The organism is Bradyrhizobium vignae (assembly GCF_004114425.1).
GTDB classification, from domain to species: Bacteria; Pseudomonadota; Alphaproteobacteria; order Rhizobiales; family Xanthobacteraceae; genus Bradyrhizobium; species Bradyrhizobium vignae.
The window spans coordinates 1-48446 of sequence record NZ_RDQF01000058.1; the positions used below are offsets into that span (position 1 = coordinate 1).

50 protein-coding genes and 1 pseudogene are annotated in these 48446 nt (G+C 64.8%); 31 read left to right on the plus strand and 20 right to left on the minus strand.

The window, feature by feature from the left end; translation table 11 throughout:
• Positions 1–134: 134 nt before the first annotated feature.
• Positions 135–917, minus strand: a complete 783-nt coding sequence (gene pcaD / locus EAV90_RS32285) for a 3-oxoadipate enol-lactonase (RefSeq protein ID WP_122406584.1) — start codon at positions 915–917, stop codon at positions 135–137.
• Positions 918–1015: 98 nt separating this feature from the next.
• Positions 1016–2371 carry a 3-carboxy-cis,cis-muconate cycloisomerase gene (locus tag EAV90_RS32290; RefSeq protein WP_129145744.1) on the minus strand — a complete coding sequence of 452 codons (1356 nt, stop codon included), beginning with the start codon at positions 2369–2371 and terminating at the stop codon, positions 1016–1018.
• 171 nt (positions 2372–2542) lie between these two features.
• Between EAV90_RS32290 and EAV90_RS32295 the strand changes: the two genes are divergently transcribed.
• The 10 genes from EAV90_RS32295 to EAV90_RS32340 all read left to right on the plus strand — a co-directional run bounded on the left by EAV90_RS32295 (position 2543) and on the right by EAV90_RS32340 (position 10487).
• Positions 2543–2989, plus strand: a complete 447-nt coding sequence (locus EAV90_RS32295) for an SRPBCC family protein (protein WP_018645847.1) — start codon at positions 2543–2545, stop codon at positions 2987–2989.
• A 135-nt stretch (positions 2990–3124) separates the two neighbouring features.
• A complete protein-coding gene (locus tag EAV90_RS32300) occupies positions 3125–3610 on the plus strand; it encodes a (2Fe-2S)-binding protein (protein ID WP_014494194.1) in 486 nt (161 codons plus the stop codon).
• A gap of 27 nt (positions 3611–3637) precedes the next feature.
• Entirely contained in the window at positions 3638–4444 is an 807-nt protein-coding gene (locus EAV90_RS32305) for an FAD binding domain-containing protein (protein ID WP_129145745.1), read from the plus strand.
• Positions 4445–4504: 60 nt separating this feature from the next.
• Positions 4505–5410 carry an AAA family ATPase gene (locus EAV90_RS32310; RefSeq protein ID WP_122402529.1) on the plus strand — a complete coding sequence of 302 codons (906 nt, stop codon included), beginning with the start codon at positions 4505–4507 and terminating at the stop codon, positions 5408–5410.
• Between the two features lie 109 nt (positions 5411–5519).
• Positions 5520–6722: a vWA domain-containing protein gene (locus EAV90_RS32315; RefSeq protein ID WP_129145746.1), complete on the plus strand. Its 1203-nt coding sequence runs from the start codon at positions 5520–5522 to the stop codon at positions 6720–6722.
• Between the two features lie 10 nt (positions 6723–6732).
• The gene (locus EAV90_RS32320; RefSeq protein ID WP_129145747.1) at positions 6733–7056 is read left to right on the plus strand and encodes an XdhC family protein; all 324 of its coding nucleotides are present in this window, start codon (positions 6733–6735) and stop codon (positions 7054–7056) included.
• 2 nt (positions 7057–7058) lie between these two features.
• Positions 7059–7760 (plus strand): XdhC family protein, encoded by a 702-nt coding sequence (locus EAV90_RS32325; protein ID WP_129145748.1) that lies wholly within the window; start codon positions 7059–7061, stop codon positions 7758–7760.
• Entirely contained in the window at positions 7757–9361 is a 1605-nt protein-coding gene (locus tag EAV90_RS32330; protein WP_129145749.1) for an NTP transferase domain-containing protein, read from the plus strand. The genes EAV90_RS32325 and EAV90_RS32330 overlap by 4 nt, the downstream gene beginning before the upstream one ends.
• Before the next feature lie 203 nt (positions 9362–9564).
• Positions 9565–9954, plus strand: a complete 390-nt coding sequence (locus EAV90_RS32335) for a DUF4189 domain-containing protein (RefSeq protein WP_122402533.1) — start codon at positions 9565–9567, stop codon at positions 9952–9954.
• 122 nt (positions 9955–10076) lie between these two features.
• Positions 10077–10487 (plus strand): DUF2000 family protein, encoded by a 411-nt coding sequence (locus tag EAV90_RS32340; protein WP_129145750.1) that lies wholly within the window; start codon positions 10077–10079, stop codon positions 10485–10487.
• A 120-nt stretch (positions 10488–10607) separates the two neighbouring features.
• On the opposite strand, the gene EAV90_RS32345 is transcribed toward EAV90_RS32340, so the two are convergent.
• Genes EAV90_RS32345 through EAV90_RS32355 form a run of 3 tightly spaced genes read right to left on the minus strand, consistent with a single transcriptional unit; the run spans position 10608 to position 11830 of the window.
• The gene (locus EAV90_RS32345; RefSeq protein ID WP_129145751.1) at positions 10608–11021 is read right to left on the minus strand and encodes a GFA family protein; all 414 of its coding nucleotides are present in this window, start codon (positions 11019–11021) and stop codon (positions 10608–10610) included.
• A 15-nt stretch (positions 11022–11036) separates the two neighbouring features.
• Positions 11037–11498, minus strand: a complete 462-nt coding sequence (locus EAV90_RS32350) for an SRPBCC family protein (RefSeq protein ID WP_122402536.1) — start codon at positions 11496–11498, stop codon at positions 11037–11039.
• Positions 11495–11830, minus strand: a complete 336-nt coding sequence (locus EAV90_RS32355; protein ID WP_122402537.1) for an ArsR/SmtB family transcription factor — start codon at positions 11828–11830, stop codon at positions 11495–11497. The genes EAV90_RS32350 and EAV90_RS32355 overlap by 4 nt, the downstream gene beginning before the upstream one ends.
• Before the next feature lie 111 nt (positions 11831–11941).
• On the opposite strand from EAV90_RS32355, the gene EAV90_RS32360 reads away from it, so the two are divergent.
• The 10 genes from EAV90_RS32360 to EAV90_RS32405 all read left to right on the plus strand — a co-directional run bounded on the left by EAV90_RS32360 (position 11942) and on the right by EAV90_RS32405 (position 21395).
• Positions 11942–12634, plus strand: coding sequence for a TetR/AcrR family transcriptional regulator (locus tag EAV90_RS32360; protein WP_122402538.1), 693 nt, complete (start codon positions 11942–11944; stop codon positions 12632–12634).
• Positions 12631–13419 carry an HlyD family secretion protein gene (locus EAV90_RS32365; RefSeq protein ID WP_122402539.1) on the plus strand — a complete coding sequence of 263 codons (789 nt, stop codon included), beginning with the start codon at positions 12631–12633 and terminating at the stop codon, positions 13417–13419. The genes EAV90_RS32360 and EAV90_RS32365 overlap by 4 nt, the downstream gene beginning before the upstream one ends.
• Positions 13416–14348 carry an ABC transporter ATP-binding protein gene (locus tag EAV90_RS32370; RefSeq protein WP_129145752.1) on the plus strand — a complete coding sequence of 311 codons (933 nt, stop codon included), beginning with the start codon at positions 13416–13418 and terminating at the stop codon, positions 14346–14348. The genes EAV90_RS32365 and EAV90_RS32370 overlap by 4 nt, the downstream gene beginning before the upstream one ends.
• Entirely contained in the window at positions 14345–15508 is a 1164-nt protein-coding gene (locus tag EAV90_RS32375) for an ABC transporter permease (protein ID WP_122402541.1), read from the plus strand. Before EAV90_RS32370 ends, EAV90_RS32375 begins: the two co-directional genes overlap by 4 nt.
• Before the next feature lie 129 nt (positions 15509–15637).
• Positions 15638–16945 carry an adenylate/guanylate cyclase domain-containing protein gene (locus EAV90_RS32380; protein ID WP_129145753.1) on the plus strand — a complete coding sequence of 436 codons (1308 nt, stop codon included), beginning with the start codon at positions 15638–15640 and terminating at the stop codon, positions 16943–16945.
• A 145-nt stretch (positions 16946–17090) separates the two neighbouring features.
• Positions 17091–17300 (plus strand): hypothetical protein, encoded by a 210-nt coding sequence (locus tag EAV90_RS32385; protein WP_129145754.1) that lies wholly within the window; start codon positions 17091–17093, stop codon positions 17298–17300.
• 130 nt (positions 17301–17430) lie between these two features.
• Entirely contained in the window at positions 17431–18162 is a 732-nt protein-coding gene (locus EAV90_RS32390; protein ID WP_129145755.1) for a GntR family transcriptional regulator, read from the plus strand.
• A 47-nt stretch (positions 18163–18209) separates the two neighbouring features.
• Positions 18210–19451: an MFS transporter gene (locus EAV90_RS32395; RefSeq protein ID WP_129145756.1), complete on the plus strand. Its 1242-nt coding sequence runs from the start codon at positions 18210–18212 to the stop codon at positions 19449–19451.
• Positions 19452–19468: 17 nt separating this feature from the next.
• Positions 19469–20362 (plus strand): amidohydrolase family protein, encoded by an 894-nt coding sequence (locus EAV90_RS32400; RefSeq protein WP_129145757.1) that lies wholly within the window; start codon positions 19469–19471, stop codon positions 20360–20362.
• Between the two features lie 118 nt (positions 20363–20480).
• Positions 20481–21395, plus strand: coding sequence for a PhzF family phenazine biosynthesis protein (locus EAV90_RS32405; RefSeq protein WP_129145758.1), 915 nt, complete (start codon positions 20481–20483; stop codon positions 21393–21395).
• A 101-nt stretch (positions 21396–21496) separates the two neighbouring features.
• Here the strand turns inward: EAV90_RS32405 and EAV90_RS32410 are convergent, their stop codons facing one another.
• Together EAV90_RS32410 and EAV90_RS32415 are read right to left on the minus strand one after the other, a co-directional pair.
• A complete protein-coding gene (locus EAV90_RS32410; RefSeq protein ID WP_129145759.1) occupies positions 21497–21958 on the minus strand; it encodes a DUF488 domain-containing protein in 462 nt (153 codons plus the stop codon).
• A 9-nt stretch (positions 21959–21967) separates the two neighbouring features.
• Positions 21968–22804 carry a DUF72 domain-containing protein gene (locus EAV90_RS32415; protein ID WP_129145760.1) on the minus strand — a complete coding sequence of 279 codons (837 nt, stop codon included), beginning with the start codon at positions 22802–22804 and terminating at the stop codon, positions 21968–21970.
• Between the two features lie 103 nt (positions 22805–22907).
• On the opposite strand from EAV90_RS32415, the gene EAV90_RS32420 reads away from it, so the two are divergent.
• The 4 genes from EAV90_RS32420 to EAV90_RS32435 all read left to right on the plus strand — a co-directional run bounded on the left by EAV90_RS32420 (position 22908) and on the right by EAV90_RS32435 (position 26457).
• Positions 22908–23288 carry a hypothetical protein gene (locus tag EAV90_RS32420; protein WP_129145761.1) on the plus strand — a complete coding sequence of 127 codons (381 nt, stop codon included), beginning with the start codon at positions 22908–22910 and terminating at the stop codon, positions 23286–23288.
• Positions 23289–23375: 87 nt separating this feature from the next.
• Positions 23376–23579 (plus strand): hypothetical protein, encoded by a 204-nt coding sequence (locus EAV90_RS32425; RefSeq protein ID WP_122402551.1) that lies wholly within the window; start codon positions 23376–23378, stop codon positions 23577–23579.
• 241 nt (positions 23580–23820) lie between these two features.
• The gene (locus EAV90_RS32430; RefSeq protein ID WP_122402552.1) at positions 23821–24948 is read left to right on the plus strand and encodes a glycosyltransferase family 2 protein; all 1128 of its coding nucleotides are present in this window, start codon (positions 23821–23823) and stop codon (positions 24946–24948) included.
• A gap of 6 nt (positions 24949–24954) precedes the next feature.
• Positions 24955–26457 (plus strand): glycosyltransferase family 39 protein, encoded by a 1503-nt coding sequence (locus EAV90_RS32435; protein WP_129145762.1) that lies wholly within the window; start codon positions 24955–24957, stop codon positions 26455–26457.
• A 6-nt stretch (positions 26458–26463) separates the two neighbouring features.
• Here EAV90_RS32435 and EAV90_RS32440 read toward each other — a convergent pair whose 3' ends face one another.
• Together EAV90_RS32440 and EAV90_RS32445 are read right to left on the minus strand one after the other, a co-directional pair.
• Positions 26464–28350, minus strand: a complete 1887-nt coding sequence (locus EAV90_RS32440; RefSeq protein ID WP_129145763.1) for a CHASE2 domain-containing protein — start codon at positions 28348–28350, stop codon at positions 26464–26466.
• Positions 28351–28400: 50 nt separating this feature from the next.
• Positions 28401–28925, minus strand: coding sequence for a FecR domain-containing protein (locus EAV90_RS32445; protein ID WP_129145764.1), 525 nt, complete (start codon positions 28923–28925; stop codon positions 28401–28403).
• Between the two features lie 653 nt (positions 28926–29578).
• Between EAV90_RS32445 and EAV90_RS32450 the strand changes: the two genes are divergently transcribed.
• Entirely contained in the window at positions 29579–30643 is a 1065-nt protein-coding gene (locus EAV90_RS32450) for a DUF2778 domain-containing protein (RefSeq protein WP_164937204.1), read from the plus strand.
• A gap of 7 nt (positions 30644–30650) precedes the next feature.
• Here EAV90_RS32450 and EAV90_RS32455 read toward each other — a convergent pair whose 3' ends face one another.
• Positions 30651–31280: a glutathione binding-like protein gene (locus tag EAV90_RS32455; protein ID WP_129145766.1), complete on the minus strand. Its 630-nt coding sequence runs from the start codon at positions 31278–31280 to the stop codon at positions 30651–30653.
• A gap of 12 nt (positions 31281–31292) precedes the next feature.
• Positions 31293–31883, minus strand: coding sequence for a cysteine hydrolase family protein (locus EAV90_RS32460; protein WP_129145767.1), 591 nt, complete (start codon positions 31881–31883; stop codon positions 31293–31295).
• A gap of 129 nt (positions 31884–32012) precedes the next feature.
• Here EAV90_RS32460 and EAV90_RS32465 point away from each other — a divergent pair, with 129 nt between their 5' ends.
• Complete coding sequence (locus EAV90_RS32465) at positions 32013–32846, plus strand: LysR family transcriptional regulator (protein ID WP_129145768.1); 834 nt, start codon at positions 32013–32015, stop codon at positions 32844–32846.
• A gap of 338 nt (positions 32847–33184) precedes the next feature.
• On the opposite strand, the gene groL is transcribed toward EAV90_RS32465, so the two are convergent.
• Positions 33185–34825 carry a chaperonin GroEL gene (gene groL / locus EAV90_RS32470; protein WP_057029537.1) on the minus strand — a complete coding sequence of 547 codons (1641 nt, stop codon included), beginning with the start codon at positions 34823–34825 and terminating at the stop codon, positions 33185–33187.
• Positions 34826–34871: 46 nt separating this feature from the next.
• Positions 34872–35186: a co-chaperone GroES gene (locus EAV90_RS32475; protein WP_122402560.1), complete on the minus strand. Its 315-nt coding sequence runs from the start codon at positions 35184–35186 to the stop codon at positions 34872–34874.
• A 373-nt stretch (positions 35187–35559) separates the two neighbouring features.
• Between EAV90_RS32475 and EAV90_RS32480 the strand changes: the two genes are divergently transcribed.
• Entirely contained in the window at positions 35560–35847 is a 288-nt protein-coding gene (locus EAV90_RS32480) for an usg protein (RefSeq protein WP_027560138.1), read from the plus strand.
• Positions 35848–35854: 7 nt separating this feature from the next.
• On the opposite strand, the pseudogene EAV90_RS32485 reads toward EAV90_RS32480, so the two are convergent.
• Positions 35855–37977, minus strand: a pseudogene (locus EAV90_RS32485) (O-linked N-acetylglucosamine transferase, SPINDLY family protein).
• Positions 37978–38186: 209 nt separating this feature from the next.
• Between EAV90_RS32485 and EAV90_RS32490 the strand changes: the two are divergent.
• Positions 38187–38714 (plus strand): cupin domain-containing protein, encoded by a 528-nt coding sequence (locus tag EAV90_RS32490; RefSeq protein WP_129145769.1) that lies wholly within the window; start codon positions 38187–38189, stop codon positions 38712–38714.
• Between the two features lie 125 nt (positions 38715–38839).
• On the opposite strand, the gene EAV90_RS32495 is transcribed toward EAV90_RS32490, so the two are convergent.
• A complete protein-coding gene (locus EAV90_RS32495) occupies positions 38840–40090 on the minus strand; it encodes a NupC/NupG family nucleoside CNT transporter (protein ID WP_122402563.1) in 1251 nt (416 codons plus the stop codon).
• Between the two features lie 155 nt (positions 40091–40245).
• On the opposite strand from EAV90_RS32495, the gene EAV90_RS32500 reads away from it, so the two are divergent.
• Complete coding sequence (locus tag EAV90_RS32500; protein ID WP_129145770.1) at positions 40246–41484, plus strand: MFS transporter; 1239 nt, start codon at positions 40246–40248, stop codon at positions 41482–41484.
• Positions 41485–41692: 208 nt separating this feature from the next.
• Here EAV90_RS32500 and EAV90_RS32505 read toward each other — a convergent pair whose 3' ends face one another.
• The 5 genes from EAV90_RS32505 to EAV90_RS32525 all read right to left on the minus strand — a co-directional run bounded on the left by EAV90_RS32505 (position 41693) and on the right by EAV90_RS32525 (position 46728).
• Positions 41693–42451: an SDR family oxidoreductase gene (locus EAV90_RS32505; RefSeq protein ID WP_122402564.1), complete on the minus strand. Its 759-nt coding sequence runs from the start codon at positions 42449–42451 to the stop codon at positions 41693–41695.
• A gap of 26 nt (positions 42452–42477) precedes the next feature.
• A complete protein-coding gene (locus EAV90_RS32510; protein ID WP_122402565.1) occupies positions 42478–43236 on the minus strand; it encodes a proteasome-type protease in 759 nt (252 codons plus the stop codon).
• A gap of 86 nt (positions 43237–43322) precedes the next feature.
• Positions 43323–44165 (minus strand): transglutaminase family protein, encoded by an 843-nt coding sequence (locus EAV90_RS32515; protein ID WP_129145771.1) that lies wholly within the window; start codon positions 44163–44165, stop codon positions 43323–43325.
• 195 nt (positions 44166–44360) lie between these two features.
• Positions 44361–45305, minus strand: coding sequence for an alpha-E domain-containing protein (locus EAV90_RS32520; RefSeq protein WP_122402567.1), 945 nt, complete (start codon positions 45303–45305; stop codon positions 44361–44363).
• Between the two features lie 4 nt (positions 45306–45309).
• Positions 45310–46728 carry a circularly permuted type 2 ATP-grasp protein gene (locus tag EAV90_RS32525; protein WP_129145772.1) on the minus strand — a complete coding sequence of 473 codons (1419 nt, stop codon included), beginning with the start codon at positions 46726–46728 and terminating at the stop codon, positions 45310–45312.
• Between the two features lie 282 nt (positions 46729–47010).
• Here EAV90_RS32525 and EAV90_RS32530 point away from each other — a divergent pair, with 282 nt between their 5' ends.
• On the plus strand, positions 47011–47748 hold the full coding sequence (locus EAV90_RS32530; protein ID WP_122402569.1) for a competence/damage-inducible protein A: 738 nt from the start codon (positions 47011–47013) through the stop codon (positions 47746–47748).
• Positions 47749–47784: 36 nt separating this feature from the next.
• Entirely contained in the window at positions 47785–48312 is a 528-nt protein-coding gene (gpt, locus tag EAV90_RS32535) for a xanthine phosphoribosyltransferase (protein ID WP_122402570.1), read from the plus strand.
• The last annotated feature ends 134 nt before the right edge of the window (positions 48313–48446 follow it).

A 48446-nucleotide genomic window follows, 5' to 3' on the forward strand; every position in this document is an offset into this window, starting at 1 on the left:
ATCAGAAAACGCCACTTCTGCAGATAGTTGCGTTCAACCGTTCGGTCATAGCTGTTGTCTCGCATCGGATCGTTCCTCCGCTGCAGCGATCCAATCAGCGAATTATTGAACATGCACAGCAATGACGGCTGTGGCTAGCGCTGCGTCAAAAAGCCCACCACCGCATCCGTGAATGCGTGCGGCTGCTCGACGTTGGAAATGTGCGCGGCGTCGATGATGGTCATGCTGGCGCCGGGAATGTTCGCGCGGATCAGCTCGGCCGCCGAGATCGGCGTCGCCATGTCGTGGCGGCCGGCGATCACCAGCGTCGGGCTCTTGATCTTCGGCAGCAGCGCGCGCTGGTCGAGCGTTGAAAGGGCCTCGCAGCAGGCGAGATAGCCCTCGACGGGAGAGGCCAGCAGCATCGATTTCATCTTCGCAGTGATCTCAGGCTCGCGCTCGCGGAAGTCCTGGGTGAGCCAGCCAGCGATCACGGCATCGGCCACCGCTGCGATTCCACCCTTCTTCACGGCGTCGATGCGCTCCAGCCATTTGGTCGGCTCTGCGTAATAGCAGGAGGTGTTGGCGAGGATGAGCTTGCCGAACCTTTCAGGGGCGTTGGCGCCCAGCCATTGCCCGACCATGCCGCCCATCGACAGGCCGCACCAATGCACCTTCGCGATGTTGAGGTCGTCGAGGATCGCGAGCACGTCGCGGCCGAATCGCTCCATCGTGTAGGGGCCGGGCGGAACGTTGGACTTGCCATGGCCGCGGCGATCGTATCGGATGACGCGGAACATCTGCGTGAGTGCCTTCATCTGCGGCTCCCACATCTGCAGCGTGCAGCCGAGCGAGTTGGAGAGCATCAGGGTCGGGCCGCCATCGCGGCCTTCAACGGAGACGTTGAGCAGGCAACCGTCGGCATCGATCATGGGCATGGCATGCTCCTCGTCATGCGCGGGCTTGACCCGCGTATCCATCTAAAAAGTGGATCTATCCAGGATGATGGATTGCCCGGTCAAGCCCGGCAATGACATCAGGAGAGATCCAATGAATCCAGCAGCCGGTCGATCAGCGCCTGCGACGCTCCTTGATAGGCCATCGGCTCGAACAATGCCGCAATTTTTTCCGGCGGCAGATGTGCGGTGACCTGCGAATCGCCTGACAGCACCTCGCGCAGATGCTTCTTCTCGGCGACCGCCCGCTTGCTGGCGGCCTCGACCAGATGATGTGCGGCGCTCTTGCCGAGCTTCTCGGCGAGCGCAAAGGTGACCGCCTCGGCCATGATCAGCCCGTGCGTCGCATCGAGATTGCTGCGCATGCGCGCCGCATCGACCTCGAGACCCTCGGCGATGTCGACGATGGCGGCCAGCGCGCCAGAGGTAACCAGCATCAATTGCGGCAGCGTCGGCCATTCCGCGTGCCACGGGCCGGCGCTGCGTTCATGGTCTTGCACCTGCGCGGCGAAAATTGTCGCGGCGAGCTGCGGCGCCATCGTGGCCGCGCCGAGCGCGCTCGCAGCGGCGACCGGGTTGCGCTTGTGCGGCATGGTCGATGAGCCGCCGCGGCCTTCGCCGGCGGGCTCGAACGCTTCGGCGACGTCGGTCTGCATCAGCAGCGAGACATCGCGTGCGATCTTGCCGCAGCTGCCGGCAAGGATTGCCAAGCAGGATGCAGCCTCGGCGATGCGGTCGCGATGGGTATGCCAGGGCGCCTCGGGCAGCGGCAGATCGAGCTCTTGCGCCAGCCGTTCGGCCACCGCGAGCCCGTTGTCGCCGAGCGCGGCGAGCGTGCCGGCGGCACCTCCGAATTGCAGCGCGAGGCCCTCGCGGGAGAGTCGCCGCAGGCGGCAGCGCGCACGGGCGAGGCTTGACGCGTATTCCGCCGCCTTCAGCCCGAACGGCATCGGCAGCGCGTGCTGGAGCCAGGTCCGCGCCACCATCGCGGTGTTGCGATGGCTGCGCGCTAGTGCGGCAAAGCCCCTGATGGCGCGGCTGAGGTCGGCGTCCAGCGCCGCGATACCGGCGCGAAGCGTGAGCATGGTTGCGGTGTCGATGACGTCCTGGCTGGTCGCGCCCCAATGCACGTAGCGTGCGGCCTCCGCGTCTTTCTTGCCGACATCGGCGGTCAGCGCCTTGACCAGGGGAATCGCGAGATTGCCCGATCGCGTCGCGGCCTCGGACAGTGCGGCCACGTCGAAGGAATCGGCCTTGCACGCGGCCTCGATCGGGCCGACGGCAGATGCCGGAATCACGGCGGTGGCAGCCTCGGCGCGTGCCAAGGCTGCCTCGAAATCGAGCATGTTCTGCAGGGTAGACCGATCGTCGCAGATCGCGCGCATGGCGGAGCTCGACAGCATCGGCGCGAGCAGGGGGGAAAGAGATGTGCTCATCTTGCGCGCGACCTAATCATCATGGCCCGGCTGTGCCAATCCCCTACCGCCAGTACACGTCTTTTTGCAGTTGCGAATATGCATTGCACGTGACCTGGCCCCGCCCTTTCCTTTGCCGCGTCCCTGCGTTACTTGATCAGCACTATAGTTGCGCGATCCGGGAGGCACCTCATGGCCATGACGATGAACGGCGAAGTCCAGCTTGCAGCGCCGCGCGAAGCCGTGTGGGCCAAGCTCAACGATCCCGAGGTCCTGAAAGCCTGCATCCCCGGCTGCGAGGAGCTCGAGAAGACTGACGACGGCGGCTTTCGCGCGACGGCAAAAATGAAGGTCGGCCCGGTGTCGGCGCGCTTCAAGGGCAAGGTCATGCTGTCCGACCTCGACCCGCCGAACGGCTACAAGATCTCCGGTGAGGGCGAGGGCGGGGTGGCCGGATTCGCCAAGGGCGGCGCGGCGGTCAAGCTCGCCGAGAAGGACGGCGGCACGCTGCTCTCCTACGACGTCGAGGCGCAGATCGGCGGCAAGTTGGCGCAGCTCGGCCAACGCCTCATCAACGGCACCGCCAAGAAACTCGCCGACGAATTTTTCGCGAACTTCGCCAAGGCGGTACAGGGCTGAAACCTATCGCCTTTCGGCATGGCGGCTTGCGTCCGGGGTGATGTTGCCCCAGGCGACAATGGCCCATATGATGGGTTGGAATAATTATAAGAACGGCTTCGACGGGACCCGTCGGGGCTCTGATAGAGAGTGCTTATGGCAAAAATCTCCCTCATCGTGAACGGCAATCCTGTGACGGCCAATGTCGATCCCCGCACGCTTCTGGTGCAGTTCCTGCGTGAGAATCTGCGGCTGACCGGCACCCATGTCGGCTGCGACACCTCGCAGTGCGGCGCCTGTGTCGTGCATCTCGACGGCAAGGCCGTGAAGTCCTGCACCACGCTCGCGGTGATGGCCGATGGTCACGAGGTCAAGACGATCGAGGGACTGGCCGCCGACGGCGCGCCGCTGCATCCGATGCAGGAGGCCTTCCGCGAGCACCACGGCCTGCAATGCGGCTTCTGCACGCCCGGCATGATCATGACTGCGATCGACATCGTGCACCGCAAGGGCCACGAGCTCGACGACCATACAATTCGCGAGGAGCTCGAAGGCAATCTCTGCCGCTGCACCGGCTATCAGAACATCGTCGCTTCGATCTCCGCCGGCGCCAAAGCCATGGCGAAATCCGATCTCGCGTAACGCGCATCCCGCGATCAGGACATTCAGATGTACGAATTCAAATATCATCGCCCTGGGACCGTTCGCCAGGCGGCCAACCTCCTGGTGAAGAACGAAGACGCCAAGGTGATCGCCGGCGGCCACACGCTGATTCCCGTCATGAAGCAGCGCCTCGCAAGCCCGCCGCATCTGGTCGATCTCTCCCACATCGAGGGGCTCAACACGATCGAGATGAAGGGCCGCTCGCTCGTGATCGGCGCCACCGCCAAGCACGCCGACGTCGCGACCTCCGCGATCGTCGGTGAGGCAATCCCCGCGCTGGCGAACCTTGCCGGCGGAATCGGCGATCCCGCCGTGCGTCACAAGGGCACGATCGGCGGCTCGCTCGCCAACAACGATCCGACCGCCGACTATCCGGCCGCGGTGCTCGCGCTCGGGGCCACCATCGTCACCAACAAGCGCCGCCTCAAGGCGGAAGAGTTCTTCCAGGGCCTGTTCACGACGGCGCTCGAAGCCGACGAGATCATCACCAAGGTGATGTTCCCGCTGCCGAAGAAAGCGGCCTATATCAAATTCCGCAACCAGGCCTCGCGCTACGCGCTGGTCGGCGTGTTCGTGGCGCGGCGTCCTTCGGACGTGCGTGTTGCCGTCACCGGCGCCGGGTCTGAAGGCGTGTTCCGTGTCACCGCATTCGAGGAGGCCCTGAAGAAGCGCTTCGCCTCGAAGGCGCTGGAAGGCATCACGGTGCCGGCGGAAGGCCTCAACAGCGATATCCACGGCAGCGCCGAATACCGCGCACATCTCATTGGTGTTCTGACGCGGCGCGCCGTCGACGCCGCCAATGCCAAGGAATGATGGGCCTCACTCATTGGCCCAAGGCTTGCCCGGTGAGGGCGTAAACGAGACTGGCCTTTCATGACTCTAGCGGCCCTGCCGGCATCGGTCGATGCGATGCTCGAACTCCTGACGTCGCGCGGCTATCTTGCCGAGCGATCGCTGGCGACGGTGACGTATCTGTCGCTGCGGATGGGCCGGCCGCTGTTCCTGGAAGGCGAGGCCGGTGTCGGCAAGACCGAGATCGCAAAGGTGCTCTCGGTGGCGTTGGGGCGGAAGCTGATCCGCCTGCAGTGCTACGAAGGCCTCGACGTCTCCTCCGCGGTCTACGAATGGAATAGCGCGGCGCAGATGATCGCGATCCGGATGGCGGAAGCCGCCGGCGACACCGATCGCGAGCAGCTTTCGAGCGACATCTTCGCCGATCGCTACATGATCAAGCGGCCGCTGCTCCAGGCGCTGGAGCCCGATGTCGCGGGCCCGCCGGTGCTGTTGATCGACGAGCTCGACCGCGCCGACGAGGCGTTCGAAGCCTACCTGCTCGAAATCCTCAGTGACTTCCAGGTGACCATCCCCGAATTCGGCACCGTGAAGGCGCCGTACCCGCCGATCGTCATCATCACCTCCAACCGCACCCGCGAGATCCACGACGCGCTGAAGCGGCGCTGTCTCTATCACTGGGTGGATTATCCTGCCGCCGAGCGCGAGCTTGCGATCGTCAAGACGCGCGTGCCGGGCATCTCCGCAAAGCTGTCGCAGCAGGTGGTGCGCTTCGTCCAGGCACTGCGCAACCAGGACTTCTACAAGTCGCCTGGTGTCGCCGAGACCATCGACTGGGCCACCGCACTGTCGGAGTTGGATGCCCGCTCGCTCACCCCGCAAGTGGTCGGCGACACGCTGGGCGCTCTGCTCAAGTACCAGGACGACATCACCCGCATGCAGGGCGATACCTTGCAGAAGGTGCTGAAGGAAGCGACGAGCGATTAGGCGTCATTCCGGGGCGCGCGAAGCGCGAACCCGGAATCTCATGCCACAACCTCCGGATTCCGGGCTCGTCGTTTCGCGACGCCCCGGAATGACAGAGCGGGGATAGACCATGGCCATCAACCACCTTGCCCCCGAGCAGACAGGGCAATTCGCCGACAACATCGTCGGCTTCGCCCGCGCGCTGCGCGCGGCCGGCATGCCGGTCGGTCCGGGCGCCGTCATCGATGCCATGAGCGCCCTGCAGGTGGTCGACATCGGCAACCGGTCCGATGTCTTCACCACGCTGGAGGCGATCTTCGTCAAGCGCCACGAGCATGCGCTGATTTTCAGCCAAGCCTTCAACCTGTTCTTCCGGGCCTCCGAAGAGTGGAAGCACATGCTGGATTCGGTGCCGCTTCCGGAGCAGGCCAAGAAAAAGCCGCAGGCCGGCGCCCGTCGCGTCCAGGAGGCGATGTCGCAGCCGCGCATGACCGAGACGCCGCAGCACCAGGAGCAGGACCTGCGCCTGTCGGTCTCCGACAAGGAAATCCTTCAGAAAAAGGATTTTGCGCAGATGACCGCGGCGGAGATCACCGAGGCGCTCCACGCCATCGAGCGGATGCACCTGCCGCAGGCCGAGCTGCTGACGCGCCGGCAACGACCCGATCCGCGGGGCCTGCGTCTCGACCTGCGCCGCACGCTGCGCGCCTCCTTGCGGACTGGCGGCGACATCATCGACATCCATCACCTCGGGCGGATCGAGAAGCCGGCGCCGATCGTTGCGCTGCTCGATATCTCGGGCTCGATGAGTGAGTACACCCGCCTGTTCCTGCATTTCCTGCATGCCATCACCGATGCACGAAAACGCGTCTCGGTGTTCCTGTTCGGCACGCGGCTGACCAACGTTACCCGCGCGCTGCGCCAGCGCGACCCCGACGAGGCGCTGGCGAGTTGCTCGGCCGCAGTCGAGGACTGGGCAGGCGGTACGCGGATCTCGGCCTCGCTGCACAACTTCAACAAATTGTGGGCCCGGCGCCTGCTGAGCCAGGGTGCCATCGTGCTCTTGATCTCCGACGGGCTGGAGCGGGAGGCCGATTCCAAGCTCGCCTTCGAGATGGACCGGCTGCACCGGTCCTGCCGGCGGCTGATCTGGCTCAACCCGCTGCTGCGGTTCGGCGGCTTCGAGGCCAAGGCCCAGGGCATCAAAATGATGCTTCCCCACGTTGACGAATTCCGCCCGGTACATAATTTGAGTTCGATCCAGGAGCTGATCACGACGCTCTCCCAGCCGCTGCCGCCGCATCACCGCAGCCTGATCCGCTCCGCAGCTTGAGAGGCGCCCCATGCTTGATCGCAACGAGGACATTCTGAAGGCGGCGGAGGACTGGCAGAAGGCCGGCCGTGGCGTCGCGCTCGCCACCGTCGTCGAGACCTGGGGCTCGGCCCCGCGCCCGGCGGGCTCTAGCCTCGTCATCAATGACGAGGGCACCTTCCTCGGCTCCGTCTCCGGCGGCTGCGTCGAAGGCGCCGTCGTCACCGAGGCCATGGACGTGATCGAGAGCGGCAAGCCGAAAATGCTTGAGTTCGGCGTCGCCGATGAGACCGCCTGGAATGTCGGGCTGTCCTGCGGCGGCACCATCCGAGTCTTCGTCGAGAAGGTTGGCTAGCCGTGAAGCTCGCAATCCTGCACGAACTCAACGCCGAGCGCGCCGCGCGCCGGCCCGTGATCCTCGTCACCGATACCGAGACCGGCGAGCAGCGTCTGGTGAAGGCCGCAGACTTTGCCAAGGACCCGCTAGGGGCCGAACTGGAGAAGCAGCTTCGCATGGGCAAGAGCGCCAATGTCGAGGCCGGCGGCAGGAAGCTGTTCCTGAATGTCTACGCGCCGACCGCAAAGCTCGTGATCGTCGGTGCGGTTCATATCAGCCAGGCATTGGCGCCGCTGGCGCGCTCGCTCGGCTATGACGTCACCGTCGTCGATCCCCGCACGGCCTTTGCGAGCCCTGAGCGCTTTCCCGACATTCCCCTGATCGCCGAATGGCCCGACACCGCGCTGCCGCCGCTCAATGTCGACGCCTATACGGCGTTCGTCGCGGTGACGCACGATCCCAAGATCGACGACCCCGCGCTGCTGCACGCCTTCGAGCGCAACTGCTTCTACATCGGCGCGCTCGGCTCGCGGAAAACGCATGCCAAGCGGGCCGATCGGTTGCGGGCGCAGGGCGCGAAGGAAAGCGACATCGCGCGCATCCACGCGCCCATTGGTCTTGCGATCGGCGCGGTCTCGCCATCCGAGATCGCGGTCGCGATCATGGCCGAGATTACGGCGGTGCTCCGCCTGCCTCCCAAAGAGAGAGAACAAGCGGCATGAAGTTCGGACCAGCGAGCCCCAGGGATGCGATCGGCGGGGTGACCGTCCACACCCTGCGTCAGGGACCGCTGGTGCTGAAGAAGGGCACGACGATCGGTCCGGCCGAGGTCGAAGCGCTGGAGCGCGCCGGCATCAAGGCCATCGTCGTGGTGCGCATGGAGGAGGGCGACGTCTCCGAGGACGTTGCGGCCGCGAGCATCGCGCTTGCGGTCGGCGGCGAGGGCATCCATGTCGAGCGCGCCTTCACCGGCCGTGCCAATCTGTTCGCCGCGCGGCCGGGCGTGCTGGTGGTCGACCGCGCCGCGGTCGACCGCATCAACAATGTCGACGAGGCCATCACCTTTGCCACGCTCACCGCTTTCAAGCCGGTGGTCGAGGGCGAGATGGTCGGCACCGTCAAGATCATCCCGTTCGGCGTCGAGGGACGTTTGCGCGATGCCGCCGTGCAGGCCGCCGGCAAGGACGTGCTGAAGGTCGCGCCTTACGTGATCAAGCGCGTCGGCGTGGTCTCGACGCTGCTGCCGGGCCTCTCCTCCAAGGTGATCGACAAGACCCTGCGCGTCACCGCCGAGCGGCTCGCGCCGGCCGGCGCCAGCATCGTTGGCGAGCGGCGTGTCCCGCACGAGGAGCAGGCGCTGTCGGCAGCGATCAATGAGGTGCTGGGCCTGGGCGCGGAGCTCGTGATCGTATTCGGTGCATCCGCGATCGCCGATCGCCGCGACGTGATTCCGGCGGCCGTCACCGGCATCGGCGGCGAGATCGAGCATTTCGGCATGCCGGTCGATCCCGGCAATCTGTTGCTGATCGCCCGCGCCGGCAATGTGCCGGTGCTCGGCGCGCCAGGCTGCGCGCGCTCGCCGGTCGAGAACGGGTTCGACTGGGTGTTGATGCGGCTGCTCGCCGGCATCAAGGTGACGCGGTCCGAGCTGATGGGCATGGGTGTCGGCGGTCTTCTGATGGAGATCGTGACGCGGCCGCAGCCGCGCGCCAAGCCCGAGACCGAGGGCAACAGTCAGGTCGCGGCCATCGTGCTCGCGGCGGGCCGCTCGACGCGGATGGGCGGACCGAACAAGCTGCTCGCCGAGCTCGACGGCAAGAAGCTGGTGCGCCTCGCGACCGAGCAGGCGCTGGCCTCCAAAGCATCCGAAGTGATCGTCGTCACCGGTCACCAGGCCGAGCTGGTCGAGCAGGCGCTGCAAGGGTTGAAGGTGAAGTTCGTCCGTAATCCGGATTTCGCCGGCGGCATCGCCGGCTCGGTCAAGGCCGGCGTCGCCGCCGTGCCCGAGAGCTGCGACGGCGCGGTGGTGTGCCTCGGCGACATGCCGCTGATCGATGCAGGGCTGATCGATCGTCTCATCGACGGTTTTGCGCCGGACCGCGGCAATCTCATCGTCGTGCCCGTCAGCGAAGGCCGCCGCGGCAATCCCGTGCTGTGGTCGCGCCGCTTCTTCAAGGAGTTGATGACGCTCGACGGCGACGTCGGCGCGAGGCATTTGATCGCCAAGCATGCGGAGGCAGTCGCCGAAGTGCCGGTTGATGGCGAGAGCGCCTTCCTCGACATCGACACGCCGCAGGCGCTGGAAGCGGCACGACGGGGATGACGTGTCGTAGGAGCGTAGGAGTGGCAAAGCGAAGCGTGCCCACCCTTTTCGATTTCGGTGGAGATAAATGGTGGGCGCACGGCACTTCGCGCTTTTGCGCACTCTACCGCAGCTCCTAGCCTTCCGTTTTCAACTCCCCGTTCACCATCTGGAAACGACCGCCGCTTAGAGTTCTCCACCTGCCTTGGGGGGAGGGGTTTTCCATGGCTTCTAATGTCGTCGCGCGCCGTTGCGCGATGTTTTTCTTTGCGCTGTCGGTTTGTGTTTCCGGCGCCCGTTACATTACCGAAGCCCATGCGGCCGGTGCATTCGCCGTCGGCAAGTGTGGTGCCTATGGCCAGGCCTATGACTACAGCGCCGAGCACGAGGCGCGCGCCGCGGCGCAGAAGCAGTGCAAGGGCGATTGCACGACGGTGACGATGAAGCGCGCGTGCGCGGCGATGTCGGTCGATATGACAAACCCTTGCGGCGCTTACGGCTATGCCGTCAAGCCCAAGATCTCCGCCTCGCTCAATGCCGCCACACGCGAATGCTACAAATACGGCGGCAAGGAATGCGTGATCCGCGCCTGGGCCTGCGACGCCAAGGGTTGATTTTCTCCTCCGTCATTCCGGGGCGTCGCGCAGCGACGAACCCGGAATCTCGTGCGATAATCTCCAGATTCCGGGGCTGCGCTTTACGGCGCATCCCGGAATGAGAATTTGTGGAGACATGCATGCAGTTCGACACCAAGATCGCCGTCGTGATCCGCACTGATCTTCAGGCCTGGCAGAAGCTCAACGTTGCGGCCTTTCTCACCAGCGGCATCGCGGCTGCATTTCCCGAATGCGTCGGCGAGCCCTATGAGGACGCCTCGGGCACGGCATATCACGCGCTGATTGGCCAGCCGATCCTGATCTACGGCGCCGACGGTCCTGCCTTGTCGCGCGCGCTCGACCGTGCGCTCACACGCAACGTCAAGCCGGCCGTCTACACTGAAGACATGTTCAAGACCACGCATGACGCCGCCAACCGCGAGGCGGTGAGGGCGGTGGCGCGAAACGAGCTCAATCTCGTCGGTCTCGCCGTTCGTGCCGAGCGCAAGGTGATCGACAAGATCGTCGACGGCCTGAAGTTCCATGGCTGAATGTAGGGTGCTGTTGTCTCACCTCTCCGCGAAGCGCCGGATGAGGGCCCCCCTCTGCGAGGGGCCCTTTATGGAGACACCTCTCCCAACCCTCTCCGCAAGCCGGAAAGGGTGCACGCCTCAGCCCGGCGGCATGCCTTCGAATTTCATCAGGCCGGGATCCAGATGATCCCAGTCATGACCGCGCGCGGCGAAGGTGACCGCCTGCGGCCTGTAGCGGGCGGGCTCGTCGAGGCTTGCCGCCCGGATCGTGAAGACGTCGGGCTGCGCCGCGAAGGTCATGTACACAGGCACACCGCATTGATTGCAGAAGCCGCGCGTCTTCATATTGCCGTTGTCGGCGGCCATGTCCCAGTGCTTCGCCTCGCCGCTCAGCGTGACGCCGGCGCGCGCGAAGGTCGCGAAGGAGCCGTGGCCGCTGCCGCTCTCCCGCTGGCAGTCCCGGCACTGGCAGTGATTGCTGAACAGCGGCTCACCGACAATCGAATAGCGGATCGCGCCGCAGGCGCAGCCGCCGGTATAGGGCTTGTCCATCGTGATATCTCCCACTCACTTTTCGCCGCTGATCTCGTCGAGCTGACGGACGACCTTCTTCCAGCCGCCGCTCATGATTGTGTAGGCCGACTCGTTCCTGGGCAGGACGAAGCCCGCATGGACCAGGCGGAGCCGCGTGCCGGCTTCGACCGGGGTGAGGGACCACGTCACGACGGTGTCGAGCGGCGCGCCGTAACCGGTGTTGAGCTCATGGCCGCCTTTCCAGGCATAGACGAGACGCCTGAAAGCCACGACCTCGAGAACCCGGCAATGGATCACGCCGTCCCAGTTGCCGCCTGGGGTCGTCTGGAACGTGAAGGCTTTGCCTTCGACGGCTTCAAAGCCGGTCGGCTGCATCAGCCAGCGCGCGATCAATTGCGCGCTGGTCAGCGCCTTCCAGATCGTCTCCGGTGCATGAGGGAGCACCTCGTCGATGACGATGTCCTTTGTTTCGGCTTTCGACGCGGCAGTACTCACGGATCGATCTCCTTCAACAGGTCACGCAGGTTCTGGAAGCGCTCGCGCCAGAAGACGCCGTAGTGATCCATCCAGGTCACCAGCGGCTCGAGTCCCTGCGGCGCGGCGCGGTAATAGACATTGCGGCCCTCTGCACGCTCGGCGACGAGGCCGGCCTGCTTGAGAGACTTCAGGTGCTGCGAAATCGCGCCCTGAGTGACGCCGCTGCCGCGCGTCAGCTCGGCGACGCTGATCTCCTTGCTCTCGAACACGCGCTCGAACACGGCGCGGCGGGTCGGATCGGCGAGGGCGCGCATCACGCTGGTGACGGGGTTTGGAGTGGCTTGGATCATGGCCTCAAATTAGCGATCACTAATGCATTAGTCAATACTAATTTGTTTGCGAAGCGGGGCAGCGCCTTTTGCAGACTTGACTATGACTGACCAGTCAGTCATAAATGTCGAATGACGAAGAAGCCGACCAAAGCCGCCTTGCCCTCTGCGGCCTCCCACGCGAACGGCCCTGAGGCTGCTGGCCCCGACGCGGCGCCTGCCTCGAACCGCGCCGCGCGCGCGGCGGAGCGGCGTGCGGCGATCGTGGAAGCGGCGATGGACGAATTCATCGCGCGCGGGTTTGCGGCGACGCGCCTTGACGACATTGCCAAGCGTGCCGGCGTGGCAAAGGGCACGATCTACCTGCACTTCAAGGACAAGGAATCGATGTTCGAGGAGCTGGTGCGCATCGTCATCGTCCCCGTGGTCGCGCGATTGACTACGCTGCCGCCGCCGGCGGGCTCGGTGCGCGACCTGATCGAGGCGTTCGCCGGTAACTTCCTGAAGGAGGTGATCGGCACGAGGCGCGGCGATCTGGTGCGCCTGATCGTGGCAGAGGGGCCGCGCTTTCCCTCGGTCGCCGACTTCTATTACCGCGAGGTGGTCTCGCGTGGGATCGCCGCCATGCGCGCGCTGATCGAGCTCGGTATTGCCCGCGGCGAGATCCGCGAAAAGGATCTTGCTCGCTATCCGCAGATTCTGGTCGCGCCTGCGATGATCGCGGTGATCTGGCAGAGCCTGTTTGCGCGGCATGCGCCGCTCGATGCGCAGGAGATGCTGCGCGTTCATCTCGATTTGATTTTTGGCGAACGGAGGACGACATGAGGTCGTCGCAAGCAATTTTCAGTCTTGCATTGACGATCGTCCTCGCGGCCGGGCTGGCCGGCTGCAACGAGCAGCGCGATCCCGGCTTCCAGGGCTGGGTCGAGGCCGACATGATCTTCGTCAGCCCGGACGAAGCCGGCCGGGTGATCAAGCTCAATGTCCGCGAGGGCGACGAGGTCAAGGTCGGCGATCACCTCTATTCCGTCGATGATGACCTCCAGCTTGCCGATCTCAACCAGAACAAGGCGACGCTGGCGAATGCGCAGCAGACCTATGACCGGGCCGCCTCACTGAGCAAGACCGGCGCGGGTACCCAGGCCAATCTGGACTCCGCCGTTTCGGCTTTGCGGGTGGCGCAAGCGCGGGTGGCGACGTCGGAGACGCGCTTGGCGCGGCGCAAGGGCTTCGCGCCGGTCGCCGGCACCATCCAGCAGATCTATTTCCGCGAGGGCGAGATGGTCGCGGCGCAGCGGCCGGTGCTCTCGATCATGCCGCCGGGCAACATGAAGCTGCGCTTCTTCGTGCCGGAGACCGAGCTATCCAAGCTTGCGATCGGGGATACGGTGCGCGTCTCTTGCGACAATTGCGCCGCCGATCTCACCGCAAAGATCTATTTCATCGCGACCTCGGCGGAATACACTCCGCCCGTCATCTACAGCCTCGATGAGCGCAACAAGCTGGTCTACCTGATCCAGGCGCGGCCCTCGCGGCCTGATGCCTTGCGGGTCGGACAGCCGATCGATGTCCATCTCAATCCAAAGACCCCGGTGGCGGACAAGCGATGAGCAACGGCAACGGCATCGCCATCGACGTCAAGGGCCTGACCAAATCGTTCGGCGGCCGCGAGGTCGTGCACGATCTGTCGATGCAGGTGAAGCGCGGCTCGATCTACGGCTTCCTCGGACCCAACGGCTCGGGCAAGACCACGACCATCCGCATTATTTGCGGGCTGCTCACGCCGGACAGCGGCGAGGGCACCTGCCTCGGCTACGACATCCGCCGCGATGCCGAGAAGATCAAGCGCCAGGTCGGCTACATGACCCAGCGCTTCAGCTTGTACCAGGACCTCTCGGTGCGCGAGAACCTCGAATTCGTCGCGCGGCTCTATGGCCTCGCTGATGCGCGCGGCGCCGCACGTGACATGATCACGCGGCTCGGGCTCTCGGGGCGCGAGGAGCAGCTTGCAGGCGAGCTCTCCGGCGGGTGGAAGCAGCGGCTGGCACTCGGGGCCTGCACGCTGCCCAATCCACAATTGTTGCTGCTCGACGAGCCGACCGCCGGCGTCGATCCCAAGGCGCGGCGCGATTTCTGGAACGAGATCCACGCACTCGCCGCCGACGGTCTCACGGTGCTGGTCTCGACCCACTACATGGACGAGGCCGAGCGCTGCCACGAGATCGCTTACATCGCCTACGGTCATCTCCTGACGCACGGCACCGTGGAGGAGGTGATCGCGAAGTCGGCGCTCACGACCTACACCGTCACGGGCGAGGATTTGAACGGGCTCGGGGCCGCGCTCACCGGCAAGCCGGGCGTGGACATGGTGGCGCCGTTCGGCACCTCGCTGCACGTCTCCGGCCGCGACGTCGCGGCGCTCGAAGACAGCATCGCGCCTTGGCGCAAGAAGGGTGGGCTGCACTGGCAGAAGTCGCAACCCTCGCTCGAAGACGTGTTTATCGAGCTGATGGGGCGCTCCAAGGATAATTTCCAATGAGCGTGGTTGATCTTCCAGCTCCAGCCCGGGAAATTCGCGAGCGCTTCGGCTTCCTGCGGCGCTCCTATGCGATGCTGATCAAGGAGTTCATCCAACTCAGGCGCGACCGCGTTTCCTTCGCGATGATCGTGATGTTGCCTGTGATGCAGCTCATGCTGTTCGGCTATGCCATCAACACCACGCCGCATCATCTGCCGAGTGCCGTGCTGCTCCAGGAGGATTCTGATCTCACCCGCTCGATTCTGAAGGCCCTGGAGAACACAGCCTACTTCCGCTTTCTCTACGAAGTGCACGACGTCGACGATTTCGACAACCTGCTGAAATCCGGCAAGGTGCTGTTCGGCGTCGAGATCCCGCGCGGCTTCGAGCGGGCGGTGCGGCGCGGCGACAGGCCGGCGCTGCTGGTCGCCGCCGATGCCACCGATCCGGTTGCGGCGAGCGCGGCGCTCGGCTCGCTCGGCATGGTCGTGCAGACCGCGCTCAAGCACGATCTCTTCATCGGCGATCCTCCGGAGATGCCGTTCGAGATCCGCGCGCATGCCCGCTACAATCCGGCCGCGGCCTCCAGCCTCAACATCGTGCCGGGCCTGGTCGGTACCATTTTGACCATGACCATGCTGATCTTCACCGCACTGTCGGTCACGCGCGAGGTCGAGCGCGGCACCATGGAGAGCCTGTTGTCGATGCCGATCAAGCCGGTCGAGGTGATGTTCGGCAAGATCGTGCCTTACGTGCTGGTCGGCTTCGTCCAGGCCTTCCTGATCATCGGCATCGGCGTCGGTCTGTTCGGCGTGCCCGTGCTCGGAAACCTCGTCCTGCTGGCGCTGCTCTCGACGCTGTTCATCACCACCAATCTGTCGATCGGCTATACGATCTCGACGGTGGTGCAGAACCAGCTCCAGGCCATGCAAATGTCGATGATGTTCTTCCTGCCGAGCATTCTTCTGTCCGGATTCATGTTCCCGTTCGCGGGCATGCCGACCTGGGCGCAGTATGTCGGCGAATGCCTGCCGCTGACCCATTATCTGCGCATCGTCCGCGCCATCATGCTGAAGGGCGCGACCATGCAGAATTTGCGCTTCGATACGCTGGCGCTGACGGCCCTGATGCTGCTCGCCATGACCATCGCCGTGACGCGCTTCCGCCGCACGCTGGATTGAGGCAAACTGGCCTTGATGTCATCCCGGGGCGATGCGCTAGTATCGAATTATGGTGCGCAGTTGCGCACCTGAGAATCTCCAGATTCCGGGCTCGCGACTGCTTCGCCCCCGGAATGACCAGGGGGTGAAATGGTCAGGTTTGCGAGCAGGAAGGCCCGGCATCATACCGTGCTATCGGAGGACTTCGAGCGCGAGCTGACGCGGGAGGTGCTGCGCACCGAGCTGTTGCGGGTGCGCGCCCTGATCATGACGGGCTGCGTCATGATGTTGTTCCTCACCGCGATCTACTTGATTGATCCCACCGTGGTGAACCGGGTCTGGCGCGGGACGAAAGGGCTGATCGAGGTCTACGGCCTTCTCGTCGGCTTCATCCTGTTCGAGGTTTGGGTCCATACCCAGATCAGGAAGAACCTCCGCCTCGATCGCGACGTGCCGGTGATCAGGCGCTATATCGGCACGCTGATCGAGACGTCGCTACCGACGGTGATGCTCATCCTGCAAATCCGGACCATGGGCGCGAGCCAGGCGCTCGGATTCGCCGTGCCTCTGATGTACTTCATTTTCGTCATCCTCTCCACTCTGCGGCTCGATTTCTGGCTCTCCACTTTCACGGGTTTTGTGGCCGCAGCCGGGCTTCTGGCGATCGCGCTGTATTACAACTCGGCGGGGGAGGCCGACGAACCCCTGATCTATTTCCATGCCGTGCGCAGCATCATCATCCTGATCTGCGGGGTGTTGGCCGGCGCCGTGGGCGCGCAGCTGCGGCGGCAATTTGCCGCCAGCATCGCGGCGGCCACCGCGCGCGACCGGGTGACCAATCTGTTCGGCCAGCACGTTTCTCCGCAGGTGGTGGAGCAGCTGATGGCGACGGGAACGAGCACAAGCGGCGACGTCCGCCGCGTCGCGGTGATGTTCGTCGATTTCCGCGGCTTCACGGCCGGCGCGCAATCGCGCACGCCGCAAGAGGTGGTCGATCGGCTCGACGGCGCCTTCGCCGTGCTGGTCGACATCCTCGACCGTCAGGGCGGCATCGTGAACAAGTTTCTCGGTGACGGTTTCCTCGCGCTGTTCGGTGCGCCGCTGGAGGCCTCCGACGCCGCGCACCGCGCGGTCGCCGCCGGCCGCGAGATGCTGATGGCAATGGATCGCATCAACGCGGAGGGCAGCTGGCCGCTTCGCATCGGCATCGGCATCCATTTCGGCGAGGTCGTCGCCGGCAATATCGGCTCGCCCCGGCGCAAGGAATACACCGTCATCGGCGATACCGTGAACTTCGCCTCGCGCTTGGAGGCGCTGAACAAGGAGTTCGGCTCGCAGCTGCTGATCTCCGCGTCCGTGCGCGAGGCGCTGGGCGCAGACGGTAGCGATGCCGTCGCGCTCGGCGAAGTCGAGGTGCGCGGCTACGGGCAGAAAGTGCCGGTGTTTCAGCTCGGCTAGCGCGCCTTCAAATGTGAGTCGCGCGTCGTTGAAGCGCCGTCGCGCTGCGTTGATGACGCGTGATGAAATATCCCTGCTAGTTTTCGGGTCCTGCACGGTGGAAGCCGAAACGTCTCGGCTTTCATTCGTTATCCGGAGAAAGCCAATGACCCGATCGACCCTTGTTGCGGCCGCGCTGATCGCCACCGCCATCCTTCAAGCCGAAGCCGCAGCCGCGCGCAACGTCACGGCGCGGCACGCCGCAACTCACGTCACGACAGACTGCGTCAGGGCTCCGGCAGAGGGTGCGTTTGCATCTGATCCCTACAAGCAGCCGCCCTGCCTGCCCAACACGGCCTACGCGTCCCCGAACTAGGGCTCGCATCAGATGAGGCCGGGCTGGCGAGGTCTGCCAGCCCGGTGTCGGGCGGGCGACGGCAGGCTTGCCCTCGCGGTATCATGGTAGGGCCTTGACTTGCGCTTCATCTAGTCATCTATATGACTAAATGAATTCAACGCCGCTCGACGACCGCCTGCCACGCTACCAGCGCCTGCGTGACGACCTCGCGGCGCGCATCAACCGCAATGAGTGGCGGCCGGGCGAGCCGATCCCTTCGGAAGCCGAGTTGGCTGCGCATTACGGCGTTGCCATCGGCACCGTGCGCAAGGCGATCGATCAGCTCGTCAGCGACGGCGTGCTCGAGCGGCAGCAGGGCCGCGGCACCTTCGTGCGCCGCGCGCGGTTCAATTCATCGCTGTTCCGCTTCTTCCGCTTCCAGTCCGAGAGCGGCGAGCGGCGCGTGCCGAAGAGCCGGATCATCCGCCGCAAGAGCGTGCCGGCGACATCGGCGGTCGCATCCGCGCTACGCATTCCGGTCGGCGAGCCGGTGATCAGCCTCTCGCGCCTGCGCCTGATCGACGACGTGCCGCTGCTCGCAGAGGAGATCTGGCTGCAGCAATCACGTTTCGCCAAGATCCTCGAGATCGACACCGCCGAATTCGGCGACCTCCTGTATCCGCTCTACGAGGAGCGCTGCGGCGAGGTCGTGGTTTCGGCCGAGGAGATCCTCACTGTCGAGACCGCCAACGAAATGCAGGCGCGCCTACTCAGGCTCGCGCCTCATGCCCCGCTGATCGTGATCGAGCGCCTCGCGCTCGATCTCGAGCGCCGACCGATCGAATGGCGCAGGTCGCGCGGGCCGGCCGACCGCTTCCGCTATCACGTCGAGATCCGCTAGCGGCCTTTCTACGTCATCAAGCAATAACGAGTACAGGGGTAGGAAACATGTCGAACTGGTACAGCGAAAGCTCGCCGCTGGAGCGGCGCACGTTCTGGGCAAGCTTTGGCGGCTGGGCGCTCGATGCGCTCGACGTCCAGATGTTCGGTCTTGCCATCCCGGCGCTGATCGCCGCGTTCGGCATCAGCAAGGCCGACGCCGGTCTGCTCGGCTCCATCACGCTGTTCTTCGGCGCGTTCGGCGGCTGGTTCGGCGGTGCGCTCGGCGATCGCTTGGGCCGCGTCAAGGCGCTGCAGATCACGGTGGCCACCTTTGCGCTTGCGACCTTCGCCTGCGCCTTCGCGATGACCTACACCCAGCTCCTGGTCTTGAAGGCGATCCAGGGCCTCGGCTTCGGCGCCGAATGGGCCTGCGGCGCCGTGCTGATGGCCGAGATCATCCGGCCCGAGCATCGCGGCAAGGCGCTCGGCTCGGTGCAGAGCGCCTGGGCGGTGGGATGGGGCGCCGCCGTGCTGCTCTCGGCGCTGGTCTTCACCTATGCGCCGGCCGACATCGCCTGGCGGCTCTTGTTTGCGCTCGGCCTGTTGCCCGCGCTCCTGATTATCTTCATCCGCCGCGGTCTGAAGGAGCCGCCGCGCGCCGCCGCGGCCGAGAAGACGCCGTTCTTCGCAACGCTCTCGGGCATCTTCCACCGCGACGTGCTGCGCTCCACCCTGATCGGCGGCCTGTTCGGCATCGGAGCCCATGGCGGTTATGCCGCGCTGACAACCTTCCTGCCGACGTACTTGCGCGAAGTCCGGCATCTGTCGGTGCTTGGCTCCAGCGGCTATCTCGCCGTGATCATCGTCGCCTTCTTCTGCGGCTGCGTGACCAGCGGCATCATCAGCGATCGCATCGGGCGCCGGGCCAATGTCGCGTTCTTTGCCACCTCCTGCATCGTCACGGTGCTGATCTACATCTTCGCGCCGCTGACAGATGGGCAGATGCTGGTGCTCGGCTTTCCGCTCGGCTTCTTCTCCGCCGGCATTCCCGCCAGCATGGCGGCGCTGTTCAGCGAGCTTTATCCGGCCGGCGTGCGCGGCACCGGTGTCGGCTTCTGCTACAATTTCGGCCGCATCGTCTCCGTCGCGTTCCCCTTCCTTGTCGGCTTCCTCAGCGAACATATCGGGCTTGGGCCTGCAATCGGCATCGATGCGGCCTTTGCCTATTCGCTGGTCCTGATCGCGGTACTGCTGCTGCCGGAGACGCGCGGCAAAGTCTTCGAACAGACCGCCGCGACGCGCGCCTGACGTGCAGATGGGGTGCCATGACGTTCGTCTCGCGCGGCCTCACACGCCGCCAGTTTGGTGCGGGCCTCGGATCGCTCGCCGCAACGGCCGCCACCACAGCCAGGAGTGAGGCGGCCTTGCCGACGATCGATAGCCATGCCCACGCCTTCCACCGAGGTCTCCAGCTCGCGCCGGGCCGGCGCTATGCGCCCGGCTACGACGCGCCGCTGGCGCTCTATCTGGAGCAGCTCGACCGGAGCGGCATGAGCAATGGCGTGCTGGTGCAGCCGAGCTTTCTCGGCACCGACAATTCCTATCTGGTCGATTGCCTGAAGCAGGCGAGCGGTCGCCTGCGCGGCATCGCCGTGGTCGATCCCGCGGCGACGACGGACGAGTTGCGTGTGCTCGATCGCGCCGGCGTCGTCGGCATTCGGCTCAATCTCGTCGGCCAGCCCTTGCCGGATCTCGCCGCCCGCGAGTGGAAGGCGCTGCTCGGAAGCGTGAGAGCGATGGGGTGGCAGGTCGAGGTCCAGCGCAACGCCTCCGATCTTGCCGTGCTCGCGCCACAGCTGCTCGATCACGGCGTCACCGTCGTGCTCGATCACTACACGTTGCCGGACCCGAAGCTCGGCGTCGGCGATCCCGGTTTCCAGTCGGTACTGAAGCTGGGAGCGACGAAGAACGTCTGGGTCAAGATCTCGGCGCCCTATCGCAACGGTGCGGCCGGCGAAGACTTCGCGAAGCAAGCCTTTCCGCTGCTGCGCGGCGCGTACGGCCTCAATCGCCTATTGTGGGGCAGCGACTGGCCGCACACGCAATTCGAGGCGACGCAGACTTACGCGAAGAACCGGGAATTTCTCGATCTGCTAGTCGTCGACAAGAGCGAGCGTGCGCAAGTGCTCGCGGCGCCACGGCCGCTCTTTCGCTTCTGAATCTCTTCCGCGATTGCTCCGATTGCTCCGAATTTAGGGGCATGACGAGCGATGTTTTCGGCTTGTAGACTGCTGCGTGATGCGGCCCGTCGGCCGCGACTTGCATGGGGAAGTGACGATGCAGCGCCGCTACATCACCGTCGACGTGTTCACCGACCGCGCTTTCGGCGGCAACCAGCTCGCCGTGGTGCTCGATGCCGGCGGGCTCTCGACCGCGCAGATGCAGGCGATCGCGACCGAGTTCAACTATTCCGAGACGACGTTCGTGCTGCCGCCGCGCGACAAGGCCAATGATGCCGAGGTGCGAATCTTCACGCCGGTGAGGGAGCTTCCCTTCGCAGGGCATCCTAATGTCGGGACCGCCTTCGTGCTGGCGAGCCTTGCCAGGGAGCCGAAGTCGCGGCTGCTGTTCGAGGAGAAGGCGGGTCTCGTACCGGTGGACATTGTGCGTGAGCAGGGCCGGGTGGTCAGCACCGAGCTCACCGCTCCGCAGCCGCTGTCGCGGCTTGCACAATGTTCTGCCGAAGAGGTCGCGGCCTGCATCTCTCTGACGGCGGATGACATCAAGACCGATCATCATGGGCCGCAAGTCGTCGGCGTCGGAACGCCGTTCGTGGTTGCCGAGGTGCGATCGCGCGAGGCCGTGCGCCGGGCCAGGCCGGACGCCGCAGCGTTTGGCCGGATGCTGCCGCGCGACGGCGCTTTCTCGGTCTATTTCTACACCCGCGATGTGCCGGCAGCTGAGGCATCTTGCGAGCGTCAGGCGCGGATGTTCTTTCCTGGCGCCAGCGGGCTGATCGAAGACCCCGCGACCGGCAGCGCGACGGTTGCCGCCGCCGCCCTGTTCGCCGATCTCGATCCCGCGCCCGACGGCGAATTGAAGCTCACGATCGGCCAGGGTTTTGACATGGGCCGTCCAAGCATTCTTCTCACCCGCGTCCGCAAGCGGGACGGCAAGATCGTCTCCGCTCATGTCGGCGGCAGTTGCGTACAGATGATGGAGGGGACGTTCCGGTTGGCTGGGGATTCCTAGCCCGGATGGAGCGAAGCGCAAGCCGGGGGTGCTGCGAGGGTCGAAGGTCCCGATTACGCTTTCGCGCCATCCGGGCTGCGGGATCGGGCTCGCGCGCCCAGCTACATCTGCCGTCCCGCCAAATTCTTCACCGTCACCCCATCGCGCTCCTCGATGATCTCCGCGATCATCCGGCGGTGGCAGTGGGTGTGGTCGCGTTCGTAGCAGAGCAGGCACACCGGGCCGGCCTTGTTTACGAGCGCCGACAGCTCGTCCATCTCTTCTTTCGCCTGCGGCGTCTTCAGGTGCTTCGAATAGATCGTCTCCAGCACGTCATATTGCCCGCTGCGGGCGGCGAGGCGACCTTCCTTGGGCGTGCCGAGCGCGGCGAGATGGACATAGGCGATGCCGCGCTCATCGAGCCCGGCGGATAGCTGCTTCTTGGAAAAGCCCGGCCGGCGCGACGACGTCACCGCGCGCACGTCGACCACGAGCTTGACGCCCGCAGCTTCCAGCTCGTCCAGCACGGCCTTGGGCGGTGTCTGCTCATAGCCGATGGTGAAGAGCGTCTTCGCCTTTGCCATGAACCATCCTCAGCTCACTCGCGCGATCAGTTCCATGGCGCCGTGAGGTGCGCGCACCTTGCCCTCGTGGATGACATAGGCGAACACGTCACGCGGCGCCTTCTTCGGCTTGGCCTTGTCAACCTTCGGCAGGTCATCCGGTTCACCGCCCGCAGCCCAATCCTTGAAGCGCTCCGCCCAGGCATCGAGCTGCTTCGGCGGATAGCAGGTCTTGATCTCGTCATTGCCTTTCTGAAGCCGCGCATAGACGAAATCGCCGGCGACATCGGCGATAGCGGGATATTTGCCATGCTCGGCGAACACCACGGGCGTCTCGAACTCGCGGATCAGTGCGATGAAGTCAGGCGTGCAAAAGCTGTCATGGCGGACCTCGACCACGTGGCGCAGCGCGCGCCCATCGAGCTTGCGCGGCAACAGCTCCAGGAACTTGCCGAAATCGGCGCCGTCGAACTTCTTCGTCGGCGCGAACTGCCACAGCACCGGCCCGAGATGGTCACCGAGTTCCAGCACGCCGGAATCATAGAACCGCTTGATGGAATCGCCGGCCTCGGCGAGCACGCGGCGGTTGGTGGCGAAGCGCGGTCCCTTCACCGAGAACACGAAATCATCAGGCACCTCGCTCGCCCATTTGCGAAAGCTCTCCGGCTTCTGCGAGCCGTAATAGGTGCCGTTGATCTCGATCGAGGTCAGCTTCGAGGCGGCATAGGACAGCTCCTTCGCCTGCGCGAGCTTCTCCGGATAGAACACGCCGCGCCAGGGTTCGAAGGTCCAGCCGCCGATGCCGATGAAGATGTTGCCGGTTTTTTTGGACGCGGTTTTTGCTTTGGCCACGGGAGGATCTCGCATCGTCGGGGGAGGAGGGCTTCATCCTAATCAAACCAGATGTGATTGGCCAGTTGGCCCGTCCCGTCTAAGCTCGCGGCCGGACCCGCGAAGAAGGAGAACAACAATGCGGATGCTGTTGGTGGGAGCCGCGCTCATCACGATGACATCTGCTGCCATGACGTGTTCTGCCTTGGCAGATGACGACGACGCGAAAAGTGCACAGAAGCTCGCCCAGCAGGGCCGCGACGATTACTGGCATTGCCTGGCGCGGGAATATTCGCGCGACTCCAATCAGGGCCTGTCGGAGCAGGATTTCGGCCGCTCGGTTGCGGGTGCCTGTCCATCGGAGCGGCAATATTACCGCGTGGCGCTGCTCGATTATCTCACCACGCAGTATCCGGATATCGATGCCGGCGCCCATCTCGCTACCGCCAACAGGGCGGTGGAGGCGGCGCAGAAGGACATCGTGATCGCCTTCGTCAAGCACCGGCCGCCCCAGAAGTAGCAAGTCACCAAGGCTGGCTGGCAGCTCTTCCGGCCGCGCGCTCATCCATGGTATCAGTGGGCCCATCTGGAGCAGGGATGGGTTTCCATGTCGTCTGAGTCGGTGGGTGGCGTTCTGGGGGCGATCGTCGCGGCGATCGTGCTTGCGGTTGCCGTCGTGTTCGGGCCGATCGGCCAGTACGGCAAGCCGCCCAAGCCGGCGAAGGTCGAGCCGGCCCCGGCGGCTGCACCGCCAGCACCCGCCGCGCCCGCGCCGCGCGGGCCGATCATCCGGGAAGTCCCCAACCAATAGGGCGCGAAAAATGGGGTTTCCAGCCCCTTGCGAACCGCTTTTGCCGTCCCCATCTAGCCTCTAACGGCGACGTTGAGCGAAGAACTCCGTCGTTGGGACGACCTTGGAATAGCTCAGGCCTGCGCCGGATGTACGCGCGGTCCGCCATTCCGGGGTCGTTGGCATTTTGGGCCCCTTTTTGGGCCGTTCCCCAGAGACCCCGGCTTGGCAGCGCAGGACGCGGCGGATATACGCTGCCGTCATGAATGAAGCGATCAGACCGGGCGTCGACATCCAGGCTCAAGAGGGGCCGGAACTGTCGGTCATCGTCCCCACCTTCAATGAGCGCGACAACGTCACGGTGCTGTACCGGCGCCTGGAGGCGACCCTCGCCAACGTCGCCTGGGAGGTCGTGTTCGTCGATGACAATTCACCCGACGGCACCTGGGACGTCGTGCGCGCGCTGGCGCAGCGCGACAGCCGCGTGCGCTGTGTCCGCCGTATCGGCCGCCGCGGTCTGTCGGGCGCGTGCATCGAGGGCATCCTCGCCTCGAGCGCTCCCTATGTGGCCGTGATCGACGCCGACCTCCAGCACGACGAGACGCAACTGCCCAAAATGCTGTTGCTGCTCGCAAGCGATCAGGCCGACCTCGTGGTCGGCAGCCGCTACATCGAGGGCTACAAGAGCGAAGGTTTCAATAAGCAGCGCGCCGGCGCCAGTGCGCTCGCAACCGAGGTCGCCAAGAAGATGTTGCGGGTCGAGATTGCCGACCCCATGAGCGGCTTCTTCATGATCCGCCGCGACCGTTTCGAGCAGCTCGCGCCAAAGCTCTCCGTGCACGGCTTCAAGATCCTGCTCGATGTCGTCGCGACTGCGCACGGCAGCTTGCGGGCGGTCGAGATTCCCTACACCTTCGGCGCCCGCCAGCACGGCGAGAGCAAGCTCGATTCCATGGTCGCGCTCGACTTCCTCGGTCTCGTCTTCGCCAAGCTGACCAACGACATTGTCTCGCTGCGTTTCATCCTGTTCGCGATGGTCGGCGGCATCGGTCTCGTGGTGCACTTGACCACGCTGTTCATCGCACTTCAGCTGTTCAAGGCGCCGTTCGCGGAGGCGCAGGCCGCCGGCGCCATCGTCGCCATGACCAGCAATTTCATCCTCAACAACTTCCTCACCTATCGCGATCAGCGACTGAAGGGCTTTGCGCTGCTGCGCGGCCTGATCGCCTTCTACATCGTGTGCAGCGTCGGCCTGCTCGCCAATGTCGGCGTCGCATTCTCGGTGTACGACCAGGAACCGATCTGGTGGCTGGCCGGCATGGCCGGCGCGCTGATGGGCGTGGTGTGGAATTACGCGATGTCCGGACTGTTCGTCTGGCGCAAGAAATAGCGCGTGATGGGCGGAGCTGACGCGCGGATCGTCCGCAACACCGCGCTGACGATCCTCGCGCTGGTGGCCCTGCGGCTCGTCGCGGCCGCCTTCACGCCGATCACCTTCGACGAAGCCTATTATTGGATGTGGTCGAGGAACCTGGCCGGGGGTTACTACGACCACCCGCCAATGGTCGCCTATGTGATCCGCGCCGGCACCCTGATCGCGGGCGATACCGAGCTCGGCGTCCGCCTCGTCTCGATCCTGCTCGCACTGCCGATGAGCTACGCGGTCTATCGTTCCGCCGCAATCCTGTTCGGCGGCGCGCGCGTGGCTGCAACCAGCGCCATCCTGCTCAACGTGACGCTGCTGGCCTCCGTCGGCACGCTGATCGTGACGCCCGATGCGCCGCTGCTGGTCGCCTCCAGCTTCGTGCTGTTCTTCCTCGCCAAGGTGCTGGAGACCGGCCGGGGCGCATGGTGGCTCGCGGCCGGTGTCGCGGTCGGCGCGGCGCTGCTCTCGAAATACACAGCGATGTTCTTCGGGCCGGCGATCCTGATCTGGCTCGCTTCCGTGCCGAAACTCAGGCGCTGGTTTCTCTCGCCCTGGCCGTATCTCGGCGGCCTGGTCGCCTTGGCGCTGTTCTCGCCGGTAATCCTTTGGAATGCGGACCATCAATGGGTCTCGTTCGCAAAGCAGCTCGGGCGCGCGAAGATCGAGGACTTCCGCCCGGTCTTCATCGCAGAGCTGATCCCGACGCAGATCGCGTTCGCAACGCCGCTGGTCTTCATCCTCGGCGCCATGGGCCTGCACGCGCTGACCTGGCAGCGCGCCGGCGCGCTGGCCTCGCGCGTGCTGATCGAGACGATGTTCTGGACCATCGTCGCCTATTTCGTCTGGCACTCGCTGCATGCCCGCGTCGAGGCCAACTGGTTCGCGCCGGTCTATCCGCCCTTCGTCGTGGCCGCGGCCGCCGCTGCCAACCTTGCGCAGTGGAAGCCGCGCCAGCGGCGCCTCGTCGACTTCTGCCTGCGTTGGGCCGCGCCGGTCGGCATCGTGATGTTTGCAGCGTTGGTCGTTCAGGCAAATACCGGCTGGCTGTCGGGCTATCGTCGCGATGCCACCGTGCGCAGCGTCGGTGTCGGCTGGCGCGAGCTCGCCGCAGAGATCGAAGCGGTGCGCGTGCGCGTCGGTGCGACCTGTGTGCTCGCACAGGATTACGGCACCACGAGCTGGCTCGCGTTCTACCTGCCGCGCGGCACCTGTGTGGCACAGCAGAGCCAGCGCATCCGCTGGGTCAACATGGGCGAGCCGGATCCCAAGCTGCTCGCCGGCAAGCTGCTCTATGTCGACGAGCTGCGCCCGGACGGGCATCCCGTCCTCAACGAGCGCTTTGCAACGGTGACGCAAGTTGCGCAGTTGCAGCGCAAGCGCGGGCCGCTCGTGGTCGAGACCTACGGCATCGATCTGCTCGAAGGCGCCAAGGATGAGGTGCTGGATCGCTCGCCGCCGCCTGAGGCGCGGTAGCGGACTTCAGCCGATCATCTCGGCCTTGGCAGCCTCGTGGCCTGGCCCGCTCTGATCGCGCCAGAACCAGACGGTCACGACACCAGAACGGCCGCGGACATGGGCCAGCAGGGGGCCTGACAGGACGCCGTCGGGAGCACCGTGGAAGTCGGCCGCATCCAGCATCGTATCGCTCAGTGCGAGCCGCGCATCATTCTGGGCGGCAACCTCCATCAGCCGGCTTGCGACGTTGACGGTGTCGCCTGTCGCCGTGATGTGCTGATGGCTTTCGCCGAGCCGCGAGGCGACGATCGGGCCGCAATGCGCGCCGATCTTGAAGCCGAGCTGACCTGCGACTGCCGGCGGCAGCGAGGCGATCCAGCGTTCGAGACCGCGATGCAGGTCGATCGCGCATTTCAGCGCGCGCGCCGCGTCGTCGGGCATCGCGCGCGGCAACCCGAACAGGATCATGGCGCCATCGCCGAGGAAGCCGGTGATCATGCCGCCGCAATCGATCGCGGCCTTGTCGATCAGTGCATGAAACGCCTTCAGAAGATCCCTGAGTTCGTCCGGATCAATCCGCTCGCTCAAACCGGTGAAGCCGGAGAGATCGACGAAGACCACGGCGGCATCCTGCCGGACGGGCTTTGACAGGAAGTCCGGATCGCGCGCCAGCCACTCCTGCAGTGCCGGAGCCTGGAATTGCGCAAGCGACCTGCTCTTGGCGGCGAAATATTGCGTGCGGCGGCCCCCGGCCCACAGCTGCACGCCGGCAAAGACGGTCACCGGCGGCACTGCCGCGGCGAGCGTGGTCGCCGCGTTCAGCCAGACGCCATGCGTGAACGCGAACAGATTGAGTCCGGCCCAGGCGATCATCATCGCGGCCGCCGCCATGATGCCGAGCGCGCTACGCCGCCAGGCGAGCAGGCCGACCAGCAGCATCGGCAGAAGGGTCGCGGAGAGCGCGTCGGCAATACGGACCCTGCGGTCGCGCACGACGGCATCGCCGGCGACGAGATGCGTGATCGCAGTCGAGATCACTTCGACGCCGGGCATGAGGGAATCGAACGGCGTGGGATAGAAATCGCCGCCGCCGGCGACCGAGGCGCCGATCACGACGATCCGGTTCTCGATCGCCGCCCGATCGAGCGTGCCGTCGAAGATGCTCTGTGCGCTGACGGTACGGATCGTCCGACGCGGGCCGTAATAGGTGATCGGCAACGCGAAGTCGCTGTCGGTCGGCACCGCGCGATTGCCCAGCATGAGACGGTCGGGCGCGACCGTCAGCGGCTGGTCGAGCGCACGGGCGGCGACACGCAAAGGGAACGACAGCTCGACCTTGTCGCGCGTCCGGAACAGCATCGGCACCGCGAGCGGTGAGCCCGATTGTCCCGTCGCGACATTGACGACGCCGACCTCGGCGTGATCGGCGAATGCGGGCAATGGCTGCAAGAAGCGTTCGGCCTCGGGCAACACGGCCAGGGGGCCTTCGCTGGGTGCCACGGTCTCGCTGGCGGAGGGGAAGATCGCCGCGGCGGCGAGCACCATGGGACCGGTGGCGAGCGTGTTGGCCAGCGTGGCATCGCCGATTGCGGCGCTGCGGTCGACGAGCAGGAGATCGATCGCGACAACCTTCGGCTTGAACTGCACGATGGTGTCTACGACGCGGGCAAGATCGGCGCGCGGCAGCGGATAGCTGCCACCGCGCTTCACGACGGTGTCGTCGATCGCGACGATAGTGACGACATCGGGCGGACGCTGCACGCCGCGGGCCTGCGTCCGCCAGTCGGTCAGCGTGGCTTCGAGGCGATCGAGAAAGCGCAGATGGCCGTTGGCGTGCGCGGCATAGATGCCCGCGCCCCACAGCGCGGTGAGGACGAGTGCCACCAGGATCTGAACGCGTCGGCTGCGCATGCGGTCGTCTTGCAATCTCGTATTGTCCAAATAGTCTTGGCGACCCCGACCTATTGCCCGAGTCTTGCCATGAGCGCGTCGACGCGCGGCTGACCCCATGTCTTGATGGTCAACGGGCCGGTTGCCTCGACGTCGACGCCTTCGCCGGGTCCAAGCACGACGCCGCGTCCACGAGCCCGGCGGGTCACGCCGACCGCACCGTCGGCGACGAACACGGAGGTCTTGGCGTCAGCGACATCGACTGCCCATTTCGTGCCGCGCACTGCGGCAATCGCTTGCGGCGTCAGCACCTTGAAGGGGTTGCGCCGCGGCTTCTTGGGCACCTCGATCAGCAGGGCCTTGTTGCTCAACGCCACGGAATCTATATGTCCGTCGCGGTTGGCGTCCTTAAGTTCAAACTTGGCGCCACTTTCCGCAACGATGGTGATGCCGTTGTCGCAGCGCCAGGTCTGCGTCCCAGCGGCCGAGGGCGATGCCGTGCAGCCCGCATTGGCCGCAAGCTGTGCAGTCGCAGATCCAACCAACAGAAGCGACCCTGCCAGGGCGACAAACCCTGTGCGCGCTATCCCTCTCATGCCAGCTCCGTTTGCGTGCTCGGCACAGTTCAAGGCGGGACGATACGGTACCGTATCACGCGCAGAGGCTGCTGAAAAGTGCCGAGGTGGCAGCTATTTTCTCGTGGCGGCGATGTCCAGAACCGAAACGATCAACTTTCAGTCACGGCGCTGTTGCCGCAATCGGCCAGCGGACGCAGGGCCGTCCACCAGCCTCTCGCAACGCTTCCGCGCTACGCTCAGTGCTAATTTGAGGGTCACGAAAACGGCGTTGTTGAGTGCGTCATGGATGCGGCCGCAAGCGTCGAACAGTTGGCGCAAACCGGTCGAGAAACATGGTTAACAGACGCGTCTAAGTCCGTAGTTCTGCGGGCTTTTTTCTCAAAACAGGACAGCGTTGACGAGTTGCCCCACATCCGCCCGAACTTAATCCGCATTTAACTAAAAGTCGCCTTAATGACGCTCCGACCCTCTGCGAGATGCTGTTCCCGGATCGTGACCAGCGGCACTTCGAAGGGGGACTGAGTGACACCGTCCTGGACGCAAGGCGAATGAGTACGAGTATCGCTGCGCAGAGTAACGCGGCACGGAAGTCCAAGAATTATTCGCGGAAATCTTCCCGGAAAACGACCACGTCCAATTGGCTTGGCGCCGCGGCGATCGGCTGTGTCGTGATGGGCGCCGGCTGGACCATCTACAGCAACGTCTTTGGCGCGAGCGTCTATCCGACTGTCGGCAGCATCGGCTACGACGAGCCCGTGATCAAGCGCGCACCCAAGGTGGCGCTGCGCGAGGCCCGCGAGGCCATTGAGGAAACCTTCGCGCTGCTGCCCGACCGGCTCCAGGTCGCAGCTCCCATCTCGCGCGAGATGTTCAACGAGCGCTTTGCCGCCGCTGCGACGCAGGGTGTGCCGTCGAATGCGGCGAGCGCCGCGCCGGCAACGGAGGTTGCCACGGCCAAGGACATGCCGAAGGATGCCCCGAAGCAGAGCGTCATCGCCAAGGTCGCGGAAGCGCTGAAGCCGGCAGCCAAGATTGCTGACAAGACCGCTGACAAGACCCCTGACAAGCCTGCGGACAAGGCCAGGCGCGCACCGGATGCCCAGATGCAGCTGGCCTCGGCCGACCCGGCCGAGATCGTGCCGGCGCCCGAGGCGAAGCCGAAATCCTTCGCCGACCGCGCCAAGGCCGCGGTGATGTCGATCACCGCTCCGCGCCAGTCGATGGTCGAGAAGCTCTGGGGCAAGCGTGAGCCGTCCGGCGGGCTGCTCGCCTACGCCTCGGCCGATGCGAGTGTGACCGCGTCCATCGCGCCGAAGGAGCAGAACCCGATGTTCGGCGGCGCGCCGCCCTATGAGCGCGACACCGCGGTCTACGACATCACCGCCAAGACGGTGTACCTGCCCGACGGCACCAAGCTCGAGGCGCATTCCGGCCTCGGCTCCAATCTCGACGATCCGCGCTCCTCGAAAATCCGCATGCGCGGTGTGACGCCGCCGCATATCTACACACTGAAGCCGCGCGAGGCGCTGTTCCACGGCGTGCCGGCGCTGCGCCTGACCCCGATTGGGGGCGAAAGCGCGATCTACGGCCGCGACGGTCTGCTCGCGCACACCTTCATGCTCGGGCCGAACGGCGACTCCAACGGCTGCGTGTCGTTCAAGGACTATTACGCGTTCCTGGATGCCTACCGCAACAAGGGCATCCGCAAGCTCGCGGTGCTGGCGCGGGTGGACTGACCTTCGCTCAAGCGGTCATCTGCTTGCGCAGCGCCACCTCGGTCGCAATCGCCTCCCGCACGCGAGGCCGCGCCTGCATGCGTTCGAGATAGGCTGACAACGATGGCCACTGCGCAATGTCGACGCCGGCAGGCCGAAGCAGCAGCAGGGCCCAGGCGAGGTGGGCGTCCGCGACGGTGAAACGGTTGCCGACGAGGAATTCGCGGTCCGCCAGATGCGTTGCCGGCACCGACAAGGTCTGCGCGATCCGTGCCCGCGGCTTGGCGAGCGAGCCGTCGTCCTTGTACCAGAAGGTCGGAAACAGGAACGCCTTGTGGATCTCGGCGCCGACGAAGCTCAGCCATTCCTGGAGCCTGTAGCGGTCGGGATCGCCGAGCGGCGGCGCAAGGCGCGTCTCGGGCTTCAGATCGGCAATGTATTGCAGCACCGCCGCGCTCTCGGTCAGCCGTTCGCCATTCTCCAGCACCAGCACCGGCACAGCGCCCTTCGCCGCCACGCCGTGAAAATCGCTGCCGTCGTCCACGATCGTCTTGGTCAAGAGGTGCACCTGATGGTACTGCGCATCGAGGCCAGCCTCCATCAGCGCGATCCGGCTCGCGAGCGAGCAGGCCATCGGTGAGAAATAGAGTTGCAGCATCGCGTTGCTCCGTTACTTCAGCTCATCGCCGCGGGCGATGATCGCGAAGCGATCGGACAGCTCGGCGAGCGCAACCTCGTGGATGGTTCGGGCGTCCAGCGTGCCGCCGCGCCCGTCCGGCAGGTCGCGCGTGGCGCAGGCATCGGCATCGATCGTGGTGCGAAAGCCGAGGTCGAGCGCGGCCCGCGCCGTGGAGCTGACGCACATATGCGTCATGAAGCCGGCCAGCACGATGTTCTTGCGTCCGGTCGCGACAAGGCGCGCCTGCAAATCGGTGCCGGCAAAGGCATTCGGCAGCTCCTTCTCGATCACGGGCTCGCTGGCGCGGGGGCTCAGCTCGACGACGATGGCGCCGCGGTGGGCGGTACGATCGAACAGGCTGCCGGCCTTGCCGCGATGGGCGATGTGGATGATCGCGGCACCAGCCTCGCGGGCCTGTGCCAGGAGCGCAGCCGCACGTGCGATCGCGGGCTTGGCGTCGGGCAAGGCGAGGGGGCCCGCGAGATATTCGTTCTGGATATCGATCAGCACCAGCGCGGCGTCGCCGAGGCGCGGCGGGCTGAGGTCGGCGCCGGCGAGCTGGAGCAGGGTCTTTGCGGTCATGGTCTTGGAAATCTCCCGGGGTAGAAGGCGCAACAAACATAGCCCCGGGAATGCCTGCCGATATGCAGGAATATTGCAGCGGGAGGCTGCGAGATTGCAGGCCATCGGGCGGCGATGTAGCCTCAAGCCATGAACTGGGACGATCTGCGCATCATCGCCGCCGTCAGGGACGAAGGCACCTATGCCGGCGCCAGCGCAAAGCTGCGTATCGACGAGACGACGGTCGGGCGCCGGCTGTCGCGCATCGAGCGTGCGCTCGGCTTGCGTCTGTTCGAGGCCGCCGACGGCGTTCGCAGGCCGACGCGGCAATGCGAAGCGGTGCTGGCGCATGTCGGGGCGATGGCCTCGCATGCGGCCGAGATCGGCCGGCTCAGCGAGAGCCTGGAAGGTCCGGTCGGCCGCCTGCGCATCGCCTCCACCAACACAGTTGCAGAAGAAGTGCTGTCGCCGCGTGCGGGCGACTTCCTGCGGACCCATCCCGGCCTGACGCTGCAATTCCTCACCTCGAGCGAGAACGTCAGGTTCTCGCGCTGGGAGGCTGATCTGGCCATCCGCTTGCGCAAGCCCGACAAGGGCGACTTCGCGATCTCAAGGCTCGGCGACATCAAGCTGTATTTTTTCGAGCCGGTTACGACCGAGGGCGAGCCGATGCTGTGCGTCTATCCCGACGAGCTCGGCGCCATTCCCGAGATGCAATTCCTGCGCACCAGGAAGGCCCGCGCGCGCTGCGTCACCGACAACGTCCGTGTCATCCGCAATCTGATCCGCGACCATCAGGCCGCCGGCGTGTTGCCGGAATATGTCTGCGCCGACCTGCTCGGCGACCGCCGCCTGCGCGCCACGCTGCTGCCGAAGCGGCGCGACGTGTGGCTGCTGGTGCAAAATCATCTCAAGCGGGATGCCGCAACGCGCGTGACCATCGACTGGGTGAGGGCCTGTTTCCAGGAGACCTCGCGCCGCTGACGGCGCATCGGGTTGCGATCGGCCCCCAGGGTTCGCCTGTCGTGAACGCGCGAGCGCGCCGGCGCGACCTATCCTGAACAGGGTTTTCACGGGCGCAAAGGTTGCGTAACGTCATGCCGGTTGCAGGCTGAGCAGAAGGCGATGACGATTGTTCAGGACACCATCGGGCCGTCGACGGCGCAATCGCGGGAGCGGAAGGCGATTGCTTTCCGGATCATGCTTTAGAAGGCCCACTTGGGCGCGAGCCCGGAATGACGGGTGGAGAGAAGTTATTGCAAACAAAAACCCCGGCATCGCTGCCGGGGTTTCGCATTTCGTATCGTGCCTGAACGGCTGGATCAGAAGTCCATGCCGCCCATGCCGCCGCCGGGGGGCATCGCCGGGCCGGCGCCGCCCTTCTTGGGCAGCTCGGCGACCATGGCTTCCGTGGTGATCAGGAGCGCGGCCACCGAGGCAGCGTTCTGGATCGCGGTGCGGACCACCTTGGTCGGGTCGATGATGCCCTTCTTGACGAGGTCGGCATATTCGCCGGTCTGGGAGTCGAAGCCGTAATTGTAGGCCTTGTTCTCCAGGATCTTGCCGACGATCACCGAACCGTCTTCACCGGCATTGATCGCGATCTGGCGAGCGGGAGCCGACAGCGCCTTGCGCACGATCTCGACGCCGGTCTTCTGGTCGTCGTTCTTGGTGCGCAGGCCCTTGAGCTGCTCGGAGGCACGCAGCAGGGCGACGCCGCCGCCCGGGACGATGCCTTCCTCGACCGCCGCGCGGGTCGCATGCATCGCGTCATCAACGCGATCCTTGCGCTCCTTCACCTCGACCTCGGTCGCGCCGCCGACGCGGATCACCGCGACGCCGCCAGCGAGCTTGGCGAGACGCTCCTGGAGCTTCTCACGGTCGTAGTCCGAGGTGGTCTCCTCGATCTGCGCCTTGATCTGGGCCACGCGCGCCTCGATGTCGGCCTTCTTGCCGGCGCCGTTGACGATCGTGGTGTTCTCCTTGTCGATCATCACCTTCTTGGCGCGACCGAGCATGTTGAGCGTGACGTTCTCGAGCTTGATGCCGAGGTCTTCCGAGATCGCCTGGCCGCCGGTCAGGATCGCGATGTCCTGCAGCATGGCCTTGCGGCGATCGCCGAAGCCCGGAGCCTTGACGGCCGCGACCTTCAGGCCGCCACGCAGGCGGTTCACGACGAGGGTGGCGAGGGCCTCGCCTTCCACGTCCTCGGCGACGATGACCAGCGGCTTGCCGGTCTGCACCACGGCCTCGAGCAGCGGCAGCAGCTCGTTCAGCGAGGAGAGCTTCTTCTCGTTGATGAGGATGTAGGCGTCGTCCATCTCGACGCGCATCTTGTCGGCGTTGGTGACGAAGTAGGGCGAGATGTAGCCGCGGTCGAACTGCATGCCCTCGACGACGTCGAGCTCGGTCTCGAGCGACTTGGCTTCCTCGACGGTGATGACACCCTCGTTGCCGACCTTCTTCATGGCGTCGGCGAGGAACTTGCCGATCTCGGCATCGCCGTTGGCCGAGATAGTGCCGACCTGGGCGATCTCGTCGTTCGAGGTGACCTTCTTCGAGTTCTTCTCGAGGTCGGCCACGACGGCCTCGACCGCGAGGTCGATACCGCGCTTGAGGTCCATCGGGTTCATGCCGGCGGCAACGGACTTCGCGCCTTCCTTCACGATCGCCTGGGCGAGCACGGTGGCGGTCGTGGTGCCGTCGCCGGCCGCGTCAGCGGACTTGGAGGCGACTTCGCGCACCATCTGGGCGCCCATGTTCTCGAACTTGTCGTCGAGCTCGATCTCCTTGGCGACGGTGACGCCGTCCTTGGTGATGCGGGGAGCGCCGAACGACTTGTCGAGCACGACGTTACGGCCCTTCGGACCGAGCGTGACCTTCACCGCGTTGGCGAGAACGTCGACACCGCGCAGCATCTTGTCGCGCGCTTCAACCGAGAATTTGACTTCTTTGGCTGCCATCTGGATTTTTCCTTGAGGATGTTTGACTGGAGGGAGGAGAGGGCCCTTAGGCCGCCTTCTTCTTGGACTCGGTGACCTCGAGAACGCCCATCACGTCGCTCTCCTTCATGATCAGCAGGTCCTGGCCGTCGATCTTGACCTCGGTGCCGGACCACTTGCCGAACAGCACGCGGTCGCCGACCTTCAGGTCGATCGGGATCAGCTTGCCGGACTCGTCGCGGCCGCCCGGGCCGATGGCGACGACCTCGCCCTGCGAGGGCTTTTCCTTGGCAGTGTCGGGAATGATGATGCCGCCGGCGGTCTTCTCTTCTGCGTCGATGCGCTTGACCACGACGCGGTCGTGAAGCGGACGGAATTTCATGCAGTCCTCCTAATTGGACGAGTTGAGGATTTTGATATTGTTAGCAGTCGTTGCCCGCGAGTGCTAGCACGAGCGAGGGTGAAATAGGACAGGAATTTTGCGGGGGCAAGGGTTTGTAGCAGAAAAATTAGCACCCGAAAGCACGGACTGCCAGAATCTCTTTGGCATCGTTAACCGACACCCGAGACCGTATTAGCACGGAGTCATGTCTGCTGCTAACGCATTGAATTTCAACAGCTTGTTAAACTTTTGGGCTTGAGATGGATTGTCGGTTTGCGTCACATATCTCTCATGTGAGCGCATCGTTTCCGGGTGGCTCCCGGGGCACGGATCAAGCCACCCCCTGCATGCGCTCCTGCAAAGGAGGTTTGGCATGGGACTGCGCGTTGGGGGCGTTTCCGAGGACTTCCGGAAACAGATGCTGGGCTACGGGCTGACGACGGCACAGATTCTCTATCGGATGCCGGATCATCCCTCGTTGCTCCAGACCTATGTCTGGCAGAACTACGACATGTTTCCGAAATTTCCGGCGCTGACCGATTTCCTGGCGTTCTGGCAGGAGAAGCTCGACGGCCCCCTGCATTCGGTCACGGTGGCGCATTCCAAGCTGATCAAGCCCGCCGAGCTGCGCGCCGTCGACGGCGTGTTCCGGCTGCATTGAGCAGAGCTCAGACGCCGCCCTTGCAATAGCGTGTCCACATCGCGCGATAGGCGTCGGCCACGGCTCGCGCATATGAGACAGGGTTGCCGGCGGCCGCAGCGCTGATCTGTTCGGGCAGCTCGCGGCGCAGTTGATCGAGCTCGGCGACCCGCGCCGCGCGGCCGGCTGCAATCTCGACATACGCATCCTCGCTGTCGGCGACCCAGTCCGGCAGGCCGAGCGCGGTGAGGATGGCGCCGGCGGCCCGGCTGGGCAGGCTGTTTCCGAGCTTCGCCACCACGGGCACGCCCATCTGCAGGGCTTCCCATGTGCTGACGCCGCCGTTCTGTGGGAACGGGTCGAGTGCAATATCGATGCGATTGAACGATGCCAGATGTTCGTGCCGCGAGGTCGCTCCGAGCAGATCGACGCGTTCGGCCGGCAATCGGCAAGCCGCAAATCGCGCCAGCAGCTTGTCGCGGACGAGTTGATCGTCGAGCGCAACATCCTTGATCAGCAGTCGCGAGCCTGGCACCCGCTCGAGGATCCTGGACCAGACTGCCGCGGCCTCGTCGGAGATTTTGCTGATGCGGTTGAAGACACCGAACGTGATGAAACCGTTCGAGATCGCAGGCGTCTCCGCTCGCGCAATCCCGGCCGGCAGCGGCGTCAGCGTCACAAAGCACGGCAGGTCGACGACGGTCTCCGCAAACAGATGCCGAACCGCCAAAGGAATCGCGACAGGATCCGAGAACAGATAATCGATCGTCGGCAGCCCGGTGCCGGTGCCGTGGCCCCAGCCGTGCGCCTGGATCGGTGCCGGCTTGCGCGCAAATACGCCGAGGCGGTTTCCTCTGGTGTGGCCGGACAGATCGATCAGGATATCGACGCCATCGGCGCGAATCTGTGCAGCGAGGCGATCATCGGTCCATTGCGAGGCGTCACGCCAGCGATCGGCGAGCCCCTGAAATTCGCTTGTCGTCCCGTCCACTTTCGACGAACACGAGTAGCACACGATCTCGAACTGTGCGCGGTCATGGTGTTGCAGGACCGGCTTGAAAATGAACGCGGCCGAATGCGCGTTGAAGTCCGACGAGACGTAGCCAAGCACCAGGCGCCGGTCCGGGTCGCGGCTGTTGTCATGCGGTGCTGCCGCTTCTGAAGCGATTTTGGCCCCGATCTGCTCCCACCACACGCGACGCGCTTGCTGATGCCGTTCGACGCTGGCGTCCGCCACAAAACCGAGCGTGAATATCTTGCTGGAGATCGCGCTCTGAAGGTCAAGCCGGATATCGAGGGCCCTGTCGAAGCTGGCGAGCGCTTCGTCGACCCTGCCAATTCCGGCGAGACAGAGGCCCAATACGAAGTGAGCTTGATCAGAATCGGGCGCAATCGCGAGAGCTTTCTCGCAATCGAGCAATGCTTGGGCAATTTGCTGGGTCTGGAGCAAGACGTTGGCGCGCCAGAGCCACCCATTCACGTCGTCGGGTGCGAGGGCGATTGCCCGATTGCAATCCGCCATGGCTTCGTCAAATCGCTGAAGCTCCCGGAGTGCAACGGCGCGGTTCGCCAGCGCCGCGGCATAGTCAGGCTTGATCGAGAGCGCGCGGTTCAGGCTTGCGAGAGCCTCGTCATAGTTGCGCAGACGGCAGAGCGCAGAGCCTCGGCCGTTGTGGGCTTCGGCCAGGTTTGCGTCAATTGCGAGCGCCTGATCGTAGCTCTCGAGCGCTTCTTGGTGCAGATCAAGGGCCGCGCTCGCGTTACCGAGATTGGACAGGGCGAGGGCGTAGCTGGGCCGCAAGGCGAGAGCTTTCGATAGCTCTCGCGGGCCTCGTCGTGACGTTTCAGCCCGTTCAGCGCCACGCCCAAGCTCATGTGGGCTTGGGCAGATCGCGGGTCTGCGGCAACGGCCCGGCGCAGCAGGATTTCGGCCTGGTCATAGTTCCTGGCATCAGACTCCAAGGCGCCGAGCATATGCAGGGCGATGAATTGGTTGGGCGCGAACTGCAGGAGTTGGCGATAGGCAGCCTCGGGAAGGCGTCCCTTCTTGTGCAACTCGAGCGCTTGCCCGAGCAATGGCAGCACTTTGGCCTTTTGCCGTTTCTGGAGCCGGGCATTCTGAAATGCACGCTGACCGACGCTGTTGCCCATGAATCAATTCCCCCAGATCTCCTGCCGAGACTAATTCAGGGAGAGAATGAAGACGGACGATGCTCGCTCGCAACGACAGCTTGGGACAAGCTACGACCGATCGCGTGACCGGCCGCAGCTCCGCAATTGCTGCCTCGCCCAGGACTGGGTAATCTGCCCTTCGGGTCACACCCGTGCGACGGGCGCGGCTCGGAACAGGGAGGCAGACAATGGCCAAGCAGAAGGCATCGAGGCCCGCAATGAAGACCGCGGTGAAGAAGCGGAGCGGGACCAAGGCAGCGGCGCGATCCTCGGCACGAAAGGCAGTGAAGGCGAAGGCGCGCACCGTCGCTCCGAAGAAGGCCGTGCGGCCGAAGCAGCGCATCGCCATCAGCCATCACCGCGAGGAAGACTTCAAGCCCGACGGCCTGCGTGCCTATGCCAGATACCGCGATCTCGGCATCGCCGAGGCGACCCACGGCCTCGCGCAGGCGCATGTGATCCGCTTGCAAGGCCCCTGCAACCCGGCCGAGGTCTCCAAGCTCCATTATCACGACGTCGAATTCCAGATGGTCTACGTGCTCAAGGGCTGGGTGAAGACCTATATGGACGGGCAGGGCGAGACCTTGATGAAGCAAGGCAGCGCCTGGACCCAGCCGCCGAAAATCAAGCACATGATCCTGGACTATTCGGACGACGTGGAGCTGCTGGAGGTGATCCTGCCGGCGGAGTTCAGGACGGTGGAGTTGAAGGCGTAAGGGCTTGCCCGCGGGCTTGTAGCCCGGATGCGGCGCAAGCAAGATCCGGGAAAGTTTCTCCGTGGAGAAGATGGCCCCGGATTGCGCTGCGCGCAATCCGCCCTCTACGGCTCACGAGGGGTGTCTTAACTCAACACCCCCACCATCGCCCCCATCAAGCACGTGGTCAGCGTCCCCGATACGATCGACTTCAGCCCCAGCGCGTTGATCTCCTCGCGCCGCTCCGGGGCCATCACGCCGAGGCCGCCGATCATGATGCCGAGGCTGGCGAAGTTGGCGAAGCCGCACATCGCGTAGAGCATGATCAGGCGCGAGCGCGGATCGAGCGCGTTGGCTGGCAGCTTGGTGAAGTCGACATAGGCGATCAATTCATTGAGCACGGTCTTGGTCCCCATCAGGCTGCCGGCGGTGATCGCCTGATCCCATGGCAGCCCCATCAACCAGCATACTGGTGCCATGACGAGGCCAAGCAGCCGCTGCAGCGAGATCGCGGCACCGCCGATATCAGGCAAGAGGCCAAGCATGGCATTGACCAGATAGACCAGCGCCACCAGCACCAGGAGCATGGCGACGATATTGAGCAACAGTTCGAGGCCGCCGGTGGTGCCCTTGACGATGGCGTCCATCGTGCTGGACACGTTCATCTCGGGATCCTCCAGTGCACCGCCGGTACGCTTGTCGGATGTCTCGGGCACCATGATCAGGCTGACAAGGATCGCGGCCGGCGCGCCCAGCACCGAGGCGATGACGAAGTGCGCGGCCGCGTCGGGGATGAGTGGGGCAAGGAGCGTCGCATAGAGCACCAGCACCGTGCCGGCGATGCCGGCCATGCCTCCGGTCATCACCACGAATAATTCGCTGCGGGTCATCTGTGCCAGATACGGCCGCACGAACAACGGTGCCTCGACCATGCCGAGGAAGATGTTGGCGGCGGTCGAGAGGCCCACGGCGCCGCCGACCCCCAACGTGCGTTCGAGCAGCCAGGCCATGCCGCGCACGATCGGTGGCAGCACGCGCCAATAGAACAGCAGTGTCGTCAGCACGCTCATGACCAGCACGATCGGCAATGCCTGGAACGCCAGGATGAAGTCCGCGCCCGGCACCTTCAGATCGAACGGCAGGGGGCCGCCGCCGACATAGCCGAACACGAAGGCGGAGCCGGCGCGCGAGGCCGCCGAGATCGCGCCGACCGCGTCGTTGATCGCGCCGAACGCATGCGCCACGACCGGCAGCTTCAGCAGCACGACCGCGGTGACGAAGGTCGCGGCGAGGCCGATTGCCGCCTGACGCAGCGAGACCGCGCGGCGATTCTCCGCCAGCGCGAAAGCGATCAGGAGCAATGCGAAAATGCCGAGTGCCGATTGCAACCGAAGCATGATGTCCCCAAACCCTCAATGATTATGGCCGCGTGTGCATTGCAAAGGCAATGCCGGGGGCCACGGAAGCGGCTCGTTGTTGACAAGCGGGCAAGCCTGGGCCACGCGGGCCCATCAGGATCAGGACCGGACCGTCCGAGGTGACCGAAGCGACGATGCCAGAGCAGCCAATATCCGACAATCTGCCGGTCAGCGCCGGCGCGCTGCTCGGCCACCGCGCCTTCCTGTTCTTCCTGCTCTCCCGCAGCCTGTCGCGCTTTTCCAGCCAGATCGCGGCGGTCGCGATCGGCTGGCAGATCTACGATCTCACCGGCTCGGCGTTCGACCTCGGCATGGTCGGCCTCGTGCAGTTCCTGCCCACGGCGCTGCTGGTGTTCGTCGCTGGACACGCCGCCGACCGCTACGAGCGCAAGCGCGTGGTCCAGCTCTGCCAGCTCGTGGAAGCCGCGACCGCGCTCTATCTCGCAACCATCACCTATCTCGGCGCGGTCGGCGAGGTGCAGATCTTCATCGCGACCTTCGTGCTCGGCATTGCAGGCGCGTTCGAGAGCCCGACCACGGCGGCGTTGTTGCCGTTGATCGCGCCGCAAGGGTCGCTGCAGCGCGCCACGGCCATCTCCAGCGGCGCAGCACAGGTCGCGACCATCACGGGGCCGGCGCTCGGCGGATTCGCATATGCGGTCGCCCCGCATCTCGCTTATGCCGTGATGGTACTGTTCTGGGTTGTGGGGATGATTTTGACCGGCTTCATCCGGCCGCGCCCGCAGGCGATCGCAAAGGAGGGGACGAACTCGGACAATATCTTTGCCGGCGTCCGCTTCATCCGCGGCAACCCCGCGATTCTCGGCACCATCTCGCTGGACCTGTTCGCCGTGCTGTTCGGCGGCGTCACCGCGCTGTTGCCGATCTATGCCCGCGATATTCTTCAGGCCGGCCCGGTCGGACTCGGCGTGCTGCGTGCCGCGCCCGCGGTCGGTGCGCTCCTGATGACCGTGGTGCTGGCGCGCCACGCCATCTCGCGGCATGTGGGCTTACGCATGTTCCAGGCGGTGATCGTATTCGGCCTCGCCACGATCGTGTTCGCGCTGTCGCCGTGGATGTGGCTGTCGGTGCTGTCGCTCGCCGTGCTCGGTGCGGCCGATACGATCAGCGTCGTGATACGCTTCTCGCTGGTGCAGCTGTCCACACCCGATGAGATGCGCGGCCGGGTCGGTGCGGTGAATTTCCTCTTCATCAACGCCTCGAACCAGCTCGGCCAATTCGAGAGTGGCCTCACGGCCGCGCTGTTCGGCGCCATGCCCGCCGCCGTGCTCGGCGGCGTCGCCACCGTCGCAGTGGCGCTGCTCTGGATGAAGCTGTTTCCGAGCCTGCGAAAGGTGGAGAGTTTGGAATAGGGCAACGCTCTCTCCACGTCATTGCGAGGAGCTCTTGCGACGAAGCAATCCAGAATCTTGCCGCAGTGACAGCCCGGATTGCTTCGCTGCGCCCGCAATGACGATTGTGGAGATGGCTCGCGGACTTAACTCCCATCACCCTGTAGCCAGGCAGCAGCAGGCGCCACTTGACGCCTACTGTGTATGGGGTTGTTCTCGCGCTTTTTGTTCAACCCCGCCCCACGAACGGCATCTTGGTCGCCATCACCGTCATGGTCAGCACGTTGGCGTCGAGCGGCAGGCTGGCCATGTAGGCCACGGCATCGCCGACCGCTTTCGCGTCCATGCGCGGCTCGTGCTTGGTGGTGCCATCAGGCTGAAGCACGCCGGGGCCGTTGACCATGCGGTCGGTCATCGGCGTTGCCGCATTGCCGATGTCGATCTGGCCGACCGCGATGTCGTACATGCGGCCGTCGAGGTTGGAGGCCTTGGTGAGGCCGGTGATCGCGTGCTTGGTCGAGGTGTAGGCCGCTGAGAACGGCCGCGGCGCATGCGCCGAGATCGAGCCGTTGTTGATGATGCGGCCGCCGCGCGGGGTCTGGTCCTTCATGATGCGGAAGGCGTGCTGAGTGCACAGGAACGGGCCGGTGAGGTTGGTGTTCACCACCGCCTGCCACTGCTCGAGGCTGAGATCCTCGAAGTTCACCGCCGGCGCGCCCATGCCGGCATTGTTGAAGAGCACGTCGAGGCGGCCATAGGTCGTCTTCACCTTGTCGAACAGCGCGGCGATCTGCTCCGGCTTGGTCATGTCGGCGGTGACGCACAGGCTCTTCCCCGCGGGGCCGAGCTTCGCGGTCTCCTCGAGCATGTCGAGCCGGCGCCCTACGAGCACCACGGTGAAGCCGGTGTTCATCAGCGCCAGCGACGCCGCGCGCCCGACCCCGGTGCCGGCGCCCGTCACCACTGCGATCTTTTTCGCTTCACTCATCGTTTCCTGCCTTTTCTCTTGAGCTGTCAGGTTTTGGATTCTTTTTCGTTCTTGTAGGGCGGCCGCGGAATGTTCTGGTGCGCGGCGCGCAGCGCCGCCGACCAGCGCGAGCGCAAATCGTGGAAATAGGGCTCGCCCGCCTCGATGCGGTGATTGAGATCGGCCTCACAGGCATCGTTCCGCACCACCAGCACGTCGATCGGCAGGCCGACGCCGAGGTTCGAGCGCATGGTCGAGTCCATCGAGATGAGGCCGGTCTTCAGCGCCTCGTACAGCTCGACGTCGTAATGCATGGCGCGGTCGAGCACCGGCTTGCCGTATTTGTGCTCGCCGATCTGCAGGTAGGGCGTGTCGGTCGTGCACTCGATGAAATTGCCGGCGGTGTAGACCATGAACAGGCGCATGCGCGCGCCCTTGATCTGGCCGCCGAAGAGGAAGGAGACGTCGAACGACACGTCCTCCGATTTCAGCGCCGGCCCTTCGGTCGCATGCACCGCCCGGATCGCCCGGCCAATGCGCTGGGCGGCCTGGAACATGGTCGGCGCGTTCATCAGCGTCTCGACCTCGCCCGTGTTGGGGTCCTCCAGGCCTTCGGTCAGGGTGGAGAGCACCGACTGGCTGATCGCGAGGTTGCCGGCGCTGGCGATCGCCATGATGCGCTCGCCGGGCTTGGAGAAGATATGCAGCTTGCGGAAGGTCGAGACGTTGTCGAGGCCGGCATTGGTGCGGGTATCGGCGATCATCACCAGACCATCCCGAACCAAGATTCCGCAGCAATAGGTCATTTCCAGTCCTCGACGCGAGCGTTTGCGCGCAAGTACTAGCCAATTTCGGGGGCCGGTCCAACCCCCGATTGCAGGCGGTGACGGAGCTAGCTCTGTCGCTGCGATTGCGACTGCCCGCCGCGGCCGGCCTGCTCGACCTTCACGGCCACCGCCAGCGTTTCCGTGCCACCGCCATAGCGGGTGCCACGCACCGGGGCTGCGCCGAGATAGTCGAGCCCGATCGCAACGCGGACATGGGCGTCGGTCGCGCAGATGCTGTTGGCGGGATCGAACCCGACCCAGCCGAGATCGGGCACGTAAGCCTCCGCCCAGGCGTGCCCGGCGTCCTGATGCACCATGTCGTCTGCACGCAAGAAATGCCCGGAGACGAAGCGCGCGGGCACGCCGCCGGCGCGGGCGCAGGCGATGAAGATGTGCGCGTAATCCTGGCAGACACCGCGCTTGAGCGCGAATGCCTCCGCCGCGGACGTGCCGCTGTTGGTGTGGTCCTGGTCGAACGTCATGTGATCGGCGATTTGCGTCATCAGCGTGTGCAGGAAGCCCAGCGTGTCGCTCTCGGCTTCGCTCCGCAACTGGCGCGCGACCGCCGTCATCGCCGGATTGACGGAGGTGAGGTCGGTGGAGCGCAGGAACATGCCGGCCGGGAAACGCTCGTCAGTGCCGCGCAGCACGCCGCCGGTGTCGTGGGTCTCGATCAGCCCCTCGGCGGTGATCTGGATGTCGGCGACAGGTCCGCAGGACAGCACGTGTATGACGTTGCCGAACGCATCCTCATGCATGTCGAGCTTGGTGTCGGTGGAGACGTCGATCTGCCATTCCGCGACGTACTGCCCATCATGGCTGCCCGGCGTCATGCGCAGGATCTGGATCACGCCCGTGACCGGCGGCTCGTAGCGATAGGTCGTGGTGTGCTGGATTCGCAGGCGCATGGTGGACCGTGCAGTTAGTGGTTAGCCCGACTGCTCCCGCGAAGAAGCTCGTCATGCCCGGGCTTGTCCCGGGCATCCACGTTCTTCCTCGTCGCGTGAAAGCAAGAACGGTGGACGGCCGGGACATCTAGCGCGAAGACGCGCTTCGCGCTTTGCCCGGCCATGACGATATCCCATTTCGTCAGTCGGGGGACATCAGATCAAATACTGCTTCGTAATGATTTCGCCCAGCCTGGAATTGTCCGCGATGAATTCCTGAATGAATTCATGCACGCCATGCTGGAAAATGTCGTTCATGTTGCTGTGTTCCAGCCGGTTGCGGATGCCGCGGGCGTGGCGCTGGGCCGGGCCCTGGCGGCCATAGGCGACGCCGATCTGGTCGAGGTTGCGCACGAGGTTGCCGTAGCAGCTGGCGAGCGAGCGCGGCAGCGTGTCGTTGAGGATCAAGAGATCCGCGATCAGCCACGGCTTCAACGTCTCGCGATAGACCCAGTGATAGGCGGTCAGCGCCGAGACCGAGCGCAGGATCGAGCTCCACTGGTAGAAGTCGAGCGGGCCGCCGACGTGCTCCTCCTCGGGCAACAGCACATGATATTTCACGTCGAGAATGCGCGCGGTGTTGTCGGCGCGTTCCAGATGCACACCCATCCGCGAGAACCAATAGGCATCGTTGCGCAGCATGGTCCGGTAGGCCGAGCCGTCGAACCGCAGCGAGGTCTCCTGCACGAAGCGGAGGAATTTGGCGAGATCCTCGCGCGTCGAGGTGCCCTTGCTCCAAACAGCCTGGAGCTCGATCCAGGCCGAGTTGATGGTGTCCCACATCTCACTGGTCAACGCCGTGCGCACCGAGCGAGAGTTCAGCCGCGCCGCTTCGATGCAGTTTCTGATCGAGGACGGGTTGTTCGGCGAGAACGAGAGATACTCGACGACGTTGTGCTCGTTGGCTTCCTCATAGGCCTGATAGAAGCTGGCGGCGACGCCGGCGGTGAGCAGCGCCGAGTCCCATTCGTTGGTCTTGCCGATATAGGCGGCGGGAAGCGCGGTGACGCGCAGCGTCGCATCGATGGTGCGCGCGAGATATTCGGCCCGTTCGACGTAGCGGGCGAGCCAATAGAGGTTTTCGGCGGTACGCGACAGCATCTCTCTACTCGTCCAGAATCCAGGTGTCCTTGGTGCCGCCGCCCTGGCTCGAATTCACCACCAGGGAGCCCTCCTTCAGCGCGACGCGGGTGAGGCCGCCCGGCACGATCGTGGTGCTCTTGCTGCCCGTGAGCACGAAGGGGCGAAGATCGACGTGGCGCGGGGCGAGGCCGGATGCGGTGCAGGTCGGGCAGGTCGACAGCGCCAGCGTCGGCTGCGCGATGAAACCTTCCGGCTCGCGCTTGAGCTTGTCACGGAATGCCTCGATGGTCGCTTTGGTCGCGGCGGGCCCGATCAGCATGCCGTAGCCGCCGGAGCCATGCACCTCCTTGACGACGAGCTCGCCCAGATTGTCCAGCACATAAGCGAGGTCCTTCGGCTCGCGGCAGCGCCAGGTCGGCACGTTCTTCAGGATCGGCTCCTCGCCGAGATAGAATTTCACGATGTCAGGCATGTAGGAGTAGATCGCCTTGTCGTCGGCGATGCCGGTGCCGACGGCGTTGGCGAGCGTGATGTTGCCGGCGGCGTAGGCCGACATCAGCCCGGGCACGCCGAGCACGGAATCGGGGCGGAAGGTGAGAGGATCGAGGAAATCGTCGTCGACACGGCGATAGATCACGTCGACCCGCTTCAGCCCTTCCGTCGTCCGCATGAACACTTCGTTGTTCTTGACGATGAGGTCGCCGCCCTCGACCAGCTCGATACCGAGCTTGTCGGCGAGGAACGAGTGCTCATAATAGGCCGAGTTGTAGACGCCCGGCGTGAGCAGGGCGACGGTCGGCTCGCCGGATGCGCTTTGCGGCGCGACCGAGCGCAGCGCCGAGAGCAGTTCGTCCGGATAGCGTTCGACCGGCGCCACCTTGTGGCGGGCGAACAGATCCGGAAACAGCCGCATCATGATCTCGCGGTTTTCCAGCATGTAGGACACGCCCGACGGCGTGCGGGCATTGTCCTCCAGCACGATGAAGTCCTCGGCATCGACCCGGACGATGTCGATGCCGGCAATGTGCACGTAGACATCGTGCGGCACGTGCTGGCCGTTCATCTCGGGGCGGAACACCGGGTTCTGGAAGATCAAATCGTCGGGCACGACCTCGGCGCGGAGGATGTCGCGGCCATGATAGATGTCGCGCAGGAACATGTTGAGCGCGCGCACCCGCTGCTTCAGGCCCTTCTCCAGCAGCGCCCATTCCTTGCCGGACATGATTCGCGGGATCACGTCGAAGGGGATCAGGCGCTCGGTGGACTCGGAATCGCCGTAGACCGCGAAGGTAATGCCGATCCGACGGAACAGGAGCTCGGCTTCCTGGCGCCGATATTCGAGGGCCTCGGGAGGCGTCTCCTTGAGCCAGCGCGCCAGCTCCTGATAGGCGGGGCGAAGGTCCCCGCCGGGAATATTCATTTCGTCAAACGCGACTGCCATGGATTCCGACTGTTCTCCCCCAGGCCTTGCACCATCGATCAGGTCGCTTGGGCCTTGCTGAAGACCGCAACGTCCTGTGGCCATGCCGTGAGAGTGCATGACTTCCGTAGGAGGTAGCAAGGGCCGGGCCAGCGCGATAAGCATGGAGAAGGGGCATTTGCTGGGGATGGCCGGCGGCTTGCCTGAAAAAATGGCTGAGGACTGCTTATTTCAGCAGCAAAACCGCGTGACTTCAACGCGTTACCTCGGCAGAGTCGGCGTCACAGGTGAGGGACTTAAGGCATGAGCGAGATCGTCACGGCGGGCATTCTGGTCATTGGGGACGAAATCCTGTCCGGCCGGACCAAGGACAAGAACATCGGCTTCATCGCCGAATACCTGACCAATATCGGCATCGACCTGAAGGAGGTCCGGATCGTCTCCGACGACGAGGCCGACATCATCGCCGCCCTGGACGCACTCCGGCATCGCTACACCTATGTCTTCACGACGGGCGGCATCGGGCCGACCCATGACGACATCACAGCCGACAGCGTTGCCAAGGCATTCGGCGTCGGCATCGATCATCATCCGGAGGTGGTTGCGCGTTTCCGCGAGCGCTGGAGCGAGCAGGACCTCAATGAGGCCCGCCTGCGCATGGCCCGCATTCCCGACGGCGCCGAACTGATCCAGAGCGCAACCATCCTCGCTCCCGGCTTCAAGATCGGCAACGTCATCGTGATGGCCGGCGTGCCATCGATCATGCAGGCGATGATGGACATCGTCTCGCCCAAGCTGAAATCCGGCGTGCGCATGCTCTCCGAATCGGTTCGCGCGAACGCCCGGGAGGGCGACATCGGGAGTCCGTTGCGGGCAATCGCGGCCGCCCATCCCGAAACGATCATCGGCAGCTATCCGTTCATGGACGAGGAGCAGAAGCCCAACACCAATCTGGTGGTGCGCTCGCGCGATCCGGCGAAGCTGGCCGCGGCGATGGCCGCCGTGAAGGAAATGCTGGCGGGATTGAACGTCACCCGCTAGCAGGGACTTTGCCGGCAGACGAAGCAGGAGATGACAATGGCTGGTGAAGCACCGGAACTGAGCGCGCAGGAGCGGGCGGGCAAGGCCTTCCCGGTCTCGTGGGACCAGTTCCACCGGGATTGCCGGGCGCTGACCTGGCGGCTCAACGAAGTTGGTCCGTTCCATGCGGTGATCGCAATCACCCGCGGCGGCCTGGTGCCTGCTGCGATCGTGGCGCGCGAACTCGGGGTGCGCGTCATCGATACGGTTTGCATTGCGAGCTACGACCACACCAAGCAGGGCGAGCTGCAGGTCCTCAAGGGCATTTCCGAGGCGGCGATGAAGCTCGGCGGCGGCACCGGCAGGGGGCTGCTCATCGTCGACGATCTCGTCGACACCGGCAAGACCGGCAAGCTGGTGCGTGAGATGCTGCCCGATGCGCATTTCGCCACCGTCTACGCCAAGCCGAAGGGCCGCCCGCTGGTCGACACTTTCATCACGGAAGTGTCGCAGGACACCTGGATCTTCTTCCCCTGGGACACCGCGCTGTCCTACCACCCGCCGCTCCGTGACGGGGCGGCGTGACCGTCCCCGTCATTGCTGTCGATGTTCAATAATTCGCTGATTGGATCGCGGTGGTCTTGGAAGCGGCGAAAGCCTTGGGAGTTTGTCCTGCCAAGGCCTGATGGGGTCTGTGGTTGTTGTAGTAGACGAGGTAC

Excerpts from the sequence above, each read along its gene's own strand:
- EAV90_RS32360 (WP_122402538.1), top strand. The coding sequence starts at position 11,942 with ATGACGAAGAAGCCGACCAAAGCCGCCTTGCCCTCTGCGGCCTCCCAC.
- EAV90_RS32320 (WP_129145747.1), top strand. The coding sequence starts at position 6,733 with ATGCTTGATCGCAACGAGGACATTCTGAAGGCGGCGGAGGACTGGCAG.
- EAV90_RS32445 (WP_129145764.1), bottom strand. The coding sequence starts at position 28,925 with ATGAGAGGGATAGCGCGCACAGGGTTTGTCGCCCTGGCAGGGTCGCTT.
- EAV90_RS32390 (WP_129145755.1), top strand. The coding sequence starts at position 17,431 with ATGAATTCAACGCCGCTCGACGACCGCCTGCCACGCTACCAGCGCCTG.
- EAV90_RS32300 (WP_014494194.1), top strand. The coding sequence starts at position 3,125 with ATGGCAAAAATCTCCCTCATCGTGAACGGCAATCCTGTGACGGCCAAT.
- EAV90_RS32355 (WP_122402537.1), bottom strand. The coding sequence starts at position 11,830 with ATGATCCAAGCCACTCCAAACCCCGTCACCAGCGTGATGCGCGCCCTC.
- EAV90_RS32435 (WP_129145762.1), top strand. The coding sequence starts at position 24,955 with ATGGGCGGAGCTGACGCGCGGATCGTCCGCAACACCGCGCTGACGATC.
- EAV90_RS32500 (WP_129145770.1), top strand. The coding sequence starts at position 40,246 with ATGCCAGAGCAGCCAATATCCGACAATCTGCCGGTCAGCGCCGGCGCG.
- EAV90_RS32450 (WP_164937204.1), top strand. The coding sequence starts at position 29,579 with ATGGGCGCCGGCTGGACCATCTACAGCAACGTCTTTGGCGCGAGCGTC.
- EAV90_RS32430 (WP_122402552.1), top strand. The coding sequence starts at position 23,821 with ATGAATGAAGCGATCAGACCGGGCGTCGACATCCAGGCTCAAGAGGGG.
- EAV90_RS32460 (WP_129145767.1), bottom strand. The coding sequence starts at position 31,883 with ATGACCGCAAAGACCCTGCTCCAGCTCGCCGGCGCCGACCTCAGCCCG.
- EAV90_RS32365 (WP_122402539.1), top strand. The coding sequence starts at position 12,631 with ATGAGGTCGTCGCAAGCAATTTTCAGTCTTGCATTGACGATCGTCCTC.
- EAV90_RS32385 (WP_129145754.1), top strand. The coding sequence starts at position 17,091 with ATGACCCGATCGACCCTTGTTGCGGCCGCGCTGATCGCCACCGCCATC.
- EAV90_RS32380 (WP_129145753.1), top strand. The coding sequence starts at position 15,638 with ATGGTCAGGTTTGCGAGCAGGAAGGCCCGGCATCATACCGTGCTATCG.
- EAV90_RS32295 (WP_018645847.1), top strand. The coding sequence starts at position 2,543 with ATGGCCATGACGATGAACGGCGAAGTCCAGCTTGCAGCGCCGCGCGAA.
- EAV90_RS32405 (WP_129145758.1), top strand. The coding sequence starts at position 20,481 with ATGCAGCGCCGCTACATCACCGTCGACGTGTTCACCGACCGCGCTTTC.
- EAV90_RS32315 (WP_129145746.1), top strand. The coding sequence starts at position 5,520 with ATGGCCATCAACCACCTTGCCCCCGAGCAGACAGGGCAATTCGCCGAC.
- EAV90_RS32495 (WP_122402563.1), bottom strand. The coding sequence starts at position 40,090 with ATGCTTCGGTTGCAATCGGCACTCGGCATTTTCGCATTGCTCCTGATC.
- EAV90_RS32400 (WP_129145757.1), top strand. The coding sequence starts at position 19,469 with ATGACGTTCGTCTCGCGCGGCCTCACACGCCGCCAGTTTGGTGCGGGC.
- EAV90_RS32425 (WP_122402551.1), top strand. The coding sequence starts at position 23,376 with ATGTCGTCTGAGTCGGTGGGTGGCGTTCTGGGGGCGATCGTCGCGGCG.
- gpt (WP_122402570.1), top strand. The coding sequence starts at position 47,785 with ATGGCTGGTGAAGCACCGGAACTGAGCGCGCAGGAGCGGGCGGGCAAG.
- EAV90_RS32505 (WP_122402564.1), bottom strand. The coding sequence starts at position 42,451 with ATGAGTGAAGCGAAAAAGATCGCAGTGGTGACGGGCGCCGGCACCGGG.
- EAV90_RS32475 (WP_122402560.1), bottom strand. The coding sequence starts at position 35,186 with ATGAAATTCCGTCCGCTTCACGACCGCGTCGTGGTCAAGCGCATCGAC.
- EAV90_RS32395 (WP_129145756.1), top strand. The coding sequence starts at position 18,210 with ATGTCGAACTGGTACAGCGAAAGCTCGCCGCTGGAGCGGCGCACGTTC.
- EAV90_RS32420 (WP_129145761.1), top strand. The coding sequence starts at position 22,908 with ATGCGGATGCTGTTGGTGGGAGCCGCGCTCATCACGATGACATCTGCT.
- EAV90_RS32330 (WP_129145749.1), top strand. The coding sequence starts at position 7,757 with ATGAAGTTCGGACCAGCGAGCCCCAGGGATGCGATCGGCGGGGTGACC.
- EAV90_RS32525 (WP_129145772.1), bottom strand. The coding sequence starts at position 46,728 with ATGGCAGTCGCGTTTGACGAAATGAATATTCCCGGCGGGGACCTTCGC.
- EAV90_RS32480 (WP_027560138.1), top strand. The coding sequence starts at position 35,560 with ATGGGACTGCGCGTTGGGGGCGTTTCCGAGGACTTCCGGAAACAGATG.
- pcaD (WP_122406584.1), bottom strand. The coding sequence starts at position 917 with ATGCCCATGATCGATGCCGACGGTTGCCTGCTCAACGTCTCCGTTGAA.
- EAV90_RS32530 (WP_122402569.1), top strand. The coding sequence starts at position 47,011 with ATGAGCGAGATCGTCACGGCGGGCATTCTGGTCATTGGGGACGAAATC.
- EAV90_RS32335 (WP_122402533.1), top strand. The coding sequence starts at position 9,565 with ATGGCTTCTAATGTCGTCGCGCGCCGTTGCGCGATGTTTTTCTTTGCG.
- groL (WP_057029537.1), bottom strand. The coding sequence starts at position 34,825 with ATGGCAGCCAAAGAAGTCAAATTCTCGGTTGAAGCGCGCGACAAGATG.
- EAV90_RS32345 (WP_129145751.1), bottom strand. The coding sequence starts at position 11,021 with ATGGACAAGCCCTATACCGGCGGCTGCGCCTGCGGCGCGATCCGCTAT.
- EAV90_RS32455 (WP_129145766.1), bottom strand. The coding sequence starts at position 31,280 with ATGCTGCAACTCTATTTCTCACCGATGGCCTGCTCGCTCGCGAGCCGG.
- EAV90_RS32370 (WP_129145752.1), top strand. The coding sequence starts at position 13,416 with ATGAGCAACGGCAACGGCATCGCCATCGACGTCAAGGGCCTGACCAAA.
- EAV90_RS32515 (WP_129145771.1), bottom strand. The coding sequence starts at position 44,165 with ATGCGCCTGCGAATCCAGCACACCACGACCTATCGCTACGAGCCGCCG.
- EAV90_RS32340 (WP_129145750.1), top strand. The coding sequence starts at position 10,077 with ATGCAGTTCGACACCAAGATCGCCGTCGTGATCCGCACTGATCTTCAG.
- EAV90_RS32465 (WP_129145768.1), top strand. The coding sequence starts at position 32,013 with ATGAACTGGGACGATCTGCGCATCATCGCCGCCGTCAGGGACGAAGGC.
- EAV90_RS32305 (WP_129145745.1), top strand. The coding sequence starts at position 3,638 with ATGTACGAATTCAAATATCATCGCCCTGGGACCGTTCGCCAGGCGGCC.
- EAV90_RS32290 (WP_129145744.1), bottom strand. The coding sequence starts at position 2,371 with ATGAGCACATCTCTTTCCCCCCTGCTCGCGCCGATGCTGTCGAGCTCC.
- EAV90_RS32510 (WP_122402565.1), bottom strand. The coding sequence starts at position 43,236 with ATGACCTATTGCTGCGGAATCTTGGTTCGGGATGGTCTGGTGATGATC.
- EAV90_RS32440 (WP_129145763.1), bottom strand. The coding sequence starts at position 28,350 with ATGCGCAGCCGACGCGTTCAGATCCTGGTGGCACTCGTCCTCACCGCG.
- EAV90_RS32410 (WP_129145759.1), bottom strand. The coding sequence starts at position 21,958 with ATGGCAAAGGCGAAGACGCTCTTCACCATCGGCTATGAGCAGACACCG.
- EAV90_RS32490 (WP_129145769.1), top strand. The coding sequence starts at position 38,187 with ATGGCCAAGCAGAAGGCATCGAGGCCCGCAATGAAGACCGCGGTGAAG.
- EAV90_RS32415 (WP_129145760.1), bottom strand. The coding sequence starts at position 22,804 with ATGCGAGATCCTCCCGTGGCCAAAGCAAAAACCGCGTCCAAAAAAACC.
- EAV90_RS32375 (WP_122402541.1), top strand. The coding sequence starts at position 14,345 with ATGAGCGTGGTTGATCTTCCAGCTCCAGCCCGGGAAATTCGCGAGCGC.
- EAV90_RS32310 (WP_122402529.1), top strand. The coding sequence starts at position 4,505 with ATGACTCTAGCGGCCCTGCCGGCATCGGTCGATGCGATGCTCGAACTC.
- EAV90_RS32520 (WP_122402567.1), bottom strand. The coding sequence starts at position 45,305 with ATGCTGTCGCGTACCGCCGAAAACCTCTATTGGCTCGCCCGCTACGTC.